The organism is uncultured Ellagibacter sp. (assembly GCF_934643285.1).
Classification (GTDB): domain Bacteria; phylum Actinomycetota; class Coriobacteriia; order Coriobacteriales; family Eggerthellaceae; genus Ellagibacter.
Window position 1 is genome coordinate 115,344 of record NZ_CAKUBT010000001.1, and the last position, 57,671, is coordinate 173,014.

Genomic DNA, 57,671 nt, shown 5'->3' on the forward strand with positions numbered 1-57,671 from the left:
AGCCGCTCCCTCTCCCCGAGGATACGGCGTTCGGCGCGCTCATGGGCTACGCGACCGACCCTCAGACGACGGGGTATCAGCCGATGCACGTCAACTTCGGCATCATGCGTCCGCTTGACGAGCGAATCCGCAACAAGCGCGAGCGCTATGCGGCCTACGCACGCCGCGGGTCCGAGGCGCTTGCAGGCTATTGCGGCCAGCTGCGCCAGCGCGGGCTCCTGCCTTCGGAAGAGGGGGGCGAGCGTTAGGTCATGGCTGCGGAAAACAAGCGATCTTCCTCGATGGCGGGTGATGAGGCTGTCGCTGAGGAGCAGCAGATTGACGCCGTGGTCTCATGCGCTATCGATGACTTCTGCTCTGCGCTCGTTGCAGAGCGAAACGCATCTGCCAATACCGTTCGCGCCTATCGGACAGACTTGGGGGACTATGGGCGGTGGGCTTATCGCGAGAAGCTCGATGCGCTTCATGCAAGCCATCGGGACCTGCGGCGCTATCTGGCCCAGCTCGATGCGGCGCGCTATTCGCGCAGGACGGTCAACCGCCGTCTTTCGGCGCTGCGCACGTTTTTCCGCTGGCTAAATGTGACCGGCCGTGTGGACGTCAACCCGGCGAGCGCGCTCATCGGGCCGAAGAGCGGAAAACACCTCCCGCAGGTTCTTCGCCCGCGCGATATGGCACGCCTGCTGTCGGTCCATGCTTCGCGCGATTTGAAGGGGCGCCCCCGCGAGCAGTCGCTCACCGACATGCGCGACCAGGCGATACTCGAGTTCCTCTATGCGTGCGGCGCGCGTATCTCCGAGACGTCGGGCCTGCTCGCAGTTAATATCGACTTCGACGAGAAACAGGCGCGCCTGTTCGGCAAGGGCTCGAAGGAGCGCATCGTCCCCTTGCACGATCTGGCCGTCGATTCCCTCAGGCGATACGCGCTCGTGGCGCGTCCGAAGCTGCTCGACGGCAAGGAGTGCCCGTACTTCTTCGTGTCGACGCGCGGCAACCAGATGAAGACCGACGCGATGCGCAAGATGTTCAAGGCGACGGTGCGCGAGGCGGGGCTCGACGACTCCCTGTCGCCGCACGATATGCGCCATACCTTCGCGACCGACCTTCTCAACGGCGGCGCCGATTTGCGCAGCGTCCAGGAAATGCTCGGGCATGCTCAGCTTTCCACCACGCAGGTGTATACGCACCTATCGGTGGAACGGCTTAAGAAGGTGCATGACCAGGCGCTTCCTCGCTAGTTGGTCATTTTCCCAGGAGGTGTCGAAGAGCGGCTATGGGGTGGGCGAAGAGCATGCGCGGGCCTGAGAAGCGCATGACGGCGCGAATCGCCTCGCGCTTCGCGGGCGCGTAGCAGTGGATGGGGCACGAGTTGCAATCCTTCTTCTCGTGCATCTTCAAGCAGCGCTCCGTGCGCTTCGCGCAGTACGCATCGAGCTCGGCGCATGCGGCGCACAGGGGTTTTCCGCATACTGCACGGGCCTCGCGTGGCTCATCTTTGTGGTTTGCGGCGCAATACAGTGCGATCATCTGGGAAATCGTCCGCTTCTCGCGCTCTCGCCGTTTTCGGGTTTTCGGTGTGTCTTCCATGGCTAACAGTGTAGCAAACGGAATGCGGCATCAAGGGAACTCCATCGGGGAAGCGGGCTTTGCGGCCCCTTCACGTGCCTGCAAGGCTTGGACGGCTCGCCGAGGGCGGTGCCGCCGCGTCTCATCGATGGTGGCGCGACCGCCTTGCGGCTCATCGAAAGCGGTGCGACCGGGTTCCGCCCGTCGAACATCCTGTGCCGTTTTAGCGAACAGATGTTTTCTCATTGATGGCCTCGCGCGCGCTGCGATACAATCGTTCGGCTACACAGATATCTTTGGAAGATGAGGGAACATGGGACAAAACTCGATCGTCATCAAGGGCGCTCGCGAGCATAACCTCAAAAACGTCGATCTGGAAATCCCGCGCGACAAGCTGGTCGTCATAACTGGCCTTTCGGGCTCGGGCAAGTCAAGCCTTGCCTTCGACACCATGTACGCTGAGGGCCAGCGCCGCTATGTGGAAAGCCTTTCGAGCTATGCGCGTATGTTCCTGGGCCAGATGAGCAAGCCCGACCTCGACAGCATCGACGGCTTGTCCCCGGCGGTCTCCATCGACCAGAAGACCACCTCGAAAAACCCGCGCTCCACCGTGGGCACCACGACTGAAATCTACGACTACCTGCGTCTTCTGTTTGCGCGCGTGGGCATCCCGCATTGCCCGGAGTGCGGGCGCGTCATCAAGAAGCAGACGACCGACCAGGTGACCGACGATATCCTCGCGCTCGCCGCCGATGAAAGCACTCGCGCGATCATCATGGCGCCCGTAGTCGCGGGCCGCAAGGGCGAGTTCACGAAGCTCTTCGCCGACCTTGCGAAGGAGGGCTTCTCCCGTGTTCGTATCGATGGCGAAATCGTGAAGCTCACGGGCGAGCCCATCACCTTGAACAAGAAGATTAAGCACTTCATCGACGTTGTCGTCGACCGCGTCGTGCTGAAGAAATCCGCCACGACTCGTATCGCCGAGTCGGTGGAGAACGCGACGAAGCTTGCCGAGGGGCGCGTGCTCGTCCAGGTGCTCGGCCCCGACGGCAAGCCCCAGGGCGAGGCGGGCGGTACGTCAAGTGGTGCCACGGGTGGGCTCGGCGCAGGGGAACACCTCTTCTCGCTTGCGCTCGCCTGTCCCGAACATGGTCATTCCATGGACGAGCTGCAGCCTCGTGACTTCTCGTTCAACGCACCGTATGGCGCTTGCCCCGACTGCCTGGGAATCGGCAGCCGCGACGAGGTCGACCCCTCGCTCGTGGTGCCTGACCCGTCGCTTTCCCTTGACGAGGGCGTCATCGCGCCGTTTCGCACGGGGAACTACTATCCGCAGGTCATCAAGGCGGTGGCGGCGCACATGGGCGTCGACTCGTCCACGCCGTGGGAGGATATGCCGCGCCGCGCGCAGAAGGCCATCATGTCGGGCCTCGGCAAGGAGAAGGTGCGCGTCGACTACGTCACGGTCGACGGCCGCGAGACGTACTGGTACATCGAGTGGGAAGGCGTGCTCGCCGCGGTTATGCGCCGCTACCAGGAGGCGCAGACCGATACGCAGCGCGAGCGACTCGAGCAGTATTTCGCGACGGTGCCCTGCCAGACCTGCCACGGTAAGCGCTTGAAGCCCGAAATCCTCGCTGTCACCGTGGGCGGCAAGTCCATCCACGATGTGACGGAGATGTCAGCCGCCGATTCCTACGCGTTCTTCAGCGGCCTTTCGTTCTCGGGCCAGGCCGAGCGCATCGCGGGGCCCATCGTGAAGGAGATCAAGGCGCGACTGAAATTCCTCGTGGACGTGGGACTCGACTACCTGACGCTCGAGCGCGCCACCGCCACGCTGTCGGGCGGCGAGGCCCAGCGCATCCGCCTTGCCACGCAGATCGGCGCGGGGCTCATGGGCGTGCTCTATATCTTGGACGAACCTTCGATCGGCTTGCATCAGCGCGACAACGAGCGGCTTATCGCCACGCTGGAGCATCTGCGCGACCTCGGCAACACCGTCGTCGTGGTCGAGCACGACGAGGATACCATCCGCAGCGCCGACTTCGTGGTCGACATGGGGCCGGGCGCGGGCGAGCGCGGCGGGGAAGTGGTTGCGGCGGGGACTCCTGCCCAGATCATGAAGGCGAAGCGCTCCCTTACGGCGGACTATCTGTCGGGCCGTCGTAAGATCGAGGTGCCCCAGACCCGCCGCCATCCCAAGCGGGGGTCCATCAAGATGACGGGCGCCTCGGAGAACAACCTGAAAAACGTCACGCTTGAGGTGCCCATCGGCACGTTCACCGTGATCACCGGTGTATCCGGCTCGGGTAAAAGCTCGCTTATCACCGACACGCTCGCGCCTGCCCTGGCCAACCGCGTGAACCACGCGCACCGGCGCACGGGCGCGTACCGCAAGATCACCGGGCTTGAGTCGATTGACAAGGTCATCAACATCGACCAGAGCCCCATCGGTCGAACGCCGCGCAGCAACCCTGCCACCTACATCGGGCTGTGGGACGACATCCGCGCTCTGTTCTCCTCGACGCAGGAGGCGAAGGCGCGCGGATATGCCCCAGGCCGCTTCAGCTTCAACGTGAGCGGCGGCCGCTGTGAGGCTTGCAAGGGCGACGGCCAGATCAAAATCGAGATGCACTTCCTTCCCGACGTGTACGTTCCCTGCGAGGTTTGCGGGGGGAAGCGCTACAACCGCGAGACGCTCCAGGTCACCTATCGTGGGAAGAACATCGCCGAGGTCCTCGACATGACGGTCGAGGACGCGCTTGCGTTCTTCGAACACATCCCCGGCATCAAGCGCAAGCTCCAGACGCTGTTCGATGTGGGACTCGGCTATATCCGCCTCGGGCAAGCCGCAACGACCCTTTCGGGCGGCGAGGCCCAGCGTGTCAAGCTTGCGAGCGAGCTTCAGAAGCGCTCCACAGGGAAGACGTTCTACATCCTCGACGAGCCGACGACGGGCCTGCACTTCGAAGATGTGCGCCAGCTGCTCGTCGTGCTGCAGCGCCTGGTCGATGCTGGCAACACAGTGCTCGTCATCGAACACAACCTCGACGTCATCAAGTCCGCCGATCATATCGTCGACTTGGGCCCCGAGGGAGGCGAGCGTGGCGGAACCATCATCGCCACTGGAACGCCGGAAGAGGTGGCGCAGGTGGAAGGCAGCTTTACCGGAAAGTTCCTCAAGAAGATGTTGGGCGATCATGCGGGGTAGTTCGGTCGCGAAGGGCGTTCTGCTCACGGCAGGCGGCGCCATATGCTGGGGATTCTCCGGCACGTGCGCGCAGCTGCTCATGGATATCTACGGTGTCCCCTTGGCGTGGAACGTGTGCGTGCGCCTTGTGTTCGCATCGTTGCTCTACCTGATCTTTTGCACGGTAGCTCATCGCGATCAGCTCCTATGCCTGCTCAAGCAGCCTTGCGAGTTGGGGCGCCTTCTTGTGTTCTCCGTCTTCGGCGTGTTGCTTGTTCAGGTGTGCTACCAGGGGTGCATCTCTGTCAGCAATGCGGGCACGGCAACCGTGTTCGAGCGATGCGGCCTCATACTCATCATGCTCATCACCTGTGTCAAGGCTCGCCGCGCCCCGTTGCGCCGCGAGCTTATGGGCGTCGTTTTGGCAATCGTCGGCACGGTTTGCATCGCGACCAAGGGAAACCTCGGCACGCTTGCCATCCCCGCCGAGGCGCTCATGTGGGGTGCGGCGTCTGCGTGCGCGCTCGTCTTCTACACGATGATGCCAGTGCGCTTGCTTGAGCGGTGGGGAAGCGTTGTCACCACGACGGTCTCCATGACGATGGCGGCTGTCATCGCCAACGTCGTCGTGCAGCCGTGGAACATGCACGTTGACGTGACCCCCGGCATCGTCGCTGCCATGGCGGCGCTGGTGATTATCGGCACGTTCTTCGCCTACCTGCTGTTCTTGCAGGGCGTGAAGCTCGCGGGCCCCATGCGCGCGGGGCTTGTCGGCAGCATCGAGCCGGTCGCGGCGACGGCATTCTCCACGCTCTGGCTCGGAACGCCCATCACCCCCTTCGATATCACTGGCTGCGCGCTCATCGTGATCATGGTGCTGCTCGTGACGCAGCGCGAGGAGGAATCGCCTCGCGAGGTGGAGCCCTCGAGTGGGGGCGTGCAGGCGGATGGGGCTCAGCCTTCGGACGCGGACGCATAAACGATTGAAGTTGAGCTCTCGGTCACCGGCGTCTTGTTGGTGATCAGGTAGCGTGGGTTGTTGAAGCCGAGCTTTCGGGGAGGGCCGCGAAGCCGATCGGCGAATAGCCTGAGGAGTGCACGCCTTTCATCCAGCTTGCGGGGTTTTCCACCGCGCTCCACCTCGCTGCGGGGTTTCGTGCCGTGCGCCTCAATATCGAGACCGTTCGCATAATGGAGTTACGATTCTTCCTTTCGTAACACTGAAAACCCATTCCGTCTGTTATAGTGTGTTACAAATTTGTATCCAGTAACACTAAGCAGGTGCGCACTGAGGACGGAACAGCTGCGCGCTCTGCTTGGCCGATGGAAGGACATCACGATGAAGAGCTTCTCCAGGCGAACGTTTTTGCAGGCGGCAGGCGTGAGCGTGGCTGCGGTGGGCTTCGGCGGCGCGCCCGGCGCATGCGCGAACAACTCGAACATGGGCAACTCGGATGCCAACGGCACTTCAAAGAGTGAAGAGCGCGCTTCCCAGGTTACGGTATCCATGCCCGTAAGCAGCGAACCCGCCGCTGGCTTCGACCCGTTCGTCTCCTGGGGCTGCGGCGAGCATGTGCATGAGCCGCTTATCCAGTCCACGCTTCTGACCACGACGGCCGATATGGGCTTCGAAAACGACCTCGCGACGGCATACTCCTGCAGCGATGACGGCCTCACGTGGACGTTCATCGTTCGCACGGACGCGAAATTCACCAACGGAAAGGCGCTTACGGCGCATGATGTGGCCTATACGATCAACGGCGTTGCGAACAGCGAGGCCAGCGAGTGTGATCTGACTATGGTGGACAAGGCGGTCGCCGTCGACGACGAAACGTGCGAGGTCCATCTGAACAAGCCCTTCAACGCGCTCCTGTATACGTTGGCCGTTATCGGCATCGTTCCCGATGGCGGGCATGGCAGCGACTACGGCACCGACCCGATTGGCAGCGGCCGCTACATGCTGGAGCAATGGGACCACGGACAGCAGGTCATCCTGAAGGCCAATCCCGACTACTACGGCGACGCCCCGAAGATCGAGCGCGTCGTGGTGGTGTTCATGGAAGAGGACGCAAGCCTTGCGGCGGCTCGCTCCGGCCAGGTGGACGTCGCCTACACGGTGGCCACCTACGCCGACCAGCAGCCGACGGGCTACGAACTGCTGAACTGCGCATCGGTCGACTCGCGCGGCATCTCCCTTCCCACCATCGCGGCGGGCGCTACGAAGAAGCAGACGGGCGAGGAGTACCCCGCAGGCAACGACGTCACGCAGGACCTCGCGCTGCGCCGCGCCATCAACTATGGCGTGAACCGTCAGACGCTTATCGACAACGTCCTGAACGGCTATGGCGAGGTCGCGTACAGCGTGAGCGACAATATGCCCTGGTCATCCGATGATATGCGATGCGAACAGGACGTCGCCCGCGCCAAGGAGCTGCTCGACGAGGCGGGCTGGGCGCTCGGGTCCGACGGCGTTCGCGTGAAGGACGGTGTGCCGGCAGCGTTCGATCTGTACTACTCGGCGTCCGACTCGGTGCGCCAGGCCATTGCCATGGAGTTTGCCAACCAGATGGGCGAGCTCGGCATCAAGGTGTCACCGAAGGGTGCAAGCTGGGACGACATCTACCGACACCAGTTCAGCGACCCCGTCGTGTGGGGCTGGGGCTCGAACAGCCCGATCGAGATCTACAACCTGAACTACTCGACAGGCAATGGCAACTACGCGTGCTACGAGAACGCGGCGGTGGACGCGCACCTGAACGCGGCGCTTGCCAACCCTGTGATCGCCAATTCGTACGACGAGTGGAAGCTTGCCATGTGGGACGGCGAGAACGGCGTGGCTCCGCAAGGCGCTGCCACGTGGGTGTGGTTCGCCAACGTCGACCACCTGTATTTCGTGGCCGATGGCTTGAAAGTCGCCGACCAGAAGCCACATCCGCACGGGCATGGATGGTCGATCGTGAATAACGTCGACAAGTGGAGCTGGTAGGCGCAGTTTCGCATGACGAAATATCTTGCTCGACATATCGTGAGGTTCACACTGCTGATGCTTGCCGTGGGGTTGGTGGTGTTCGCGCTGGTGAGCATGTCGCCGATCGACCCCGTGCAGGCGAACGTGGGGCAGGCCGCGTACGTGAACATGTCGGAGGCCAAGCGCGCTCAGCTGGCGAGCTACTGGGGCGGCGACGTGCCGTTTTGGGAACGCTTCGCCAACTGGGCGGGTGCTCTTCTGCAGGGCGACATGGGAACATCGCTCAGGTTCAATGCGCCGGTATCCGAGGTCATTGCGCACCGAGCCGCCAACTCGTTGGCGCTCATGGGCATCGCGTGGCTGCTCAGCGGCGTGCTCGGGTTCGCGCTCGGCGTTGCTGCGGGCGCTCGCCGCGGCGGTGTGCTCGACCGGGTGGTTCGCAGCTATTGCTTTCTTTTGGCTTCGACCCCCACGTTCTGGCTCGGCTTGCTCATCTTGATGGTGTTCGCCGTGCAGCTCGGCTGGTTCCCTATTGGGTTCTCCGTGCCCATCGGCGTGTCGGCGGCGGACGTGACGTTGGCCGATGCAGTGCATCACCTGGTTCTTCCTGCGCTCACGCTCTCAGTGACGGGCGTGGCCAACATCGCGCTGCATACGCGCGAGAAGGTGGTTGACGTGCTGGAAAGCGACTACGTGCGCTTCGCACGCGCACGCGGCGAGTCGGAGCTGAGCGTGATCATGCACCACGGCTTGCGCAACGTCGCGCTGCCGGCCGTCACGTTGCAGTGCGCGTTCATCTCCGAGATCTTCGGCGGGTCGGTGCTGGTAGAGCAGGTGTTTTCTTATCCCGGCCTGGGGCAGGCGGCCGTGACCGCAGGATTGGGCGGCGACGTGGCGCTTCTCGCGGGCATCGCGCTCGTGAGTGCCGCGCTCGTGTTCGGCGGCAACCTGCTGGCTAACATTCTCTATGGCGTGCTCGACCCGCGCATGCGCGTCGGCGAGGGGAGGGCTTGATGGAAGAAGTACTCCATGCTCCCGTGCAGCGCTTGCGCGGCAATCGGGCAACCACCCTCGTCGCGTGCATCGCGGCCGCCTGCGCGCTCGCTATTGTGGTGGCGTCGGGGCTTGTGCTTTACGGTCAGGCGACGGCCACGGACTTCACCGCGAAGAATCTGGCGCCTTCGCTTGCGCACCCCTTCGGCACTGACTGGATGGGTCGCGACATGCTTTCGCGCACGCTTTCGGGCCTGTCTACGAGCGTGCTGGTGGGCTTGCTGGCGGCCACCGTCTCGTCGGTTATCGCACTCGTGCTCGGGTGTGCTGCCGCGCTTGGCGGAAAACGCGTCGATGCCGTGATCAGCTGGCTGATCGACCTCATGATGGGCGTTCCCCACATCGTGCTTCTGGTGCTCATCTCCTATGCAATCGGGAAGGGTTTCTGGGGCGTGACGATTGGCGTTGCCGTGACGCATTGGCCGAGCCTCGCGCGCGTCGTTCGTGCCGAGGTGCTGCAATGCCGAGAATCGAAGTTCGTCGAAGTTGCGCGCATGTTGGGGCAAAGCCCGGCGCGCATCGCGTTGCGCCATATGGTGCCCTACGTGTTGCCGCAGTTCGTGGTGGGGCTCATCCTGCTGTTCCCGCACGCCATCCTCCACGAGGCGGCCATCACGTTCCTCGGCTTCGGCTTGCCGCCCGAGCAGCCGGCAATCGGCGTGATCCTGAGCGAGTCGATGAGCTACCTATCGACGGGTGCCTGGTGGCTTGCCGTGTTCCCGGGTTTGGCGCTCATGGCTACGGTGTTGTTCTTCGATGTGGCTGGTCAGAGCCTGCGAAAGCTCCTCGACCCGCATACGGCGCAGAAATAGGTGGGGAGGATGCTGGAGAATACAAACGACGACGCGGTTGTGCAAGCGGCTTTTGCGAACAAGGCCGCCGCGCTCGCTCACGAGCAAACCGCGCACGAGGATGCACAGTCGCACCATCATCACACGCACGCCGCGACCTCGCACCATGATGGTGGGCACCACCTTTTGCAGGTCGAGGATTTGAACGTGAGCTTTCACATGTACGACGAGGACGCGCCGTACTTCCAGGCGAAGCAGCGCGATGTCCAGGTGCTCCACGGGTTGAGCATCGCCGTCCACGCGGGCGAGATTGTGGCTGTGGTGGGCGCATCGGGTTCGGGCAAGACGCTTCTCGCCGATGCGGTGTTGGGGTTGTTCGAACCGAACGCCACGGTGCGGGGGCGCATCTGGTTCGACGGCGTGCGCAAAGACGCGGAGGGTTTGCGCGCGCTGCGCGGGCACGGGTTGTCGCTCGTGCCGCAAAGCGTGAGCCATTTGGACCCCATGATGCGCGTGGGGAAACAGGTCGAAGGCTTTGCGAACGCGCTGTCGAAGGCCGAGCGCAAAACGCGCCGCGAGCAGCTGTTCGAGCGCTACGGGCTCGGTCCCGAGGTTGCGCGCCTCTACCCTCATGAGCTTTCGGGCGGCATGGCGCGCCGCGTGCTGCTCTGCTGCGCGCTCATGGACGACCCGCGGGTGATCGTGGCCGACGAGCCAACGCCCGGGCTCGACCTCGACCTCGCGGTCCGAGCGCTGGACGACTTCCGCTCCTTCGCCAACGAGGGCAACGGCGTGCTGCTGATCACGCACGATATCGAACTGGCGCTGCGCGTGGCCGATCGCGTCGCCGTGTTCAAGGATGGCACTGTGGTGGAAGAGACGGCGGTCGCGAACTTCGACGACCCCGCGCTTCTGCGCGACCCGTTCACTCGCGCGCTGTGGCATGCCCTTCCCGAGCACGATTTCGCGGCTACGGCGAGCACGGACGAGCAAGGCCGCGGCAACGCATCGGTTGGCAAGGGAGGTCGCTCGTGCTAGAGGCTCGAGACATCACGTTCGGTTACCCCGGCGCAAAACCCCTCTACAGCGGATTCAGCCTGCAAGTCGAGCCCGGCGAGCGCGTAGCGCTTCAGGCTCCCTCGGGGTTTGGCAAGACCACGCTGTGCCGCGTGCTCGCTGGGTTCGAGCGACCGCAGGCCGGTGAGGTACTGCTCGATGGTCAGCCGCTTCCGCGTCGCGGAGTATGCCCGGTGCAGCTGATCCAGCAGCATCCCGAGCAGGCGGTCGATCCGCGCCTGCGCATGCGCAAAACGCTGGCGGAGGCGGGCGATGTGCCGCAAGAACTCCTCGACAACCTGGGGATTCGCGATGAGTGGATGCAGCGCTACCCCCATGAGCTCTCCGGCGGCGAGTTGCAGCGCTTCTGCATCGCCCGCGCGCTCGCCACGCACCCGCGCTACCTCATCTGCGACGAAGTTTCCACGATGCTGGATGCGGTCACGCAAGCGCATATCTGGCGCGTGCTGCTGGACTATGCCGAGCGGGAAGGTGCCGGCATGCTGCTCGTTTCCCATACCCCTGCGCTTACGGAGCGCGTGGCGACGCGGAAAGTGAAGCTCTCGAGGAGCGAAAGCTGATTCGAGAAGCTCGCATGTCCATGCTTCCTAAAAACCTCGCTGGAGAATTTAGCCTGATGGGTTCGGCTTGCTTGCCGCCGTTTGCGCAGCAGGGCGTCGAGATTGTCTGTCTTCGGGAGATGGGGGCTGGCAGCCCATGCTCGTTTGCCTATAATGAACGCTGCTATGGAAAAGACATCCCGAGAGAAAATCGCGCTCATCGTGTTCCTCATCCTTGCTATTGGGATGGGGTGCATCCTGTTCGGCTACGTGTTTGCTGGCCATTCATGGAACGTCACCGCCTCGAACATCGACGATGCGTTCGGTAACATGGAAGGCTATACCGCCATCGTCTACGAGGGAACCATCGAAGAGGAAGAAAGCGCTGCGCAATCGTCTGCATCTGCGACATCAGCTGCCAACGGCTCCGCCAACTCAAAGAATGCGGGGGATGCCGAATCGCTTCCCGGGGACTCGAAGGCGGGGGACGGGCAAGCCTCCGCTTCCTCTTCGGAAAACAGCCAGGCATCTTCTGCCGCCTCGTCTTCCGACAAGCAGACCGCTTCTTCTCAGGGTGGTTCGAGTGTAAATACAGCTTCCCCAACGAGCGTAAGCGCGCAGGGCAACGGCTCTGTCGATCAGGGAGTCTCTACTGCATCGGAACCTGTCGCTGCGGAAGGCTCCGCGTCCGAAGGCGTCGTAGGGGAAAGCACTGCCGGGGAAGGCGTTTCTGCAACTGTTTCTCCTGGTGGAACCTTAGATTCCCAGGTGAGCTCCGCTGCACCGCTCGCGGGGCACAAAAAGGAGAAGGAACCGGTCGCGCTCTCCGATGTCGATGAGCTCTATCAGGCCAAGGGCGCAAACGTCATCTCGCTTCATACGAGCGATCTGTCCGCCTATGAAGAGGGAACGATTCTGAAGCGCGGCGGCAAGCGCTACGGCATCTTCTCGGTCGCCCGCGAGTACTCGAGGATCCTTATCGATGAGAAGGTGAAGTACTTCACCGATCAAAAGGTAGACTACGTCATTGCTCTTTGTCCCGAGGAGTCGTATCTCAAGAATGCCGAGAACATCGACATCGTCATCACCACGGCAGACTCGACGATCTCGTCGATGGGCGAATCGAGGAACGGCGCCTTCTACGTGAGCACGCCGAAGATCGGCTCAGTCGGGGCGATCCTCATCTCGCCGAGCAATGTTGTCTCCGCGAAGACTATCTCCGAGCTGTAAATCCTCCGGGGTTATCTGTGCCGCCCGACAATGAGCGGCGACCGAAACAGCAAGCGACTCCGCCTCGTGCAATCGCGCATTCGGCGGGGTCGCTTCGTGAATCGCCTTCCCGAAAAGGGTCAGGCTATTCGGGATTCCTGCATCTGGTCAATCGACGCTCCTCTTTGGATGGGCCGTCGCTACTTCAAGACGATGTTCTCGATCATGGGCAGTGCGTCGTTCCAATCGACTTTGGAGCCTATGACCACGCCGACCGTCATTCCGGAAGGTGCCTTGGTAAACAGGTTGACGGTGCCATTGGACGCGGTGTGACGCACCCAGGTGATGCCGTTGACGTCGACTTCGTCGATGGTGCCGTCTTTCTTGGAGCCCATTCTGGCTTCCGCTTCGGTCATCGGCTCGGTCTTGAACGTGCGAATGTCGATGAAGGCGAAGGTGTCATCGCCGAGCGTGAACTCGCACTCTTCGTACTTCTCGTTCATCGATCTGGTGCCGGGTTTCCAGCCATCAGTTGGCTCTAAGCTGTACGAAGGGTAGTCGACGCCGGTTTTGGCCTCAACGGCGGGCTCTGGGGTCTCTTCAGCTTTCGGCTCTTCCGCAGGCTGCGTCGTTGCCGCGTCGTCGCTCGCCTTCTTCTGCTCCTCGGCGCCACCGCCGCAGCCGGCCATCGTGAACGCAAGGGCTGCCGTCAACGCAACGGCGGGCACACCGAGCGCGACCTTCCTCATCATGGGCTTCAACATATTCATCACTCCCTTTCCCGTTGCATCGTGCAAGCCGCTTCGCACTCCGCCCTTCCCGACGAAGTCAGCTTCTATCGGTATTGTGCCTTGCGAGGTCACGTTTACGAAGTGACCAGCGGCCCAAACGATGCGCACATGTGCACCGCACGGCCAAGATACAAGGGGGAAAGGGATTGCCTGCCCCGTTTTCGGGACTTCGGGCAATGAAAAAGGCGGGTCCTCGCGCGAGGAACCCGCCTTCCTTAAAGAATTGCTTGAAGTTGTCGCTTACACGATGCCCTGAGCCATCATGGCGTCGGCAACCTTCTTGAAGCCAGCGATGTTGGCGCCCATCACGAAGTTGCCCTCATGGCCGTATTCCTTCGCCGTGTCGTCGACGTTGTGGAACATGCCGCGCATGAGCGTCTCGAGCTTGCCGTCGACCTCCTCGAAGGTCCAGGAAAGATGCTCGGCGTTCTGGCTCATCTCCAGGCCGGACACGAGCACGCCGCCCGCATTGGCCGCCTTGCCAGGGAAGAACGCGACGCCGTTGTTCTGGAAGTACTCGGTCGCCTCGATCGTGGTCGGCATGTTGGCGCCTTCGCCGACTGCCTTGCAGCCGTTCGCGACGAGGGCCTTCGCGTCCTCGATGCCAAGGGTGTTCTCACGGGCGCAGGGAAGCGCGATGTCGCAGGGGAGCTGCCACACGCCGCGGCCGTCCTCCGCGTGCCACGTCGCGTTCGGACGCTCTTCGACGTACATCGCGAGCGTGACGCCCTTGTCGTGGCCGGAGCGCTTCTTGTTGTAGACGTGCTCGAGCACCTGGTAGTCGATGCCTTCCTGGTCCTCGACCCAGCCGTGGGTGTCGGAGCAGGCAATCACCTTGCCGCCGAGCTGCGAGACCTTCTGGATCGCGTAGATGGCCACGTTGCCAGAGCCGTGTACGACGACTTTCTTGCCCTCGAAGGAGTCGCCCTTGCTCTTGAGGTACTCGTCGACGAAGTAGACAAGGCCGTAGCCGGTTGCCTCGGTGCGGGCGAGCGAGCCGCCGAAGGAGAGGCCCTTGCCGGTGAGCACGCCGGTCCATTCGTTGCAGATGCGCTTGTACTGGCCGAACATGTAAGCGACTTCGCGGCCGCCGACACCCAGGTCACCTGCGGGAACGTCGGTGTTCGGGCCAACGTGGCGGTAGAGCTCGGTCATGAACGACTGGCAGAAGCGCATGATCTCGTTGTTGGACTTGCCCTTCGGGTCGAAGTCGGAGCCGCCCTTGCCGCCGCCCATCGGCAGCGTGGTCAGCGCGTTCTTGAAGATCTGCTCGAAGCCCAAAAACTTCAGCATGCCCAGATAAACCGTGGGGTTGAAGCGCAGGCCGCCCTTGTAGGGGCCGATTGCGGAGTTGTACTCGACGCGGAAGCCGCGGTTGACCTGGACTTCGCCCTTGTCGTCAACCCACGGAACGCGGAACTGGATGATGCGCTCGGGCTCGACGATGCGCTCGAGGATCTTCGCTTCCTCGTATTCCGGATGCGCCTCGATGACTGGCTCGAGCGTGCTCATGACCTCGGTGACGGCCTGGATGAACTCGGGCTGATCAGGGTCCTTCGCCTTAACTTGGTCGATAATTCGCTGGACGTAACTCATGTAACCTCCTCGGGGTTTACTTGTTCCCAACCGCGGCCATTATAAGTTTGCTCAACGACTCCGTTACCTCTAATTAACATGATAGAAACAATGGTCGCAGCCAATCGCGTTTCTCCTCCATAAACGGTAGCGGCGACATCTTGGAGGGGGACTGACGTTGCATCATCGGAGGAAGGACATCCTCGCACCTCCGAAGGGGATCGTCACATCGAGCCGAACGGAGCGTCTACGGATTTAGTACGCCCCAGTACGTGATTGGGCACTCATGCGGCACGATTTGTAGTACTATTCTAATTCTGCGTTTTTACCTCAGTTTTGCCTCGATTTTACTTCATCGCGCCCGTAGCGCGCGATGCGAAAGGACTTGCTCGCATGGAAGCACTTGCATGGCTGCTCTCGCTTATCTTGCAGCCCTGTTACGCGATAAGCGGCAATTGGTGGATAGCCATCCTGCTGTTCACCATCATCGTGAAGATCATCCTCATCCCGATGTCGCTTTGGTGCCAGAAGAACTCGATCGTCATGGTGCAGCTTATGCCCGCCTTGAATCGCCTGAAAGTGAAGTACTACGGCGACCGCGAGACGATCGGCGAGGAGCAGAACAAGCTCTACAAGGAGCAGCATTACCACCCGATGCTCTCCCTGATTCCGCTTGCTGTGCAGATCATCATCCTGTTCGGCCTGGTCGACGTCATCCATACGATCACCGACGGCGGCGCGCCGGGCACTGAGTTCTTGGGCCAAGTTCCCTTCGAAGACGGCGGCGCGGCGTGGATCATGCCGCTTTTCGCGGGGCTTTCCGCCATTATCATGGGCTTCGCGCAGAACCGCATCAACCCGCTGCAGCGCGAGCAGTCGCGTGCGGAGAAGAACATGACGAACGGCCTGTCCATCGGCCTTTCGTTCATCTTGGGCGTGTTCGTCGCCACGGGCATGGGCTTCTACTGGGTGTGCTCGAACCTGACCTCCATCGCCATCCAGGCGCTCGCGAACGTCCTGGTGAAGCCTGCGAAATACATCGACTACGGGGACCTCGAGGCGAGCCGCGCCGAGCTTGAGGAGCTCGAGAACTTCTCGGGCCCCAAGAAGAAATGGTACGAGCGCGATCCGCTTGCCAAGCGCGAGAAGGCCGACTACAAGCGTTTCTTCAAGATCGTCGGTAAGCACATCGTCTTCTATTCCGAGGGAAGTGGCTTCTACAAGTACTTCCAGGGCGCGATCGAGTGGCTGCTCGCGCATTCCGATGCCGACATCCACTACGTGACGAACGACCCCAATGACCAGGTGTTCAAGCTGGCCGAGGCCGAGCCGCGCCTGAAGCCCTATTACATCGGGCAGCGCAAGATCATCACGCTCATGATGAAGATGGACGCCGATCTGGTCGTGTCCACGCTCGAGGACTTGGAGAACTACTACATCAAGCGCTCCTATATCCGCAAGGACATCGAGTATGTGTTCATGTTCCACCACATGACGTCGACTCATCTCACGCCCCAGAAGGGCGCCTACGACCACTACGACACGGTGCTGTGTGCGGGCCCTCATCAGGTGCGCGAGCTGCGCCGCGCCGAGGAGCTCTACGGCACCAAGCGCAAGAATCTTGTGGAATGCGGCTACGACCTGCTCGATCGCGAGATTGCCGAATACGAGCTCGCCGCCTCCGCGGTCGAGCGTGACCCGTCCCGACGCGACGTGGTGCTCATTGCGCCGTCGTGGCAGGAGGGCAACATCCTCGACACCTGCATCGACGACATGCTGAAAAGTGTGCTCGGGCGCGGCATGCGCGTCATCGTGCGCCCGCACCCCGAATACACGAAGCGCTATTCCGCCAGGTGGAACGCCCTTTTGGCTCGCTGGGCCGATGTCCCTGAGTCCGATCTGTACTTCGAGCACGACTTCAGCTCGAACAAGACCGTCTTCACTTCCGACATCCTCGTGACCGACTGGTCGTCGATCTTCTGCGAGTTCTGCTTCTCGACGCGCAAGCCCGCCATCTTCATCGATACACCCATGAAGGTGGGCAACCCCGACTGGAAGGAGCTCGGCATCGAGCCGACCGATATCGCGCTGCGCAGCGAGGTCGGCGTGTCGATCCGTCCCGAGGACGCGTCCACCTTCGGCGATGTGGCCGAGGAGATGCTCGCGAAGCGCTATGCGTGGAGCGACCGTATCAACAAGGTGCTCGACAGCTTCATCTTCAACGTCGGGCATGGTGGGGAAGTGGCTGGGCGCTACCTGCTCGACCGCATGATTGACATTCAGGAATCCAAGCGCGACGGCGGTGTGTCCGACGATTCGCTCGCCGCGGGTGAGCGCGCTGCGGCCGATGCCGTGGCGGCGTCGCGCGGTGAGGGGGAGCGCATGGAAAAGCATGACGGCAGCGAAGCGCGCGGGATGCATGCGAGGAAGGCGGGCCGCCATGAAGCGTAATCGTTATATTGTGGGCGCGTTCGACGTCTTTTCGTTTGCGCTGGTGGCAGGTGTGCTTTCGCTTGCATGGATCACGCCTGCCTACGCGTATGTCGACCCTTCGGTCATGACCTACACGATCCAGGCACTCGCTGGCGTCGCGGTCGCGCTTTCGGCTGTGCTCGGTGTGGCGCTTCGCCGTACGCGCAAGATGCTCTTCAAGCTGCTTAAAATCGACGAGAACGCGGGCAAGGTGGTGGAAGCGCCTGTCCACAGGCTCGACAAGGACGGCAAGCCCATCCTCGCGCCTGGCGAGATTGCCGCCGATGCGGAATCGGCGTCCTCGAAGGGGGCTTCCCGAAAGGGACGCGCATCCGACGATTATCCTCGCGCAAAATGGGGCGTGCGCGTGGTTTGCGCGCTCATCGTGTGTATGTTCTTCTCGTTTACCCTGCTCGTGGTTCCGCCGTATGAAATCGTCGCCGGCGCTGGAGCCGATCTTGTGTTCGGGCTTTCCGATATCTGGCCGATCTTCGCGGTTGCGGGCGTTGTGGTTGCGGTTGTTCTTGCGCTTGCCGTGTCGCTTCTGCGCGGCAGGGCGTTCGATATCGTGCTGCTCTTCCTGTTCGCGTTTGGCGTTGCGGCGTATGTTCAGGTGCTCCTGTTGAACTCGGAGCTGCCTACCGCGGACGGCAAGTCGGTGAACTGGGGCGATTATACGTCAACCATGTTGGTGAGCACCGTGGTGTGGATCGTCATCGTGGCGATTCCCCTTGTTGTGGGACATTTGAAGACGAGCCTCGCGCGCGGCGGTGCGGTTGCGCTTTCCCTTGCGCTCATCATCGTGCAGGGTGTCGGCGTGGGCAGCCTCTTCGCGTCGGGCGCATTCGAGGCGGCAACGAAAGAGCCTGATCAGGTGAACGTTGCTGACTTGCGCATGACCGAGGACGGCCTGTTCACCGTTTCCGACAAGAGCAACGTCATCGTCTTCGTCCTCGATTTCACCGACACGAAGCAGATGTCCCAGATTATGCAGGAACACCCGGAGGAATTCAACGACTGGACGGGTTTCACCTGGTACAACAATGTTGCGGGCTCTATGGTTCCCACGCGCTACGGCGTGCCGTTCCTCTTGACCGGCCAGCTTCCGCAGCAGGGCGAGCTTTTCTCGCAGTACCTCGCTACGCGCTATGAGCGCAGCACGTACTTGGACGACATCCACAACGCCGGCTACAGCATGGGCATCTACACCGATACGTTCGGAACCGAATATTCGAGCGAGGACGTGCAGCGCCATGTGGCGGGTCTCACCATGAACTACCACCCCATGAATCAGGAGGATTCCCCCTCGCTGCTCGATGAGCAGGGCACCCTCTTCACGCTGTGGAAGTGCGCGATGTACCGTGACTTGCCGTGGGCGTTCAAGCCGTATTTCTGGTTCTACACCGACGAGGTCAACAACGGCATGACGCTGCAGGTGGAAAGCGATGACGGAGAGGTGCAGCAGAGCACCCTGTACACGATGAATGACGGGGCCTATTACGATAAGCTCAAGACGACGAAGCTTTCCGCGACTGACGACGGCGAGACGGGTGCTTTCCGCTTCATCCATCTGCTCGGCGGCCACTATCCGTTCAATCTCGACGAGAACGGCAACGATATCGGCACGGACAACTCCGACGCAATCCGTCAGATTCGCGGCAGCTTGAAGATGCTTTCCGAGTACATCCGCCAGCTGAAGGACATGGGGCTCTACGACAACACCGCGATCCTCGTGACGAGCGACCACGGCGATTGGGGCATCTACGAGGATTGGGATTCCACGTCGAACGCGATTCTGTTCTACAAGCCGGCGCAATCGGCTGAAGCGGACGCGCAGCCGATTAAGACGGTCTCGACGCCGGTCGCGCATGTGAACGTGCAGCCGACTATCATCCAGGCTGTTGGCGGTGACTCGTCCAAGTACGGCGAGACGCTCGCGCAGGTGCCGTTCGACAACCGCGTGCGCAAGTTCTACACGACGACGAGCGATGGCAAAAACGACGTCTCCATCGTGGAATACGACATCACCGGCTGGGCCACCGACTTCAATAATTGGCACAAGACGGGAGCCATCTGGGACGCGCAGCAATAGCGAGCGAAGAGAGCGAAAGACGCCGACAGCGGGGGCCTTCAAAGCAAGGCCCCCGTTCGCATTTGGATGCTTATAATGGAATGGCTTGCGCAAGGTCCTTGGTCTATCTTCGGAATCGATGCTCGGATAGTGTCGGTGTTTTATGCTGACGACTGCGTTATTGTGGCGGAGAGGCGCGAGTGTCCGAACCCTGTTCGGGGGAGCGCGTGCGAGTTAAGTTTTTGAGGAAAAACAGCCGAGAAATCTGCTAGCGAAGGAAAAGGGCCCTTCGGTATATGCTTGCGGGTGTCTAAGCCAAAGCAAGCGGGAGAAAGGCCCTTCACGATGAATCTTACCACGCGCGCCGACGCCGTGGCGGCGCTCCGCGCCCACTACATGCCGGAATTGCTCAAGGTCGAGGACTTCGAGGCGTTCGAGTCGATCGTCGCCTCGAACGGGAAGTCCCTGCTCGCGGGGATGATGGCGGCCTGCCTTGCCGGGTTCGACGAATCGCTGCGCGGGTCCATGCCCCGCGGCTGGTCGGCCCACCACAGGGCGAGGCGCAAGCTCGCCACGCTCGTCGGCCCGGTCGAGTTCGAGCGCACCGTGTTCGTCGACGAGTTCGGGAGGCGCCACGCCCTGCTCGACGAGCTGCTGTCGATCCCGCCCCGGTCGCGGTTGTCGCCCGGCGCGTTTCTGTGGCTGGTAGGGCGCGCGGCCGAGGAGTCCTACCGCAAGACGGCGGCCGCCTTCCTCGCCGAGACAGGCTGCCGCGTGTCGCACGTGGCGGTGATGGGGTGCGTGCGCAGGGCCGCGGAGCTGCTGCGGCGCCGCCAGCCGCCGGCGTCGGGGCGGATAAGCCAGCCGACGCTGTTCCTCGAGGTCGACGGCCTGTGGGTCCACCTGCAGAGCCCCGAGCACCGCGACGAGGCGCTCCCGCGCTTCTTGTACGAGCAGGCGCGCAAGGCGGCGTCGTTCGAGCTGAAGCTGGCCGCGCTCTACGCCGGCAAGAAGGAAGTCGCGCCCGGCCGCTTCGAGAGGGGCGGCCTGCGCCTGACCTGCGCCGATCTGCCGCCGCAGGGGTTCTGGGACGAGGTCTGGGCGATGCTGTCCGCCGAGTACGACCCGGATGACGTGGGGACCCTGTGGGTCGGCGCCGACGGCGGCAAGTGGTGCGGGCCCGGGCGCATGGCCGAGATGGCCCCGGAGCCGTGCCGGGTCAGGGGGTCGCTCGACCCGTTCCACGTGATGCAGAAGGTCTGCCGCGCCTTCCCCGAAGGGCCGCGCCGCGAGTGGGCGGCGGGGCTGGCCCGCCGCGGCCGGCCGCTGCAGCTTGCCCGCATGTGCGGGCGCGTTTTGCCGAAGATCAAGGACGCCAAGCGCCGCGACAGGGTCCGCGACCTGCGCGGGTACATGCTGAACAACGCCGACTGCGTCGTGTTCCCGAAAGAGTCCATGGGCACCATGGAGGGCACGAACGCCTATGTCGGCGCCGCCCGGATGAAGGGGCGCGGCATGTCGTGGTCGCGAAAGGGCGCCGAGGCGATGTGCCTGGTCAGGTGCGCTCTCGCGGAGGGGCGGCCGCTCGTCGCGCCGAAGTTCCCCGCGCTCTACTCGAAGAAGGAGGAGAGGGCCGCCGAGAAGTTCCTGGCCAAGAGCCTGTCGCGCGGCCCCGGGTCGTGCGGGTCGGGCTGGGCGCCGCCGCACCAGGCGTCCACCTGGGCGATGAAGTCCAACGCGCGCTTCCGCGCCGGGTCGTGCTAGAATGCGGTCGTCCGCAGCGCCGATGGCGCCCCGATCCCCGTCGCACCGGCAAGGCTTCTGGTCGGCTTTTCCCGCAAAACTTAACTCGCACGGGGAGCGCCGTTTTTGCCCGAACGAGTCTTATCATGTGCTATTGATAGGGGAAAGTGTCATGTGCGAGGCTGAGCGCATGCAATGCGATGTGGTTCCCGTCGATGTTCATTTGGAATTGCCGGGTCGAATTAAGACTGCTCGCACTGTTTCTTTTATTGACGAGCATATGGTCGAGGTTGGCTTGTGCGAATCTAAGGCGCCGACTCTTCTTGACGCTGGAATGGCGACGAACTTCGTGTTCAAACTCGATTGCTGTACTCGCGAAGTTATGGAGCGAGTCAATGCGGCGAACGTGTCGGCCGGGCTCGAAAAATGCGTGAATACGCTTAATGGCGAATGTGATTTCGGTTTCTATCGCGTCGCGTGCTCGACATTCGATCGCAATCTGCGGCTAGTTGATAGTCGATTTCCGCAGGTGCTTGCGAATGCGTTGCTGCGATACTTCTTTGGCGAGGGGACGACATGCCTGCAAATCGTTGATGCCATGGAACGCGACGATGTGCTTGGAATCGGCGAAGGCATGTATAAGCACCTGTTTAAAAAGTTTCTCTGTGCCGTGGCGCTGGGTATGGAGCCGGCGGAAGAATGGAATGGGTGTGATGATGCTTCGAAGGGCTATGTAATTGTCTGCGACGATGGCGTGTCGGTAGTATTTAATGCTTACAACAGAGATGCGCTCGGAAGTTATTTGCTCGGTAATACGCGATTTGAGGCAGTGTCGATTTCGGAGTGTGACCATGGGTTGGTTTATGAACATGATGGCGAGTACTTTATTAACCTAAGCCTACAAATTGGGTTTCCGTAAGCTTGTCGTAGTGTCGAGAGTAATATATTGTGCGAAAGACAATATAGGGAGGTTCCTATGAACGAGATTAAGTGTCCGCATTGTGGGACGGTGTTTCAGGTGGACGAGTCGGGCTTTTCGGACATCGTGAAGCAGGTGCGCGACGCGGAGTTCAATCGGGAAATCGAGCGCCGCGAGAAACTTTTCGCTGAACAGCGTGAACAGGCGGTGGCGCTTGCGGGCGAGAAGGTGCGCGGGGAGGCGCGCGACGAGATCGCTTCCCGCGATGCGGAAATCGCGAAGCTGACCCAGAACCTCGACACGATCAAGCGCGAAAACGACGCGGCTTCCCGCGCTGCGCAAGCTGAGCAGATTGCGGCGCTCTCCAAAATCACTGCGAGCAAAGATGCCGAAATCGCAGAGCTCAAGTCGAAGCTCGCTCGCCTCGCCGACGAGCGCGCATCCGACGCGCGCGTGACCGAGGCCGACCATAAGCGAGCCTTGGCTGACGCGACTGCCTCCCGCGATGCGAAGATCGCCGAGCTCATACAGAAGCTCGAGGCCCAAAAGACGTCCTTCGCGACCGAGAAGGAGCTCGCTGTCACGCAGGTACGGACCCAGGTCGAGCGCGAGCGCGACGACCTTGCCGCGCAGGTGAAGCTGAAGGCTGCCGAAGGCGAGCAGAAAGTGAGTGCGCTGCGCGAGGAGATGGCGACGAAACTTCGCGCAAAAGATGAGCTCATCGCTTACAAGGAAGAGGAAATCGCCCGCTACAAGGAGATGAAGGCCCGCCTTTCCACCAAGATGGTGGGCGAGTCGCTCGAGCAGCACTGCGAGATCGAGTTCAACAAGATGCGCGCCGCCGCCTTCCCGAAGGCATACTTCGAGAAGGACAACGACGTGGTGGACGGCACGAAGGGTGACTTCGTGTTTCGAGAGGCCGACGACGAGGGCAACGAGGTCGTCTCCATCATGTTCGAGATGAAAAACGAGAGCGACGATAGCACGCACAAACACAAAAACGAGGACTTTCTGAAAAAGCTCGACTCCGATCGCAAGAAGAAAAACTGCGAGTACGCGGTGCTCGTGACGATGCTCGAGCCCGAAAACGAGCTCTACAACGAGGGTATCGTCGACATGAGTTACCGCTACGAGAAGATGTACGTCATCCGTCCGCAGTTCTTCATCCCGATTATCAGCATCCTGCGCAACGCCTCACTTTCGGCGCTTTCCTACAAGGCCGAGCTCGCCGAGGTGCGCAACCAGAACATCGACATCACGCACTTCGAGGAGCAGATGGAGGACTTCAAGACGAAGTTCGGACGCAACTACGACCTCGCGAGCCGCAAGTTCCAAACCGCCATCGAGGAGATCGACAAGACCATCACGCATTTGCAGAAAACCAAGGATGCGCTGCTGTCATCGGAGAACAACCTGCGCCTGGCGAACAACAAGGCGCAAGACCTTACCATTAAGCGTCTGACCAGGAACAATCCAACAATGAAATCGATGTTCGCGGAACTTGCCGAGGCAAAGGAAGCAAAAGCGGCGGGCGATGTGGGCGAAGGCTTAGAAGACGAGGCGGCTGCCGAGTAGCGCTGAGCCCGTGACCTCTGAGGCTTTATCGACGGGGAAGGCGGAGTGGACCTGAGGCTTGCGTCGCCATCTTTCGTACAATTTGCTGGGTAGTACTTGGAACATATGTTCGTATCTGATAGACTGTCCGCATGGAATACAAGGATATGACATACCTGCTCTCCTCGCGGCTTGGTGGGGAACTGGCGGGCCGCGGCTCGGGCCTCGATGCGGAGGCGGATGATGCGGGCGACCCGCGCGCTCGGGTTGCGCTTCCCGACGATGCGGTCCCAACCCTCAATGCCGCACAGCTTGAGGCCGTTACTTCGACGGAGGGCTACGTGCGCGTCATCGCCGGTGCGGGAACGGGCAAGACGCGCGCCCTTACGGAGCGCTTTGCATACCTGGTGAACGACCTCGGCATCATGCCGGGAAACATCCTGTGCGTCACCTTCACCAACAAGGCCGCGAACGAGATGCGCCACCGCATCCGTGCGCTCACCGGCGACAACGACACGGGCTTCATCAACACCTTTCACGGTTTCTGCGTCTCGGTGCTGCAAGAGGATTCGCACGCCGTTCAATACCCGAAGAGCTTTCTCGTGCTCGACAACGCCGACATCGATCAGATGCTTCAAATCATCTACGACGAGCGGGGACTTACGCTGCGCGATATGACGTTCGGTCGCGCGCGCGACATGATCGAGATCATGAAGCTCAAGGATCGGCCCGATTACTACCGCGATCTGCTTGCCATGCCGCTCGCCTCCCTGCGCGAAAAGTACGAGCAGGCAACCGACGTGCACGACATCATTTTCTACGGATATCTGTATCAAGAGAAGAAGTGCTTCGCCTTCGACTACAACGACCTTATTGTCGTCGTGCTCTACATCTTCGATCAGCATCCTGATATTCGGCTGAAATGGCAGAAGCGCCTGGAATACGTCATGGTCGACGAGTTCCAGGACATCGACGCGTTGCAGTACGAGCTTATGAGTGTGCTCGCCGGCTACCATAAAAACCTGTTTGTGGTGGGCGACCCCGACCAGACCATCTACACCTGGCGCGGCGCTGATGTACGCTTCCTTCTTGATTTCGACAAGGCGTTCCCGGACACGCGCACTATCATGATGCTCGAGAACTATCGCTCGACCCCCGAGGTCATTGCGGTGGCGAACTCGCTCATCGAGAAGAATCGCCAGCGCATCCCTAAGGATCTGTGCGCTTGTCGCACCCAACACGGGCCTACGGTGTGGCATCACGCGAAAACCTCCGACGATGAGGCGAAATGGATTGCCGAAGGGGTGCGCGCGCTCCATGATGGGGGCATACGTTATCGCGATATGGCGGTGCTCTACCGCGCGCACTACGCATCGCGCCCGGTGGAGGAAGCGTTCTTGAAGGCCGAGATCCCGCATGCGGTGTATTCGGGCGTGCCGTTCTACGGGCGCAAGGAAATCAAGGACTCCCTCGCTTACCTGCGGCTTGTCTCGTACCAGGACGACCTCTCCTTCATGCGCGTGGCAAACGTTCCCAAGCGCAATCTCGGGCAGCGCCGCATGGCGTTTCTTAAGGATTACGCCGAGGCGCACGCGTGCTCGCTTTTCCAGGCGCTCGAGCAGACGATTGAGGATGAGATATTCAAACGCACCAAGGCGAAGCAGCTCGTGGCGCTCGTGCACAAGTTTCGCGGATCGTTCGAGGGCAGGCCAGTGTCGGAGGTGCTTGCGGCTCTCATTAATGAAAGCGGCTATGAGCAGGCGCTTCGTACGGGGGGAAGCCAGGAGCGGCTCGACAACGTGGCAGAGCTCAAACAGTCGATCTACGAGTTCGAGAGCAACTGCGGGGAGGAGGTGACGCTTGAGCACTACCTTTCCCATGTGGCGCTGCTCACCAATGCCGATGCGCTCGACGAAGCTCAGGACAAGGTGCGCCTTATGACCATCCATGCCGCTAAGGGCTTGGAGTTCCCGCACGTCTTTCTGTGCTCGCTTTCCGAGGGGGTGCTCCCGTCGCGCAAGACGAAAACGATCGAGGGAATGGAAGAGGAGCGCAGGCTTGCGTTCGTCGCGGTGACCCGGGCACGGGACGGGCTCTATCTTACCGAGGCGGCAGGCTTCTCGCATGAAGGCTCGCCGCGCCACCCGTCGCGCTTCTTGCTCGATATCGACCAGGGCGCTCTGCAGTTCTCGAACAAGCCAAGCGACGAGGAGCTATCCTGCGCGCGGGCAGCGTACGCCGCAAGCGACAAATGGATGGCCGGCATGGCGGCCGATGTGCGCTTCTCGCCGGGCGACTGCGTGCTCCACAAGGCGTTCGGGCGGGGCGTCATCGAACGCCTCGACGAAGAGAAGCGCGCCTACATCGTGCATTTCGACTCGCTCGACACGCCGCGCGCTATTTCGTTTCGGGCGAAGCTCGATGCGGTCGACGCCTAGGGAAACGCTGAGTGTGTAGCGAAAAGCCAGGCGGGCGCATGCCGTCGCGCGCATTTGCTACACTTCGTGGTATGGGAGAGAGCAACGTGAAAGAAACCCAAGCGGAGAAGATCGCGCGCATTAAGCGCGGTCTCGATGCTGTGCCGACCCTGCCCGGCGTGTACCTCTGGAAGGACAAGGACGGCCAGGTCATCTACGTGGGCAAGGCGAAGCAGCTGCGCGCCCGCATGCGCCAGTACGTGAACTTCCAGGACGACCGCGCGAAGATCCCGCTGCTCGTCGACCAGATCGACTCGTTCGAGTACATCGTCGTCGGCAACGAGCACGAGTCGCTCGTTCTTGAGAAGAACCTGATCAACCAGTACGCCCCGTTCTTCAACGCCGATTTCAAGGACGACAAGTCCTACCCGTTCATCGCGCTCACGAAAGGCGACGTGTTCCCCGCCATCAAGTACACGCGCGAGAAGCACAAGCCCGACACGCGCTACTTCGGACCCTACACTGATTCGCGCGCGGCCCGCCGCATGGTCGACATTGCGCGGCGTGTCGTGCCCCTGTGTGCGACGTCGTGCGCCGATTGGCGGAATCTCTCGCGCCGTCTTGAGAACGATCCGCTCGCGATGATGAAAACCGACGTGCGCCCCTGCTTCGATTGCCATGTGGGCTTAGGCCCCGGCGCATGCTGCGGACGCATCACCCCCGAGGAGTACGCCGTGAACGTGCGCCGCATCGAGCGCTTCCTCGCGGGGCAGCACCGGGAGTTCCTCGACGAGCTTTCGGCCGAGATGGCCGACGCGGCGGCCGAGCTCGACTTCGAGCGCGCCGCCCGAATCAAGGCGCGCATCGACACCATCAATTCGCTCACCGACAAGCAGCATGCGGTGTCCGCCCATAACCTGAACGCCGACGTCGTGGGCCTTTTCCGCGAGGAGACGGTCGCGGGCGCGCACGTGCTCGTCATCCGCGAGGGGCGCATCATCAACTCCAACGAGTTCGTCTTGAACCGCGGGCGCGACGTTCCCGATCAGGACCTTCTCCACAACTTCCTCCTGCGCTACTACGACACGACCACTTCCATTCCCCACGAGGTCATCGTGCGGGAGCTGCCCGAGGACGAAGAGTCGATGGAGGTGTGGCTCACCGAGAAGCTCGCGAGCGCGCACGGGGCGAAAGTGCGCTTCACAGCTCCGCAGAAGGGGGAGAAAGCGGCGCTTGTCGACATGGCGGAGACGAACGCGAGGCACACGCTCATGCGCTACAAGGTGCGCACGAACTACGAGGACAAGCGCGTGAACGATGCGCTGCTGCAGCTCGAGAGCGCGCTTGCGCTCGACGCGCCGCCCATGCGCATCGAGTGCTTCGACATCTCGACGATTCACGGATCCTATACGGTCGCGTCGATGGTCGTGTTCACGGGTGGCAAGCCCGACAAGAACCAGTACCGCCGCTTCAAGATCAAGACGCCGCTCGACGAGGCGAACGACTTCCTCTCGATGCAGGAGGTGATGAGCCGCCGATACTGCGCCGAGCGTATGGCCGACGAGCGCTTCGGCAGCAAGCCCGACCTCATCATCCTCGACGGCGGCAAGCCGCAGCTGTCGGCTGTCATGGAGATGTTCGACCAGATGGGGATCGACGACATCGCGCTGTGCGGCCTGGCGAAGCGCGACGAGGAACTCTTCGTCCCCTGGCAGGACACGGGTCCGGTCGTTTTGCCCTCGGGGTCGGCGTCGCTCTACCTCGTGAAGCAGGTGCGCGACGAGGCCCACCGGTTCGCTATCACCTTCCACCGCGAGCTCCGTGGCAAAGGCATGACGGCGAGCATCTTGGACGAGGTCGCGGGCTTGGGTCCCGTTCGCAAGAAAGCCCTGCTCAAGCATTTCAAATCCTTCAAGAACCTGAAGGCGGCGAGCTTGGCGCAGATCAAGGAGGCCCATGTGGTGCCCGACGAGGTCGCCGAGGAGCTCCACAAGGTGATCGAGCAGTATAATAGCGAGCGAAAAGATGAACTGGTCGTCGGCGGCGAGTAGGGGGTTGCACACCATGGATGCACAGCATGAGAACCGCGAGGAAATTCCCGAGGACGAGTACGAGGACGGCGCTGAGAGAGCTTTCGAAAAGGATACGATCGCGCTCGAGGACATGCCCGAGATCGTCATCGTCACGGGTATGAGCGGCGCCGGGCGCACCGAGGCGATGCACGTCTTCGAAGACCTGGGCTTCTTCTGCGTCGACAACCTGCCGGCGAGTCTTATTGGGAACCTGCTCGCGCTCAAGGGCATGCCCGGTCAGCCCGATGCGAGCCGGCGCCTTGCTGTGGTGTGCGACGCGCGCAACCGCGATTTCTTCCCCAACTTGAAGGGCGAGGTCGAAAATCTCGAGCACAAGGGGATCGACGTGTGCGTGCTGTTCCTCGACGCTGCGGACGACAAGCTCGTCGCCCGTTACAAGTCCTCGCGCCGCCGCCACCCGTTGTGCACTGACGGCACCACCATTGCGCAGGGCATCGAGCGCGAGCGCCAGATGCTCTACGACCTGCGCGAGATGGCGCATCATGTCGTCGACACCACCGACATGCTCCCGCAGCAGTTGCGCGAAACCATCCGCTCGATCTTCGCCCGCGGAAACGAGCGTCGCGGCCTGGCGATCACGGTGTACTCGTTCGGCTTCAAGCACGGCGCCCCCACCGACGCCGACCTCGTCATGGACGTGCGCTTCCTTCCGAACCCTTATTACGATCCCGACCTGCGCTTCCTCACAGGTCTCGATGCTCCTGTTCGCGATTTCGTGATGTATCGCGAGGAAACCGTCGAGTTCGTGAAGCGCTGGCGTGCGCTGCTCGACTGCGTCATGCCTGGATACGTCGCCGAAGGCAAGCAGCAGCTCGCCATCGCCATCGGCTGCACGGGCGGGCAGCATCGAAGCGTTGCCATCGCCGAATCGACGGGTGATTACCTCAAATCGAACGGCTACCGCGTATCAGTTGCCCACCGCGACCTGAAGCTCGCGCCCCGCGCCGCCCGGGAGTAGGTTGTATGAAGAAGAAGCGTCCCTTCATCCAGGATCCCTCGGCGACCGCGGCCTTCGCGGCGCTGCGCGATTTGCCTTTGCCCCGCGCGGCCCGTGCTCCCCGCGGCGACAAGCTCAACGCCGTCGTCATCGGCGGAGGCACGGGCGCGCCGGTTTCCATCCGAACGCTGCTCTCGCTCGGCGTGGAAACGAGCGCCGTGGTGGCCATGGCCGACGACGGCGGCTCGACCGGCCTTTTGCGCGAGGAAGCGGACGTGACGCCCCCGGGCGACGTGCGCAAATGCATCCTCGCGATGGCGGCCGACCCGAAAGACCCGCTCACCTGCGCGTTCAAGTACCGTTTCCCCATCGCGAACAACCATTCGCTCGGAAACTTGATGCTGGTCGCGCTCGAGGATGCGTGCGGGTCGTTCCCCGAGGCCATTTCCGTGTGCGAGCGCATGCTCGACGCGCGAGGACATGTGTACCCCTCGACGCTGACCCACGTCACGCTCGCTGCGAAGACGCGCGGCGGCGAGCTGCTCGAGGGCCAGGCGGTCGCGTGCCATTCCGATATCGCGCTCTCGCGCGTCATTCTTCGAGGCCAAGGCGCGATCGAACCCTACGCTCCAGCGCTCGACGCCATCCGCGAAGCCGATCTGATCGTGCTCGGCCCCGGCTCGCTGTTCACGTCCATCATCCCGAACCTGCTCGTGCCTGGCGTCGTCGAAGCCATCCGCGAATCGAAGGGCACGACGGTGTTCGTCTGCGGTCTGGCCGACGTGCAGGGCGAGACGCTCAACCTAAGCGCCCGCGAGCACGTCGAGGCGCTGCTCGATCACGGCATGCGCGGCCTTCTCGATTACGTGCTCGTGCATTCGTCTCAGCCGCTTTCGCCTGACCAGAACGCTTTCGCCCCCTCGGCGGCCGATCCCCAGGAGTCCGCGGGTATCCACTCGGTCGCGGTCACCTACGACGACGTCATGGCCATCCAGGCCCAAGGCCCGCGCGTTATCGTTCGCGATCTGGTCGACCACAAGCGTCCGACCTGGCATGATCCGGAGGCTTTCCGGGAAGCGCTTTGGGGGGTGCTCAAACTATGTCGTTCACGGCGGAAGTAAAAGACGAGCTCGCGCGCGTTCTGCCCGAGTGCTCGCATTGCGGGAAGGCGACGCTCGCCGCGCTCGTGCGCATTGAGGGCACGCTGTTCGTCTCCGGCCCTGGGCGCTATCGCGTCGAAATCGCCACGGATGTGCCGAGCGTTGCGCGCCTCGTGATCAAGCTTTTGCACGGCATCTACCAGCTTCGCACCGAGCTCACCGTGCGCCGCAGCGTGCTTCATAAGACACCGAACTACCTGATCGAGGTGCCCGCGCAGCCCCATCTGCCGAAATCGCTGCTCGATCTGGGCGTCATCACCGAGGAAGGCGGCCTGGAAGTCGGCATTCGCCCCGACATCGTGGCCAAGCAGTGCTGCGCCGCCGCCTACGTGCGCGGCGCGTTTCTGGGCAGCGGCTTCATCGCGAACCCGCGCGGCGATTTCCACTTCGAGATCACGGTCGAGTCCGAATCCCTCGCCGAGGGGCTTGTTGCCCTGCTCGCCGACAAGGGGATCAAGGCGCGCATCATGCAGCGCCGCAGCTCGTATATGGTGTACCTGAAGTCGGGAAACGCGATCCTCGAGTTCCTCGCGTTCGTCGGCGCCCATCAGTGTGCGCTGCGCCTCGAACAGGAGCGCGTCGTGAAAAGCGTGCGCAACGACGTGAACCGCATGACGAACGCCGAGATCGCGAACCAGGCGAAGTCGTCGTCCGCGGCGGTCGACCAGCTCTTCGCCATCCGCACGGTGCTCGAGGCGCACGGCATGGAGAACCTGCCGCCCGCGCTGCAGGAGTTCATCCGCCTGCGTGTGAGCTTCCCCGACGCGAGCATCAAGGAGCTCGGCGAGCGCGCGAACCCGCCACTTTCCAAATCGGCGGTCTATCATCGCATTCGGCGCATCGAGCAGCTTGCGCGCGAAGCCGCAAACCGAAAAGGGTAGCGGCTCCGCAGGCAATTCGCCCGAAGACGGCATCCATTCGCGCAAGGTCGGCTAGACTGACTCTGTGCGTCAAGGAAAGTAATCCTTCGAAAGGAGATTTGCATGGCAATCAAGGTAGGCATCAACGGTTTCGGTCGCATCGGACGCCTGGCGTTCCGCGCGATGGTGAAAGATCCCGCGATCGAGGTTGTCGCCGTGAACGACTTGGGCGACATCCCCACGATGGCGCATCTGCTCAAGTACGATTCCGTTCATGGACGTGCCTTCGACACGGTTGAGGTCACCGAAGAGGGCTTCGTGGCCGACGGTTATGCCGTGAAGGTTCTTTCCGAGCGCGACCCCAACAACCTTCCCTGGGGCGAGCTGGGCGTGGAAGTCGTCGTTGAGTCCACGGGCATCTTCAAGACCGGCGAGCTCGCAAGCGCTCACATCAAGGCCGGCGCGAAGAAGGTCGTCATCACGTGCCCCGCGAAAGGCGAGGACGCCACCATCGTCATGGGTGTGAACGACGGCGAGTACGACGCCGAGAAGCACAACATCATCTCCAACGCTTCCTGTACGACCAACTGCCTCGCACCGGTCGCGAAGGTTCTCATGGAGAACTTCGGCATCAAGCGCGGCTACATGAACACCATCCATTCCTACACCAACGACCAGAAGATTCTCGACCTTCCGCATAAGGACCTGCGCCGCGCTCGCGCTGCAGCCATGTCGATGATCCCGACCACCACGGGTGCTGCCCGCGCAGTCGCCCTCGTGCTTCCCGAGCTCAAGGGCAAGCTCGACGGCTTCGCCACGCGCGTCCCGACCCCCGACGGATCGATGGTCGACCTGACCGTCGAGCTCGATCGCGAGGTCACGGCCGAGGAAATCAACGCTGCGATGAAGAAGGCCGCCGAGGGCGAGCTTGCCGGCATCCTCGAATACACCGAGGACCCGATCGTTTCCATCGACATCGTGGGCAACGACCACTCTTCTATCTTCGACAGCGGGCTTACCATGGTCATGGGCGGCAAGTCCAACCTCGTGAAGGTCGTTTCTTGGTACGACAACGAGTGGGGCTACTCGAACCGCGTGAAGGACCTGGTGAAGATTCTTCTGTAATCGGAATCACGCATGATCGGGCGGCTTCTTGCCGCCCGTTTCTTTCTTGAAATAGGAGATTCAATGGCATCAATCAAGACAATCGACGATCTCGATGCGCGCGGCAAGCGCGTGCTCGTGCGTGTCGATTTCAACGTTCCTGTGTCCGACGGCGTCGTGACCGACGACACGCGCATCAAGGCGGCACTGCCGACCATCAAGAAGCTTGTTGGCGACGGCGCGCGCGTCATCCTCATGAGCCACCTCGGTCGTCCGTCGGGCGAGGGCTTCGAGGAGAAGTTCTCGCTGCGCCCAGCTGCCCTGCGCCTGGCAGAGCTTCTCGGCAAGCCGGTCGCATTCGCGAGCGACACGGTGGGCGAGGACGCGCAAACGAAGGCGGCGGCGCTTTGCGAGGGGGACGTGCTCCTGCTCGAGAACCTGCGCTTCGACAAGCGCGAGAAGAAGAACGACCCGGCGTTTTGCGAGGAGCTCGCCAAGCTCGGCGACGCCTACGTCAACGACGCGTTCGGCACCGCCCATCGCGCGCACGCTTCCACAGCAGGCGTCGCGGCGCTGCTTCCGGCGTACGCGGGCTACCTCATGCAGCGCGAGGTGTCCACGCTCTCAGGCATGCTCGAGAACCCGAAGCGCCCCTTCGTCGCCATTCTCGGCGGCTCGAAGGTCTCCGATAAGATCAAGGTCATCGACGCGCTCATCGACAAGTGCGAGACGCTCGTTATCGGCGGCGGCATGTGCTTCACGTTCCTTTTGGCGGAAGGCAAGCAGGTCGGCACCTCGCTTAAGGAAGACGAGTGGGTTGCCCGCGCCGGCGAGATGATGGAGAAGGCGGCCGCTCGCGGCTGCAAGCTGCTCCTTCCCGTCGACGTCGTGTGCGCCGACAAGTTCGCTGAGGATGCGAATACGCTCACCTGCTCGGTTGATGCCATTCCTGCCGACATGATGGGCCTCGATGTCGGTCCCGAGACTGCCAAGCTCTATGCTGATGCCATCGCTGACGCGCAGACGGTGTTCTGGAACGGCCCCATGGGCGTGTTCGAGATGGACGCGTTCGCGGCTGGCACGAAGGCAGTGGCGCTCGCGGTGGCCGCGAACAAGGAGGCCGACACGGTCATCGGCGGCGGCGACTCGGTCGCTGCGGTCAACAAGTTCAACCTTGCCGACCAGATGACCTTCATCTCGACCGGCGGCGGCGCAAGTATGGAACTCGTGCAGGGTGAAGCGCTTCCCGGCGTCGAGGCGCTGCGCTAAACTGGCGGTATGCAAAGAGGGGAGGCGGCAAGGCGCGCGTGGCGTGCTTTCGTCTCCCCGTTCTTTTTCGCGGAAAGGACTAGCCATGGCAAGAAAACCCATGATGGCCGGCAACTGGAAGATGAACAACGCCATCGGTGAGGCAGTCGTGCTCACCCAGGAGATTTCCAACAACTGGTGGAAGGACTGGGAGGACAAGGTCGACGTCGTCATCTGCCCGCCGTTTGTCGACTTGAAGCCGGTGAAGACGGTGCTCGAGTTCGATAAGACGAAGATCTTCGTCGGCGCGCAGAACGTGTACTGGGAGGAAGCCGGCGCGTTTACCGGCGAGGTTTCCGTTCCGATGATTCGCGAGTGCGGCTGCGACTATTGCATCGTTGGGCATTCGGAGCGCCGCGGGCTTTTCGGCGAGACGAACGAGGACGTGAACAAGAAGGTGCGCGCACTTCTGGGCGGGCGCTTGAAGCCGATCGTGTGCGTGGGCGAGTCGCTCGCCGTGCGCGACGAGGGCACGACGAACGAGTACGTGTGCGCCCAGGTGAAGGCTGCGTTCGCGGGCGTTGATGCCGAAGACGCCGCGAAGTGCGTCGTCGCCTACGAGCCCATTTGGGCCATCGGCACCGGCCGTACCGCGACGCCTGAGCAGGCAGAAGAGGCGTGCGCGGCAATCCGCGCGCAGCTCGCTGTGCTTTTCGGCGAGGAAACGGCACAGGCCATGCGCATCCTCTACGGTGGCTCGATGAACCCCGGCAACGTCGACGCGCTCGTTGCCGAGCCCGACATCGACGGCGGGCTTATCGGCGGCGCGAGCCTCAAGTGCGATTCCTTCATCCAGCTCGTGAAGGCGGTCATGCAGTAATGAGCGTTCTCGATTCGTCTGCGCGCGAAGGCCTCGCGCTTCCCGTATGCCTCGTTATCATGGACGGCCTCGGGCTTGCGCCCGCAGGTCCCGGCAACGCCATCTCGCTCGCGCATACGCCGTTTCTCGATAAGCTGTTTGCGGGCGAGTGCACGCGCCTTCAGGCGTCGGGCGAGGCGGTCGGCCTGCCCGAAGGCCAGATGGGAAACTCCGAGGTCGGGCACTTGAACATCGGTGCCGGCCGCGTCGTTCATCAGGAGCTTACGCGCATCAACCGCGCATGCCGCACGGGATCCATCGACGAGAACGAGGTCATCAACGCATGCCTCGATGTGTCTCGGGCGTCGGGCTGTGCGCTGCACGTGATGGGGCTGCTCTCCGATGGCGGCGTGCATTCGAGCAACGAGCATCTCTTCGCGATTCTCGAACATGCGGTCTCGCGCGGGCTTGAGGATATCCGCGTCCACTGTTTCCTCGACGGGCGCGACGTGCCGCCTTCGAGCGGCGAGGGCTATGTTGCCGAGCTCGAGCAGCTCATCGTCTCGAAGGGCTGGGAGAGCAAGGTTCGCATCGCGTCGGTTTCCGGGCGCTATTACGCGATGGATCGCGACAAGCGCTGGGACCGCGTGCAGAAAGCGTGGGAGGCAATCGTGCGCGCGACGCCTTCTGTCGACTGCGGGGCGTGCGACGTGGTGGCGGATTCGTATGCGGAAGGCGTCACCGACGAGTTCGTGGTTCCGCGCGCGCTCGATTCACGTGGAGTCCGCGACGGAGACGGCGTCATCTTCTTCAATTTCAGGCCCGATCGTGCGCGAGAGCTGACACGAGCGTTCGTCGACCCCGCGTTCGATGGGTTCGAGCGGCCTGTGTTCCCGCAGGTGAACTTCGTCTGCCTGACCGAGTACGATCCCGATATTCCCGCACCGGTGGCGTTCCCGAAGGAGTTCCCTGACAACGTCTTAGCCGACGTGCTCGCGACGCGGGGCCTTCGCCAATACCATATCGCGGAGACCGAGAAGTATGCGCACGTCACGTTCTTTTTGAACGGCGGTCGTGAGGAGCCCAAGTCGGGGGAGGAGCGCCAGCTTGTCGCCAGCCCCAAGGTTGCCACCTACGATCTGCAGCCCGAGATGAGCGAGCCTGAGGTCGCGCGCGATTTGGCGCAGGCTATCGCTGCCGCCGCGGCTGACGTGTACATTGTGAACTTCGCGAACTGCGACATGGTGGGGCACACGGGAGTCATTCCTGCGGCGGTCGCTGCCGTCGAGGCGGTCGACGCTGGCGTTGAGCAGGTTCTTTCTGCAGTGAAGCGAGCGGGAGGGGTAGCGTTTGTCACCGCCGACCATGGTAATGCCGACAAGATGCTCGCCGAGGACGGTTCTCCCCATACCGCCCATACTACGGCGCCGGTTCCCTTCGCGCTGGCTGATTTCTCAGGGCGCGGGCTTCGCCTTTCGGGTGAGGAGGGTGCGCTTTGCGATATCGCCCCGACGATGCTGGCGGCAATGGGCGTAGACATTCCCCCCGAGATGACGGGAAAGAGCCTGCTTGCCTGATTTGTTGACGGATTTTGCGGACGATTCGTGTAGGGGGCTCCCTCGGTCAGGATTTGACGGAGGAAGCCCTTGTCTCGTTATGTCGTTTCCCGTATAATCTATAACTTGCGTATGGTTGCGTACGATGCGCAACAGGTAGTAACCGAGTAACGAAAAGAGTAACGTTTTGAATCCATTGCTCATCCTCATGCTGATTCTGCTGGTCATCTCCGGCATTGGCTTGATCATCTTCATCTTGCTGCATTCTGGCAAGGGCACCGGCATCTCCGATATGATTGCCAGCTCGGTGTACTCCACGCAGACGGGTACGAGCATCGTCGAGAAGAACCTCGATCGCATCACGATCATCTTCGCGATTATTTTCATCGTGTCTCTTCTCGTTCTGATGGTCGTTTATCCTCAGGGATCGATTGCTCGATAAGGAGTGTCTCCCCTTAATCTTAAAAAATATGAGATTAGGGGTTGCGCAATGAGGTAGAAAGGCGTAATATACTACCTCGCGACGCGGACATGGCTCAGCTGGTAGAGCACCACCTTGCCAAGGTGGGGGTCGCGGGTTCGAACCCCGTTGTCCGCTCCATTGTCATGAACGGGCTGGTCAAGCGAATGTTTGATCAGCCCTTAAAATGACAGACGCCAGGATGGCGACGTGGCCAAGTGGTAAGGCAGAGGCCTGCAAAGCCTTCACCCCCGGTTCGAATCCGGGCGTCGCCTCCAATTTTTGACAATCGTCTCGCGAAAGCGAAACGAACATATGCGGACATGGCTCAGCTGGTAGAGCACCACCTTGCCAAGGTGGGGGTCGCGGGTTCGAACCCCGTTGTCCGCTCCAGAAACTCAAACGACTTGGTCATCCGACTGGGTCGTTTTTTTATTTCCTGCATGTTGCCTGAACCGAGGTTATTTCTTTCGAAGCTTTATATTTCGGCTTATAGGGACGAGGGCTTATATAATCACGAACCAAAAAGATCTGTTCATGGTACTTTTGGTGCCCCGTGACTCTTCTGGGAGCTTCTCAGGGTGCATTACTGGTGGCGAGGGTGCGTTTCCGTTCTTTCGCATTACCGCTACGGAGCGAAGCTCTCATTAGCCTCTTGGCTTGAAATGTGGTTTCGTCATTTTGCTTAAAGGGAGGCTTTGGCGAAAACCGAGGTATCTATTGCTGCTGCTTTAATTTGGGGCTTAGCCGTGGATTAATTCGACTTCCAGCGAGTACTAACGAGCGAACAGATAGGGAGCATGTTGAAAGCGTCGGGAGACGTTGGCGGCAGATGGTGACCAAACTATGGTCAGGATGCCTGGAGTACCCAAGTCTGCGAAAGTGCTCCCCTTGAAAAGCAAAAAAGCCAGGCACTTTGCCTGGCTTTTGGATTCATGGTGGGCGATACAAGATTTGAACTTGTGACCCCTACCGTGTCAAGGTAGTGCTCTCCCCCTGAGCTAACCGCCCATGATTTGTTTCCGCTCCGTGTTTCTGCTTGGCGCGTCAACAAGACGATAGTTTACCAGAACGAGAATCTTTGCCAACCCCTAATCTCAACTTTTTTGAAAAAGTTTGGTAGGGTGGGAAATCCGCCCAAGTAGCAACCCGTTTCGCACCTTGAAATGTCTTGCCGTGAGCGGCGTTCTAAGGCCGCCTTCCGCCCCTTACTTCGTCATGCGCACGCCAACGTAAATCGCGGTGTCGGGCAGTCCCTTAATCTTGTAGACACTCGACAGCGGAATCGCGGAAACTCGCCAGTTGTACGTCGTCCCGTTCGCCTCGATCGTGCCGGAGCGATAGGTGTTCCCCGCATTATCGGTGCCCGAGTCGGCGATTGGCGCCTCAGCGAGCCCTGAAGCCGCCATAGCATTCTGAATAGCCGCATCCACGCCGCCCGACGAGAAGTCCGCGAACTTCAACCTCGTGTCAGTCGTGCCCGAACGGTTAACCGAAAGCGTCCACGAGCCCTTCAGAAGGCGCGAGGCGTCCGTCGCCGAAAGGCTCGATATGCCGCTCGCGTACATAACGCCGGCCTCGGCGAGGGAGACGTCGCTCGGAAGCTTCATGATGTCGAAGCCACCATCGGGGTATTCGCCTTCCTTGGTCGTCTCGTAGGTGGTGTACCCAGCATCGACGAGCGTTTGCTTGATCGCGTCGTCGCTGCTTTCCATAAACGTCGTAAGGTTGGGGATGTCGTAACTCACGTCGCGCGCGAGGTTGTCTGCGACCGTCTGCTCCGCTCGAGCAGGTGCGCCGTAGACGCCGTCGAAGTACTTCGCGAGCATGAAGGCACCGATGAGGGCTGCAACAATGATGAAGACCCCGGCTAGGGCGTACGACTTGCGTGGGAGCTCGAACGGTCGCGCAAGGCTCGAGCCGTCGATATACTTCACGGAACCTTCGACGTCGGTGAACTCGGGCTCGTGGTTGCGATAGGGCGCATCTTCGAACTTATCGATTGTCATGCTTTGCTCCTGGATGGTTTGTGCATTTCGCCGATTATAGCATTGCCCGTTCATAGCTCCATGGTAGGATACCCACTGCCCGTGGGGGAGTAGCTGGCGCGACATACGCGCGGCACGTTCAACATCGTGGTTCGCCGCAAGGCGAATCTGGCGTGTCTGAAATAGCGAGACTCATGGCGCATCGATCAGGTCGGTGCGCCATGAGTCTTTTTTTATATCCCCGAGCATTTTGACGAGAAGGCCGGAACTGAAAAGGAGACGACGACAGTGGACCTTTCCATCTTTGCAAGTCCTGAGGCATGGATCAGCCTCGTGACGCTCATTTTTTTGGAGATCGTGCTCGGTGTGGACAACATCGTGTTCATCTCGATCACCTCGAATCGCCTGCCGGAGGAGAAGCAGCATATCGGCCGCAAGCTCGGCCTTGCCGGCGCGATGCTTTCCCGCTGTATCTTCCTCTGCTTCGCGAGCTATCTCGTACATATGGTTGCACCGCTGTTCACGATTGACCTCGGGTCCTTCGCCCATGGCTTCTCCGTGCGCGACATCGTATTGCTGCTTGGCGGCGCGTACCTTATCTACAAGGGCATCGACGAGATGCGCGACGTGCTCGCGCTCACAGAGGAGAAGGCGTCGCATTCCGAGGAGCACAAGGCGAAGCATCAGATCGGGCTTGGGCAGGCTATCGGAACCATCATGGTGATGGACATCGTCTTCTCGATCGATTCGGTCATCACGGCGGTTGGCTTGGCGAACTACCTCATCATCATGATTCTCGCGGTTGTGATCGCGGTTGTCATGATGATGGTGTTCATCGACCCGATTTCGGACTTCATCAACAAGCACACGGAAATGAAGATTCTCGCGCTCTGCTTTATCTCAGTTATCGGTATACTGCTCGTGCTCGATTCGCTTGGCATCAACTCGGGCATCGAGGTGCTTGACATGCACATGGAGAAGCTCATGGTGTACTTCGCTATGGTGTTCGCCTTCGTGCTCGAGCTCATCCAGATGCGCTGGTCGTCGAACTTTGCGAAGTGGAAGCAGGAAGTTGCCGCGAGCTCGACCTCTGCGAACGACGACGCGGTGGAGAAGACGGCGCGCGAAGAGGCTTCTGCGGACGTAAAGACTGTTGATGCGGGCGATGCTTCCAAGGGGGAGGGCGAGTAGCTCCCGTATACCGAAGGGCCTTTGGGCGGGTTTATCGAAGGGATTTCAAAAAAGTTGAAATTACCTCTTGCGCACTTAGCTGGTTCTGGTAATATATGCAACGTTGCGTTTGACGCAGCCGAGAAATTCGTCGGAGTGGTGGAACGGCAGACACGCTAGCTTGAGGTGCTAGTGCCCACTTAACGGGTGTGCGGGTTCAAATCCCGCCTCCGACACCATCGAAAAGCAAAGCCCCTCTTCGGAGGGGCTTTTTCTTTACCAAGAAGTCTTTTCTGATGAATGTGGGTGCTTGTTCTTGGGATTATAGGCATCCACCCTAAGTTCCTGCCGATGGAGGCATGCGGCTTATAGGGCGGCGTGCGGCTTCCGACCTGCCAACCGCCCTTCGAAGCTTATCTATTCCTCGCCGCCGGCCCAGGGGGCGGGTTTCGCGTCGTCCTCGGCTCCGAACAGCTCGACGCATTCTTCGGACACGACGAAGCGCGCTGCACCGGGAAGGATGCGTGCCGCGAAGGGCGTCGTTGCCTTGGCGACCTCGCCATCGTATTGGATTTGCATCGGCGGGTCGGCTTCGACGACGACCTCCCTCGCCTGGAACGTCTCGATGGTCTCGGGGCTGTCCTTGAAATTGCCCTCGTGGTCGATGGCGCGCGCGAAGAGCGCCGGCAAAAGCCCGAACGCGTTTTCGGCCTTCAGCACCACGATGTCGAGCATGCCATCGCGCGGGCTGTTCTTGTTCGTGACCGAGATGTCGAATTGGATCTTCGAGAAGTTGACGATGAGAATTCCCAACCCCTCTTCCTCGATGGTCTCGCCATCGAGCGTGAGCGTGATCTTCGAGGTGGGAGGCAGGGGGTTCGCGAGCGCGGCGGAAAAGTACGCCATGGGGCCGAGCAGGCGTTTTGAGGGCTGCGCCCCCTTCATGATCGCCGCGTCGTATCCGGCGCCCGCCATGATGCCAAAGCCCTTCTTCACGGGCTCGCCGCCCTCCGCGTGAAATTCGATTTCTGCCATATCGAAATCGAGCGTGATTCCCGCGCGCAGCATCTTCGCGAGCGCATGCGGCTCGTTGGGGGATGCGAGGTTCAGCGCGAGAAGATTCGCGGTGCCAGCGGGAAATAGCATGACGGGAATTCCTGTGCCAGCCAGGGAATACGCGGTCGCTGTGACCGTTCCGTCCCCGCCGCTTGCGATGACCGCGTCAAAGTCGCGGGCGTCGGCGATCAAGCTTTCGAGCTCGGTCGTCCCGTCGGTCGAGCGCAGGCAAACCTCGTCGCCGTCGGCGGCAAATGATCGCACGAAATCGTAAATCGCGCCTTCTCCGTAACCAGACGCCAGGTTGTTCAGCACGAGTAGTTTCACAGATTCCCCTTCGATTGCTATTATGAGGATTGTAAAGCAACACGCGATTCAGGCGTGCTAGATAAGTAAGGAAACCATTTTGTACCTAGCCGACCAAGCGAGCCTCGAAGCGTTCGTCGAACGCGTCGCGGGCGCCGAGGTGCTCGCCATCGATACCGAGTTCCTCCGAGAGACCACCTACTACCCGAAGCTCTGCCTGCTTCAGATGGCGACCGACGACGAGGTCGCGATCATCGACCCGCTCTCGGTGGACGACCTTTCCGTGATCGCCCCGCTTCTCGAAGACGAGCGCACGATGAAGCTTTTCCACGCAGGCGGGCAAGACATCGAGATTCTTCTGCGCGAGGTGGGGTCGATGCCGCGCCCTCTCTTTGACACGCAGATTGCCGCGGCGCTTCTCGGCCATACGCAGCAGATCGGGTACGGCGCGCTCGTTCATGCCGTATGCGGCGTCACGCTCAAGAAGACCGACTCCTTCACCGATTGGTCGCAGCGCCCGCTTTCCGATTCCCAGATCGACTACGCGGCCGACGACGTGATCTACCTTCCGCGCGTGTATCGCAAGATGAGAAGCGAGCTTGAGTCGAAGGGGCGCCTCGGGTGGCTTGCCCCCGACTTCGAGGAGATGATGAACCCGGCGAAATACCACGAGGACCCGCGTCTGCGCTATCGGCGGCTAAAGCGCGTGGCGCAGCTCGATGAGCGGCAGCTGTGCGCGGCGCGCGAGTTCGCGGCCTGGCGCGAGGAGGAGGCTCGCAAGCGCGATATGCCGCGCAAGTGGCTTGTCTCCGACGAGCAGATTGTGGAAGCGTGCCGCCGCGATGCGCGTACGATCGACGACCTCTACATGGTTCGCGGCGTGCGGGAGAAGCTTCCCGTGCGCGATGCCCGTGTGGTGATCGAACGTATGAACAAGTCTCGCTCGCTCCCGAAGAACGAATGGCCCAACCTGGGGAAACCGTCGCGCAACGAGCGCAACGTCGACGCTTCGATCGACCTTATGGCGGCGCTTGTCCGCCTGCGCGCGAAGGAGAACGGGGTCGCCATGCAGACATTGGCGAGCCACAGTGACTTGGCGGCGCTTGCGCGCGGACACTCCGAGGGAAGCGATCTCATGCGCGGATGGCGATGGGCGCTTGTGGGCGAGGAACTCGTCGACCTCCTCGAAGGCCGCATTGCGCTGAGCCTGAACAAAGGCGAACTCGTCGTCGAGCGTCTGGGGTAGGGGCCTGCTCTCGGGGGCCGGCTTCGGCGTTGCGGAGGAGCGTCCAAAGGGGGACAGCTCACGCTGCCGGTGTCGCCCCTGCGCAGCGATTGCGGACGTTTCGCGTAAAGCGCCGCCGTGCGTTTGGGCGCGGGTCCGCATACGCTAAAGTGTACAATTGTTCGTAATAACGAGAAGCATCGTCTCCCCTTTGTGAAGGAGTGATTGGTACCTATGTTTATGGGTGGAAGCTACATCGCATTCATCGTCCTCACCATGGTGATTGGCTTGGGTGCTCAGGGGTATGTGAACAGGCAAATCTCCAAGTTCTCGCGAGTGAGGTCGTCCTTCGGCATGACCGGCGCCCAGATGGCGCAGCGCATGCTCGCCGACCACGGCATCACCAATGTCGCGATCAGGCAAGGTGGGGCGGGGCAGGACCATTTCGACCCGCGTAACAACTCCATCACGCTCGACCCCGAGGCCTACAACGGCACGAGCATCACGGCGATTGCCACAGCATGCCACGAGGCGGGCCATGCGTGCCAGTTCGCGCAGGGTTATACGCCCATGACGGTGCGCGGCGCGCTCGTCCCCGCGGTGAACCTCGCATCGAACGCCTGGGTGTTCCTGCTGATGATCGGCATCGTTTTGCAGCTTGAGGGCCTTCAGGTGCTTGCGATTGCCATGTATGCGGTTGTCTTGGTGTTTCAGCTGGTCACGCTCCCCGTCGAGTTCAACGCATCCCATCGTGCGATGGACTACCTGTCGGGCGTCGGAGTCGTCTCCGCTGAGCGCAAGGGCGCCTTCAACGTGTTGCGCGCTTGCGCTCTGACCTACGTGGCCGCGGCGCTCATTTCCGTGCTGCAGCTTCTGTGGCTTTTGGGCCAGCGCGAAGAATAGCTGCTATGGAACGCTGGGAGGAAAGTCTCAAGCGCGCTCGCAGCGCAGCGCAGGCAGCGGAGGGTCAAACGCGCGCAACTTCTCGCGAATATGCGTCTGAGCAGGCGAAATACGGGTCAACGTATGCGGTAGAATCCGCGGACGGGAAAGCCCAGGCAGAACCCGAGCCCCTCACCGTCTCGGGTGCCATGGCGCTTGCGAAAGGCGCGCTCGAGAACGTCACCGTGAAGCTTGTCGGCGAGGTGTCCGAGGTGTCTAACAAGGCGGGCTACAAGGCCGTCTACTTCACGGTGAAGGATCAGAAGGCATCGCTTCCCTGTATGATGTGGCTCAATCGCTACCGAGCATGCGGAGTCGAGCTCGATGTCGGCGCGCTTGTTGAGCTGACGGGGCGGTTCACTCTCTACGCGCCGAAGGGTCGCATGAACTTCGACGTGTTCTCGGTAAGCTTGGCGGGCGAGGGGAACTTGCGTATGCAGGTTGCGAACCTCGCGCGCAAGCTTTACGTGGAAGGTCTCACCGACGAGGCGCGAAAGCGTCCCGTTCCTGCAAATATCCAGGTTGTAGGCCTTGTTACCTCGCCTCGTGGAGACGCAGTGCACGATGTCTTGCGAACGCTTCGCCGTCGCTGGCCTCTTGCGAGGGTTCTCGTCGCGGGCGTGCCCGTCGAAGGTGCGCGTGCGCCGCAGGAGCTCGTCCGCGGCATCGATTGCGTGTCGCGCGCGGGTGCCGAGGCGGTTCTGCTCGTCCGCGGCGGCGGGTCGTATGAGGACCTCATGCCCTTCAACGACGAGGGGCTTGCGCGCGCCATCGCAGCATGCCCCGTCCCCGTGGTGACAGGCATCGGCCACGAGCCCGACACGACCATTGCCGACCTTGTGGCCGACGTTCGCGCTTCGACCCCGACTGGCGCTGCCGAGGCGGTGTCGCCCTCGTCGGCCGAGCTGTCGGGGAACCTCGTCGCCCGTGCGCGGGCAATCCACGACGGTCTCATCCGAAGGCTCGATCGTTCGCGCGTGGCCGTCGACCGCGTTGCCACCCGCCCAGTCTTCAAGGACTCGTCCTATCTGCTTGGCACCGACATGCAGACTATCGATTTCCTCTCCGAGCGGCTTGTACGCACCGAACCTGCCCGCATAGCGCGCGAGCGCGATTCAGTCGATGCACTCGCCGCCCGCCTCGCCCGCGCGCTTCCTGCGAACACCGAGCGAAATCGCATGGAGCTCGCTTCGCTTACCGTCCGCATGCGCGCAGCGGGCACAGGCATCGCGCAGCGAGATGAGGCGCGTCTCGAGACGCTTTCGGGCCGTCTCGCTTCAGAAGGGAAAAGCCTGGTCGCGCCCTTCGCTCACGAGGTTGGGCTTGCCGCCTCGCGCTTGAACGACCTTTCTCCGCTTGCCGTCATTGCCCGCGGTTACGCGATTGCCCGTACTGACGACGGGGCGGTGGTGAAGAGCATCGGTCAGGCGCCTGCGGGCTCGAAAGTCGCCGTGCAGGTGTCGGACGGCACGCTTTCGTGCACGGTGGACGCGGCAGCGCCCGCGACAGATGTCGCATCCGAATAGACTAACGACAGCAATCGATAAAGGAGAAACCCTATGGTAGAAGAGAAGCCGATCGGGGAGCTCACCTTCCGCGAGGCGATGGCGGAGCTCGACCGAATCGTGGGCGTGCTCGAGAGCAACTCGCTCGAGCTTGAGCAGAGCGTCACGGCCTATGAGCGCGGGGTGAAGCTGATCGCCTCGCTTAAGAAGCGCATCGACGGCGCCCAGCAGCGCATCGACGTCCTCATGGGCGAGCTGGAGAAGCCGGCAGACGACGAGGTCCGCGACACGACGCTGTCCTAGGCGCGAGCGACGGTTCTCTGCCGATAAACCTTGGACTCACCACCGTTCATCAGCAGCTTTACGGGAACGCAGGCTTGCTTTTCTATGCGAAAGGAAGCCTGCGTGTCCGCTTTTCGTCTCGAATGAACAGCGGAACCGCTTGCCGAATTCGAACGGCTCGCGCGTCTTCTGTTTGCGGCGCATGCCTACAATTTACCTAAACGTAACGTTGTAGGAGGTTGGCTGTTGAACGTTCTGGTCATCAATGCGGGCTCGTCCTCTCTTAAGTATCAACTTGTCCACGTCGAGAATCATGCCGTTATTGCCAAGGGCATCTGCGAGCGCGTGGGCTCGGCAAACGCCTTCCACAAGCACGGAATCGACGAGAACGAAGTGGTCATCGATGCGCAGATGGCCGACCATGATGCAGCTATGGCGCTCGTGCTGGACTCGCTTATCAACAGCGACGACGCACCCATCAAATCTCTCGACGAAATCGATGCGATCGGGCACCGTATCGTTCAGGGCGGCAAGTACTTCGACAAGTCGGTCCTCATCGACGATGACGTCATCGAGAAGATCGACGAGCTCGCCGAGCTTGCTCCGCTTCACAACAAGGCAGCTCTCATGGGCATTCGCGCCTGTCAGAAGCACATGCCGAATATTCCTATGGTCGCCGTGTTCGACACCTCGTTCTTCCAGACGCTGCCGCCGAAGGCCTACATGTACCCGCTTCCGTACGAGTACTACGAGAAGTACGCCATCCGCAAGTACGGCGCCCACGGCACGTCGCACCGCTACATCTCCGAGCGCGCGGCTGTCGTGCTCGACGAGCCGTTGGAGGACTTGAAGCTCATCACCTGCCATCTGGGCAACGGCTGCTCCATGAGCGCCATCGACCATGGCGTCGCCGTGGACACCTCGATGGGCTTGACGCCGCTCGACGGCCTGATGATGGGCACGCGCTGCGGCGCGATCGACCCGGCTATCGTGCCGTTCCTCATGGATCACGAGAACCTCACCACCTCCGAGGTCAACGACCTTATGAACAAGAAGTCGGGCTTGCTCGGTATCTCGGGCGTGAGCAACGACCTTCGCAGCGTGCGCGACGCCTCCGAGGGCGGCAACGAGCGCGCGCAGCTCGCCTACGACATGTACTCGAACTCGGTGAAGAAATACATCGGTGCCTACATTGCCGTCATGGGCGGCGTCGACGCCATCGTGCTTACCGCAGGCGTCGGCGAGAACTGCGAGAAGATGCGCCGCATGATCTTTGCCGGCCTGCAGCCGCTCGGCATCATCCTTGACGAGGAGAAAAATCGCCAGCGCGGCTTCGAGCGCGAGATTTCCGCCGACAACTCGGCTGTGAAGATCATCATTATCCCCACCAACGAGGAGTACATGATCGCGCTCGACACCTTCCGCATCGTGGAGGAAAGCGAAATCGACCGAGATATCTAGCTTGTCAGGAAAATCCTTTTCGCGTACACGCCGGTTGAGGTCACGAGGGCATACGGTGTGCGGTTGGAAAATAAATCGGGGGGCTCATGATCGAGCCCCCCGATTCGTTGTTGGCATAGGCGCCAGACGAAAGCTTGCGCCCCAACCTACTTCATGGCCTGCGCCTGCACGCAGGTGATCGCGGCGACGCCCACAATGTCGTCGGCGGTGCATCCGCGCGACAGGTCGTTCACGGGCGCGGCGAGTCCCTGGGTGATGGGGCCGTAGGCTTCCGCCTTCGCCAGGCGCTGCACGAGTTTGTACCCGATGTTGCCCGCGTCAAGGTCGGGGAAGATGAGCACGTTCGCGTGCCCCGCGACGCGCGAGCCGGGCGCCTTCGATTCGCCCACGGAGGGCACAATGGCGGCATCGAGCTGCAGTTCGCCGTCGAGCTCGAGGCTCGGGTCGAGCTCGTGGGCAATTTCCACCGCGCGCACGACCTTGTTCGCGTCGTCGTTTCGCGCGGAACCCTTCGAGGAGTGGGAGAGCATCGCGACGGCGGGCTCGGTTCCTATGAGCGACTTCCACGAGCGTGCGGAGTTCACCGCAATATGGGCGAGTGCCTCGTCGTCGGGCTGCACCTCAAGGCCGCAGTCGCTGAAAATGAACGTGCCGTTCTGGCCGTATTCGCAATCGGGGACCACCATCACGAAAAACGAGCTCGCGAGCTTCACGCCGGGGGCGGTCTTCAAAATCTGCAGGCAGGGGCGCAACACGTCGCCGGTCGAATGGCAGGCGCCCGACACCATGCCGTCCGCTTCTCCGCACTTCACCATCATGACGCCGAAATACAGGACGTCGGAAATCTTGGCAAGCGCGTCCTCGGGCGTCATTCCCTTGTGTTTGCGCAGCTCATAGAGGCGTGTTGCGAACTTCTCGCGCAGATCGGACGTTTCGGGGTCGATGATGCGGACTCCGCGAAGCTCGCGGCCTCCCGCCTTCAGCTCCTCCTCGCGGCCAAGGACGATCACGTTGCAGGCATCGTGCGCAATGAGCTTCTCGGCCGCTTCGAGCGTGCGGGGGTCGTTGCCCTCGGGCAGCACGATCGTCTGCTTGTCGGCCTTCGCTCGCGCGAGCATGGTTTCCAAAAACGACATGCGCATTCCTTTCTCCAGGTATACGCTGCGCATTTTACCCTTGTAAGACGGCATTTTTTGTCCCGTTTGTATGTGATGGCGTATAGGGTAGGATGTTATCGGTAGAATAATCAAGATTCGGATGTCGGCATTCTTCATCGTGCGCACCATCCGAACGGGTCCGCTCGCGGCGGCTCCCTGAAACCATTACATGCGAACGAAAGGCAAAGCTCACATGGGCGTGCAGTACACACAGTTCAACGAAGTGAACATGAACGACATCGACGCGGTTGTCGTCGGCAGCGGATTTGCTGGCGGCGTTGTGGCTCGCGAACTCGCGGAGCGCGCGGGCAAGCGCGTTCTCATCATCGAAAAGCGCCCTCATATCGGCGGCAACATGTACGACGAGAAAGACGAGGCGGGCATCCTTGTTCACAAGTACGGCCCGCACATCTTCCACTCCAACGACAAGCGCGCCTTCGATTACGCGCGTCGCTTCTCCGGCTTTCTGGGATATCAGCATCGCGTGCTCGCCGATTGGTACGGAACCTATATGCCCGTGCCCTTCAACAAGAACTCGATGGAAATCGCGTTCGGCGAGGAGAAGGCCGCGCACTACATTGAGAAGCTCATCGACACCTTCGGCGACGAGCGCAAGGTGACCATCAACGAGCTGCGCGAGCAGGACGACCCCGAGCTCGCCGAGATCGCCGATTTCGTGTACAAGAACGTCTTTTTGTACTACACGCAGAAGCAGTGGGGGCTCACGCCTGAGGAAGTCGACCCGTCGGTGACGGCGCGCGTGCCGGTTTTCATCTCGCGCGATAACCGCTACTTCCAGGACGCCTACCAGGGCATGCCCGTCTTCGGCTACACGAAGCTCTTCGAGGAGATGCTCGACCACGAAAACATCCAGGTCTGCCTGAACACCGAGGCGGAAAGCGTGTTCGAGCTCGAGTTCGAAAGCGAAGCCGAGGACGCGCCGCTTTCCGCGATTAAACTCCATGGCAAGAAGTTCGAAGGCCCCATCGTCTATACCGGCCCGCTCGATGAGCTCTTCCTCGCGCGCTTCGGCCGCCTGCCCTACCGCAGCCTCGACTTCGTGTACGAGACCTTCGACAAAGAGCACGTGCTGCCCTGCGGAACCGTGAACTTCACCGTCACCGAGGACTACACGCGCATCACGGAGTTCAAGTACCTGACCGGCCAAAAGTCGGACAAGACCACCATCATGAAGGAGTACTCGCGCGCCTACGAGGACCCCAATACGCAGACTCCCTACTACGCCATTCTCTCCGACGAGAACCGCGCGCACTACGAGCGCTACCGCGCCCTCACCGCGAAGCTCCCTAACTTCTATCCGCTGGGACGCTTGGCCGAGTACCGCTACTACAACATGGACAAGATCATCAGCCTCGCGCTCGAGCTTTCCGACAAGCTGGTTGAGGGGTAGGTTTCATGAAGACCATCTCGTTCGCGGTGCCGTGCTACAACTCCGCCGCCTACATGGACAAGTGCATCGAGTCGCTTTTGGCCTGCGGTGACGACATCGAGATCATCATCGTCGACGACGGTTCGACAAAAGACGACACCCCCCAGAAGGCTGACGCTTGGCAGGAGGCCCACCCGGGCATTATCCGTGCCATCCATCAGGAAAACGGGGGCCATGGTGCTGCCGTGAACACCGGCCTCGCTGCTGCCGAGGGCTTGTACTTCAAGGTCGTCGACTCCGACGACTGGCTCGATGAGAACGCGATGCGCCAGGTCATGGCCTACCTTCGCTCGCAGCTTGACCGCGATCATGCAACCGACCTCGTCATCGGCAACTACGTCTACGAGAAGGTGCACGAGGGCACGCGCACGGTGATGGGATACTTCAACGTGTTCCCGACCGAGGAAGAGTTCGGCTGGAAAGACGTGAAGCATTTCCGCCAGAGCCAGTACCTGCTCATGCATTCTGCCATCTATCGCACCGAGCTGCTCCGCGAAACCGGCCTGAAGCTCCCCGAGCACTGCTTCTACGTGGACAATATCTTCGTGTACGTGCCGCTGCCGTTCGTTGACACCATGCGATACCTCGATGTCGATATGTACCGTTACTTCATCGGGCGCGAGGACCAAAGCGTGAACGAAAGCGTCATGATGGGGCGCATCGACCAACAGCTTCGCATCACGCGCTTCATGATCGACGCGGTGCAGCTGCCCGACGATGTCGTGGAGCCAAAGCTTCGCCGCTATATGTTGAACTACCTGTCCATGATGATGTGCATCTGCTCTATCTTCTGCCGCATGATCGGAACGCTCGAGGCAGACGAGAAACGTCACGCAATCTGGGAATACTTGAAGGAGAAGAATCCGGGTGCGTACGGCGCGGTTCGCCGCAGCGTGCTCAATGTGGGAACGAATCTGCCCGGCGAGCTCGGTCGTTCGCTCGGCATCTCCGGGTATCATCTCGCGCAAAAGGTGTTCAAGTTCAACTAACGCGCCTGCGAGTTGCTCGGGTTTTGCCTGTGAGTTGGTGTTTGGTTCCTGCTGGTATAGCCTGAGAAAGCCGCCTTCGGGCGGCTTTTCTGCGTCTTCGGACCCCGCTCCTTATCGTGTTCACGCCGCGTTTCGCAGTCCTCTCGCACTTTGTATTTACGCTTTCGTGTTCAAATCATTACCTTTGCTTGATATAGCTGAACACTTCCCGTATCCTGATCTGAGGTCAAAATTCATGTTCTCAGCGCGGGGCTTTGGGTTGTCTTGCGCTTTTGCATATAGTTTGGAAGGACACCCCCTATGCTTTCCCGCTCGGAATTCGATGTGATGCTCGCTTTGAAGAAGACGCCTGCAGCCTCGCAGCGCGCGATTGCCTCGGAGTGCGGCATGTCGCTCGGCACGGTGAACGCGGTTGTTAAATCGCTTGGCGATCGCGGCCTTGTCGAGGGTGGGACACTTACGGCGGAAGGCGAAGACGAGCTTTCCCCTTATAAGGTGCGCAACGCCGTCATCATGGCGGCGGGACTCTCGTCGCGCATGGCGCCGCTTTCTTACGAATGCCCGAAAGGCGTGCTCAAAGTTCGCGGTGAGGTCCTCATCGAGCGCCAAATCCGCCAGCTCAAGGAGGCAGGCATCGATGACATCACGGTGGTCGTCGGATTCAAGAAGGAAGAATTCTTCTACCTGGAGGACCTTTTCGGTGTGAAGATCGTCGTCAACACCGACTACGCGACGCGCAACAACCACGCGACGTTGTTCCAGGTGCGAGATATCATCGGCAACACTTACATTTGCTCGTCGGATAATTACTTCGTGAGCAACCCCTTCGAGCGCTATGTCTACGACTCGTATTATGCGGCGGTATTCGAGGAGGGCGAAACCGACGAGTACTGCCTTCAGACGAAGGGCCGCGACAGGCGCATCACGGGTGCTGTCGTCGGCGGGTCGCACTCGTGGGTCATCATGGGGCACGCGTACTGGACGCGTGACTTCACCTGCGACTTCATGCGATTTCTCTCCCAGGAATACCATCTCACTGAGACGGTTGGCAAGCTGTGGGACGACATCTTTCTCGAGCACGCAGACGAGCTTCGCATGTACATGCGCCCCTACGAGAAGGGCGAGATCCGCGAGTTCGACTCTCTCTACCAGCTGCAGGATTTCGACCCGCTGTTCATAGAGAACGTGGCCTCGAACGTGCTCGACAACATCTGCGCGACGCTCAACTGCCAGCGCGGCGACATCTCGAACGTAAAGCCTATCAAGAAGGGGCTTACGAACCTCTCCTTCTACTTCGAATGCCGCGGCGAGGCGTTCGTGTACCGCCATCCGGGCGCCGGCACCGACGAGATCATCAACCGCCAAGCTGAGACGTATGCACTCAAGATTGCCTCTGACCTGGGGCTCGACTCGTCGTTCGTCTACGAGGACCCCGATCTCGGTTGGAAGATTTCCCGCTATATTCCCGATTGCGTGCCGTTTGACTACGGCAACGACGAGCATGTCGGACGTGCTTTGAGCCTCGTGCGGCGCTTGCACGAGAGCGGCGCAGATTCCCCCTGGTCGTTCGACTTTTATGACGAGGCGTGCAAGATTGAGTCGCTGCTTGCGACCGAGGACTGGTCGTTCCCTGCGGACTTTTCCGAAGTCAAGGGGAAAATCGAGCGGCTCGTCCCGCTCGTTCGCGCAGGATCGGGAGCGCCAGTTCTGTGCCATAACGACTTTTACGGCCCGAATATCCTCGTGCACGGCGACGAGCTGTGCCTCATCGATTGGGAATATGCTGCGATGGGCGACTACGGCTGCGATTTCGGCAATTTCGTTGCGCAGGGGTCGGGCTACAGCGTCGAGTGCGCGAAGCAAGCCGTCCCTCTGTACTTCGGGCGCGAGGCCACCACAGACGAGGTGTTCCACCTGATCGCCTGCACGGCGATTGTCGGCTGGTATTGGTATGTGTGGGCCATGCACCGCGAGCTCAAGGGCGCGCCGGTGGGGGAGTGGTTCTACGTCTGGTACCGATCGGCAAAAGACTACGCGGAGGCTGCGCTTTCCATGGCGGAGGCGGTTGGGATGCCGACGTCGGGCGCCGGTGCGCTTTCCTACGAGGAGTTTGTCGTGCTTGCCCAGGCCGAGGCAAAGACGCGCAATACCGTGCACCCCGAGTCCATCGACGACGCTTCCCGCGATGCTGCGTGCGCCCGTCTTTGCGAGGAGGGGCTGCTTGCGGACGGCGTTGTGACCCCACGCGGCCTTGCGGCGCTCGAGCCGTATCGCGCGAAGCGGGCCGTGCTTTTGGCCGCGGGCTTCGGCAGCAGGCTTCTTCCCGTCACGGTGAACACCCCCAAACCGCTTGCGCGTGTCCATGGGGTGCGCATCATCGATCGCCTGATCGACGCGATCATGGCCGCGGGGATCGACGAGATCTATATCGTGCGCGGGTATCTGGCAGAGGAGTTTGATCAGCTTCTCAGTAAGTATCCCAACTTGCACTTCATCGACAACCCGCTGTTCGACCAGACGAACAACATCTCGTCGGCGGTGGCTGCATGCGGTCATTTCGAGCGCGCCTACGTCTTCGAGAGCGATTTGTTCCTTACGAACCCGACATTGGTGAGCAGGTATCAGTATCAGTCGAACTACCTGGGATTTCCCGTCGAGAGAACCGATGACTGGTATTTCGACGCCGACGGCGAGGGCGTCATCGAGACTTTGGCGAAGGGCAAGGATGCCCCATGCTGGCAGATGGTCGGCTTGTCGTATTGGAGCGCGGCTGATGGAGCGCGGCTTGCGCGCGACATCCCCGAGGTGTTCGAGCGAGACGATGCCCGGCAGATTTTCTGGGACGACGTGGCGATCGTGCGACGACCGGGGGAATATTCCGTCCACGTGCGCCGCTGCAGCCCCGACGATATCCTGGAGATCGACGATTTCGACGACCTGCGCCGCATCGATCCCGCATACGTCGTGCGTCACAAGGACGCCTAGCGGCTATAATCGGGGAACTCAAGTAAAACGAACCGCGCATAGCCGTTGCGCGCAGCATTTAGGGAAAGGGGCCATCGCATCATGACTCAATCAAAAAAGGCTCCTGTCCGCTCGGCGTTTGTGCTCGCCGTCGATGTGGGGAACACCCTTACGCGCTTCGGGCTGTTCGAGGGCGATGAGCTCGCCTCGACCTGGTGTGTAACGACGCGGCCCGTCATCACGGTCGACGAGGCCCATGCCATGCTGCGCGAGTTCTTCCTCATCCGAGGGTTCTCAAGCGCCTCGCACGAGGTTTCGATCGAGCGCGCCATCGTGTCGTCGGTCGTGCCTTCAATTACCGATGCTTGGGCGCAGGCCGCTCATGCGGTGAGCGTATCGCGCCCGCTTGTCGTGGGGCCTGGCCTGAAAACGGGACTCAAGATGCGTTTCGACGATCCGGGCGAGGTCGGCTCCGACCGCATCGCCGACATGGTTGCTGCGAAGGAGCTCTTCGGGTTCCCCCTTATCGTCGTCGACTTCGGGACGACGACGAACTTCGAGGTCCTCGACGAGGACGGCGCGTTTGCGGGCGGCATCATCGCGCCTGGCCTGCGCCTTTCCCTTTCGGCGCTCTCTTCCGCGGCGGCGAGGTTGTCCATGGTTGAGATGAAGGCGCCGGCTTCTATCGTCGGAACCAACACCCGCGCTGCTATTCAGTCGGGCGCGGTTATGGGTGAGGTCGCGCGCATCGACGGCCTCATCGACATGATTTGGCAGGAGATGGGATGTTCCGGCAGCGTCGTCATGTCGGGGGACGATGTTTCGGCGCTTGCCGCCCTGTGCTCGCACGAGGCGCAGGTCGAGTCCGACTTGACGCTTCTCGGACTGGGTATACTCGAACGATTGAACCGGCGCAGGTAGGACCCTTATGTCGAATGCTCTTGCCGAATCGCTCCTGCAGCCGTGGGAGGGCCCGGCGATCCTGCTCGTCGATCTCGACGCCTTTTTCGCGTCCGTCGAGCAGCTCGACCATCCTGGCTGGCGTGGAAAGCCTGTCATCGTCGGTGGCGACGCCGACAAGCACGGGGTCGTCTCGACGGCATCCTACGAAGCGCGCGCCTTCGGCGTCCACAGTGCCCAGCCCGCATCGGTTGCACGGCGGCTGTGCCCCGACGCCATCTGGACGCACGGGCATTTCGACCGCTATCGCGAGATGTCGGAAGCCATCATGGGCATCCTGCGGGACGAGACTCCGCTCGTGCAGCAGGTGAGCATCGATGAGGCGTTCGTGGACGTCTCTCCCACCAAGGTGAACACGGAGCATCCTGTGCGCATCGCCGAACGCATCCAATCGCGCGTCGAAGCGCTCGGTGTTACCTGCTCGGTGGGCGTGGGCACGTCGAAGACGATCGCGAAAATCGCCTCCGACATGGACAAGCCGCGTGGGCTCACTGTCGTTTACCCGGGAAGTGAGCAGGGATTTCTCGCGCCTTTGCCCGTGCGGAAGATGAGCGGCGTGGGCGCCGTCGCCGAGCGCGAGCTTGTGAGCCATGGTGTGCGCACGTTGGGGGACCTGGCCTGCGCGGACGAGTCGCTTTTGCGCCGCATCTTTGGGAAGAATGCGATTGTGATGCGAACCCGTGCGCAGGGCGGCGACATGACACCCGTCGAGGAGGGGGAGGCCGCGAAGTCGGTATCGAACGAGATGACATTCGCGAAAGACCTCACATCGCGCGTCGATGTGGAGGCGGCAATCGCCACGATGGCGGCGAAGGTAGGCCGCCGCCTTCGCAAGAAGGGACTCGCAGGCCGCACGCTCTCCCTCAAGCTGCGCTTCGGCGACCGCTCCGTGCGCTCGGTCCAGAAACGCCTTCCCGCCCCGAGCGACGACGAGCTCGCCTTCACCCCGCTGCTCTATCGCATGGTCGATGAGATATGGCGCGAGGGGATTCCCATCCGTCTCCTCGGCGTGGGGATGAGCGGGTTTCGCGAGGATGAGTTCGTGCAGGATGCGCTGTTCGACGTCGCGCGCGAGGCGCCTTCGACGCTTGATGCGGAGCCCGTAATCGCCGACGACGCGAAGCGCCGCGGCCTGCTCGACGCCACCGATGCTTTGCGTGACCGCTTCGGGGAAGGCGCCGTGCGGTTCGGACACGAGCTGCGTAACGCGGGGAACACGACGGGAACAGGTGCTAAGAACCCTGACGATTACAAGTAGGGTCTGCGGCTGTGTTGCGCGGGCGCCTGCGGCTTATTCCCCGATTTTCACCACAATGCCGTATACTTCTCCTTAGAGGAAAACGACCCGCGCTTCGGGGTGCTTGCGCGAGTCCTGTCGAGAAAGGAAAGCCATGGATTTCGAGATCGTCACCGACTCAAGCTGCAACCTGAAAGAGGAAATGATCGACGAGTTCGGTCTCCACGTGCTTCCGCTGACGTTCATGGTCGATGGTGAGCAGCGCCAAAGCTACCTTAAAGGCCAGGTCACCGACTTGCAGCAGTTCTATACGATGATGCGCGAGGGCAAGGTCATCACGACTTCACTTCCTAATCTGGCCGATTCCGAGGCGCTTTTGCGCGGCCTTCTGGAAGCGGGACGAGACGTTCTTTATCTGGGCTTTTCGAGTGGCCTTTCGGGTACGTACGAGGCGATCTCGCTTCTGTGCAACCAGTTTGCCGCCGAATTCCCCGAGCGTAAGATTTTCTCCGTCGACACGCTTGCCGCGTCGGGCGGCGAGGGCCTGCTCGTGTGGCATGCCGTGCAGAAGGCGCGCGAGGGCCTCTCGATCGAGGAGCTTCGCGACTGGGTGGAGCAGCATAAGCTCAACCTGGCGCACTGGTTCACCGTTGACGACCTTATGTTTCTGTGGCGCGGTGGACGCGTCTCGAAGACAAGCGCCTGGGCGGGTACGCTTTTGAACATCAAGCCCGTGCTGCACGTCGACGATGAGGGCCACCTCATTCCCATGGAGAAGGTTCGCGGCCGCAAGAAATCCCTGAACGCGCTCGTCGACCATATGGAGAAATCCGCCCTTCCGCCCGTCGCCGACCAGATGGTCTTCATCACGCACGGCGACTGCCTTGAGGATGCCGAATACGTTGCCAACAAAGTGCGCGAGCGCTTCGGCGTGCGCGACGTCGTCATCAACTACGTCGACCCGGTCATTGGAGCCCACTCCGGTCCCGGCACGATGGCCCTGTTCTATATGGCGGAAAGCCGCAATTAGCGATTATGTCCGCCCCTGCATTGCCTGCGACCACCCGTCGCACGCTCCATTACTACTGGCAAGTCACGCGAGCTCACTTCGGCCTGTTCGCGGGACTTGTCGCCTCGACGCTTGCCTATGTGGCCCTGCTCTCGTATGCGAACCCCTATCTCATGTCCATGGTGGTCGACCAGGTGAGCGCAAACCCCGTTGCCGCCGACGAGGTGTTTTCCACGTTCGGCCCCTTCGCGCTTGCGCTCGTCGCTGTGAACGTGTTCGGCCAAGCGGCGAGTAAGCTGCAGGACTATTGCATGTACCGCTTGCAAATCGCAGCGTCCTACGACCTTGCCACGATGAGCTTCGACGCGCTGTGCAACCAGTCGATGTCATTCCATTCGAACCGCTTTGGCGGAACGCTCGTGAGCCAGACGTCGAAGTTCATGAGCGCCTATCAGCTTCTGTTGGAGACGCTGTCGTTTCCCTTTTTGCCGGTGCTTTGCTCGGTCGTGTTTACCTGCGCTGTGCTGATTCCGCGCGTGCCCGTTTACGTTGCCGTCCTGATGGTGCTGCTCGCGATATACGCATGTGTGTCCTACTATATGTACAAGCGGATTCTCGGGCTCAACGAGAAGGCAGCGAGCGCGCAAAACCAGCTGTCGGGTGAGCTGTCCGACTCGGTCGCGAACATCCTTGCCGTGAAGACCTACGGACGCGAGGATTACGAGCGTGCGCTTTTCGACGAGGCGAACCGCTGCGTTGTCGAGCGCGACAACCGGCGCATGCGTGCATCGCTCGCGCGCGGCATCGTTACCGCGTGCATCGCCGTCGTCATCATGAGCGCAGTCACCGTTTTCATCATCGGGGGAAATGCCTGGTACGGCATTACGCCCGGCACGCTTGTGCTCATGTTCACCTACACCTACACGGTGACGAACCAGTTCAACTTCATCAACAACGGCCTGCAGAAGTTAAATCGCGCGTTTGGCGACGCGAGTGGGATGACGCAGGTGCTCGACGAGCTGCGGCTCGTTGCCGACCTTCCGGGCGCTCCCGATTTGCAGGTGAGCAACGGGGAAATCGACTTTCGGGGCATTGGGTTCTGGTATACCGACGGCTCGGCGAAAACGCGCGTGTTCGAAGATTTCAACCTGCATATCGCCCCAGGTGAACGCGTCGGGCTCGTTGGTATGAGCGGGGCGGGCAAGACCACCTTGACGAAACTTTTGCTGCGCCTTTCCGATATCCAAGAGGGGAGCATCCTCGTGGACGGGCAAGATATTGCCCGCTGCACGCAGCAATCGCTTCGCCGTCAGATCGCCTACGTGCCCCAAGAATCGCTGCTGTTCCACCGTACGATTGCCGAAAACATCGCCTACGGTCGCCCCGACGCGACGCTTGAGGAAATCCGCGAGGCGGCGCGGCTGGCGAACGCGCTCGAATTCATCGAGCGTCTGCCGGAGCGCTTCGACACGATCACCGGCGAGCGCGGCGTGAAGCTTTCGGGCGGGCAGCGCCAGCGCGTGTCGATTGCGCGCGCCCTTTTGGCCGATTGTCCCGTGCTCGTGCTCGATGAGGCCACAAGCGCGCTCGACTCCGAGAGCGAGCAGCTCGTCCAGGACGCGCTCTCGACGCTCATGCGCGGGCGCACGTGTATCGTGGTGGCGCATCGCTTATCGACGGTGGCAAGCCTCGATCGCATCGTCGTTCTGGGTGATGGGCGCATTGTGGAGGATGGCCCGCATTCCGAACTTGTGGCCC

General features: G+C 61.4%; 44 protein-coding genes and 5 tRNA genes (2 of these 49 cut by a window edge). 42 read left to right on the forward strand and 7 right to left on the reverse strand.

Annotated features, from left to right (window positions below):
* A protein-coding gene (gene trmFO, locus Q0I65_RS00525) for a methylenetetrahydrofolate--tRNA-(uracil(54)-C(5))-methyltransferase (FADH(2)-oxidizing) TrmFO (protein WP_296058674.1) crosses the window boundary here: on the forward strand, window positions 1–248 show its end. The gene continues 1,141 nt to the left of window position 1, outside the view; 248 of the gene's 1,389 nt are visible here — the last part of the coding sequence; its start codon lies off the left edge, out of view; its stop codon occupies window positions 246–248.
* A gap of 3 nt (window positions 249–251) precedes the next feature.
* Complete coding sequence (locus tag Q0I65_RS00530) at window positions 252–1,238, forward strand: tyrosine recombinase (protein WP_296058676.1); 987 nt, start codon at window positions 252–254, stop codon at window positions 1,236–1,238.
* A gap of 4 nt (window positions 1,239–1,242) precedes the next feature.
* Here Q0I65_RS00530 and Q0I65_RS00535 read toward each other — a convergent pair whose 3' ends face one another.
* Entirely contained in the window at window positions 1,243–1,587 is a 345-nt protein-coding gene (locus tag Q0I65_RS00535) for a nitrous oxide-stimulated promoter family protein (RefSeq protein ID WP_296058678.1), read from the reverse strand.
* 292 nt (window positions 1,588–1,879) lie between these two features.
* On the opposite strand from Q0I65_RS00535, the gene uvrA reads away from it, so the two are divergent.
* From uvrA to Q0I65_RS00575, 8 genes are all read left to right on the forward strand, one after another.
* Window positions 1,880–4,777, forward strand: coding sequence for an excinuclease ABC subunit UvrA (gene uvrA / locus Q0I65_RS00540; protein WP_296058680.1), 2,898 nt, complete (start codon window positions 1,880–1,882; stop codon window positions 4,775–4,777).
* A complete protein-coding gene (locus Q0I65_RS00545; RefSeq protein ID WP_296058682.1) occupies window positions 4,767–5,735 on the forward strand; it encodes a DMT family transporter in 969 nt (322 codons plus the stop codon). Before uvrA ends, Q0I65_RS00545 begins: the two co-directional genes overlap by 11 nt.
* A gap of 360 nt (window positions 5,736–6,095) precedes the next feature.
* Window positions 6,096–7,742 (forward strand): ABC transporter substrate-binding protein, encoded by a 1,647-nt coding sequence (locus tag Q0I65_RS00550; protein WP_296058684.1) that lies wholly within the window; start codon window positions 6,096–6,098, stop codon window positions 7,740–7,742.
* 12 nt (window positions 7,743–7,754) lie between these two features.
* The gene (locus tag Q0I65_RS00555; protein WP_296058687.1) at window positions 7,755–8,738 is read left to right on the forward strand and encodes an ABC transporter permease; all 984 of its coding nucleotides are present in this window, start codon (window positions 7,755–7,757) and stop codon (window positions 8,736–8,738) included.
* Window positions 8,738–9,589: an ABC transporter permease gene (locus tag Q0I65_RS00560; RefSeq protein ID WP_296058690.1), complete on the forward strand. Its 852-nt coding sequence runs from the start codon at window positions 8,738–8,740 to the stop codon at window positions 9,587–9,589. The genes Q0I65_RS00555 and Q0I65_RS00560 overlap by 1 nt, the downstream gene beginning before the upstream one ends.
* A gap of 9 nt (window positions 9,590–9,598) precedes the next feature.
* Window positions 9,599–10,606 (forward strand): ABC transporter ATP-binding protein, encoded by a 1,008-nt coding sequence (locus tag Q0I65_RS00565; RefSeq protein ID WP_296058692.1) that lies wholly within the window; start codon window positions 9,599–9,601, stop codon window positions 10,604–10,606.
* Window positions 10,600–11,205, forward strand: a complete 606-nt coding sequence (locus tag Q0I65_RS00570; RefSeq protein WP_296058693.1) for an ATP-binding cassette domain-containing protein — start codon at window positions 10,600–10,602, stop codon at window positions 11,203–11,205. The genes Q0I65_RS00565 and Q0I65_RS00570 overlap by 7 nt, the downstream gene beginning before the upstream one ends.
* A gap of 165 nt (window positions 11,206–11,370) precedes the next feature.
* Window positions 11,371–12,414: a hypothetical protein gene (locus Q0I65_RS00575; protein ID WP_296058695.1), complete on the forward strand. Its 1,044-nt coding sequence runs from the start codon at window positions 11,371–11,373 to the stop codon at window positions 12,412–12,414.
* A gap of 179 nt (window positions 12,415–12,593) precedes the next feature.
* On the opposite strand, the gene Q0I65_RS00580 is transcribed toward Q0I65_RS00575, so the two are convergent.
* A complete protein-coding gene (locus tag Q0I65_RS00580; protein WP_296058697.1) occupies window positions 12,594–13,163 on the reverse strand; it encodes a hypothetical protein in 570 nt (189 codons plus the stop codon).
* A 261-nt stretch (window positions 13,164–13,424) separates the two neighbouring features.
* The gene (gene gdhA / locus Q0I65_RS00585) at window positions 13,425–14,780 is read right to left on the reverse strand and encodes an NADP-specific glutamate dehydrogenase (RefSeq protein WP_277013320.1); all 1,356 of its coding nucleotides are present in this window, start codon (window positions 14,778–14,780) and stop codon (window positions 13,425–13,427) included.
* 372 nt (window positions 14,781–15,152) lie between these two features.
* On the opposite strand from gdhA, the gene yidC reads away from it, so the two are divergent.
* The 18 genes from yidC to Q0I65_RS00675 all read left to right on the forward strand — a co-directional run bounded on the left by yidC (window position 15,153) and on the right by Q0I65_RS00675 (window position 36,605).
* Window positions 15,153–17,210: a membrane protein insertase YidC gene (gene yidC, locus Q0I65_RS00590; protein ID WP_296058703.1), complete on the forward strand. Its 2,058-nt coding sequence runs from the start codon at window positions 15,153–15,155 to the stop codon at window positions 17,208–17,210.
* On the forward strand, window positions 17,200–19,323 hold the full coding sequence (locus Q0I65_RS00595; protein WP_296058705.1) for a sulfatase-like hydrolase/transferase: 2,124 nt from the start codon (window positions 17,200–17,202) through the stop codon (window positions 19,321–19,323). The genes yidC and Q0I65_RS00595 overlap by 11 nt, the downstream gene beginning before the upstream one ends.
* Before the next feature lie 324 nt (window positions 19,324–19,647).
* A complete protein-coding gene (locus Q0I65_RS00600; protein WP_296058707.1) occupies window positions 19,648–21,066 on the forward strand; it encodes a UPF0236 family transposase-like protein in 1,419 nt (472 codons plus the stop codon).
* Window positions 21,067–21,217: 151 nt separating this feature from the next.
* A complete protein-coding gene (locus tag Q0I65_RS00605) occupies window positions 21,218–21,964 on the forward strand; it encodes an HpaII family restriction endonuclease (protein WP_296058710.1) in 747 nt (248 codons plus the stop codon).
* A gap of 57 nt (window positions 21,965–22,021) precedes the next feature.
* The gene (locus Q0I65_RS00610) at window positions 22,022–23,539 is read left to right on the forward strand and encodes a DUF2130 domain-containing protein (protein ID WP_296058712.1); all 1,518 of its coding nucleotides are present in this window, start codon (window positions 22,022–22,024) and stop codon (window positions 23,537–23,539) included.
* A 131-nt stretch (window positions 23,540–23,670) separates the two neighbouring features.
* Window positions 23,671–25,956 carry a UvrD-helicase domain-containing protein gene (locus tag Q0I65_RS00615; protein WP_296058713.1) on the forward strand — a complete coding sequence of 762 codons (2,286 nt, stop codon included), beginning with the start codon at window positions 23,671–23,673 and terminating at the stop codon, window positions 25,954–25,956.
* Window positions 25,957–26,042: 86 nt separating this feature from the next.
* Window positions 26,043–27,986 carry an excinuclease ABC subunit UvrC gene (gene uvrC / locus Q0I65_RS00620; protein ID WP_296058715.1) on the forward strand — a complete coding sequence of 648 codons (1,944 nt, stop codon included), beginning with the start codon at window positions 26,043–26,045 and terminating at the stop codon, window positions 27,984–27,986.
* 112 nt (window positions 27,987–28,098) lie between these two features.
* Window positions 28,099–28,986: an RNase adapter RapZ gene (gene rapZ, locus Q0I65_RS00625; RefSeq protein ID WP_296059014.1), complete on the forward strand. Its 888-nt coding sequence runs from the start codon at window positions 28,099–28,101 to the stop codon at window positions 28,984–28,986.
* A gap of 5 nt (window positions 28,987–28,991) precedes the next feature.
* Window positions 28,992–30,086, forward strand: coding sequence for a gluconeogenesis factor YvcK family protein (locus tag Q0I65_RS00630; RefSeq protein ID WP_296058717.1), 1,095 nt, complete (start codon window positions 28,992–28,994; stop codon window positions 30,084–30,086).
* Window positions 30,065–31,006, forward strand: coding sequence for a DNA-binding protein WhiA (whiA, locus tag Q0I65_RS00635; protein ID WP_296058719.1), 942 nt, complete (start codon window positions 30,065–30,067; stop codon window positions 31,004–31,006). The genes Q0I65_RS00630 and whiA overlap by 22 nt, the downstream gene beginning before the upstream one ends.
* A 102-nt stretch (window positions 31,007–31,108) precedes the next feature.
* Window positions 31,109–32,110 (forward strand): type I glyceraldehyde-3-phosphate dehydrogenase, encoded by a 1,002-nt coding sequence (gene gap, locus Q0I65_RS00640; protein WP_296058721.1) that lies wholly within the window; start codon window positions 31,109–31,111, stop codon window positions 32,108–32,110.
* Window positions 32,111–32,173: 63 nt separating this feature from the next.
* The gene (locus tag Q0I65_RS00645) at window positions 32,174–33,358 is read left to right on the forward strand and encodes a phosphoglycerate kinase (RefSeq protein WP_296058724.1); all 1,185 of its coding nucleotides are present in this window, start codon (window positions 32,174–32,176) and stop codon (window positions 33,356–33,358) included.
* 85 nt (window positions 33,359–33,443) lie between these two features.
* Window positions 33,444–34,217: a triose-phosphate isomerase gene (gene tpiA / locus Q0I65_RS00650; RefSeq protein WP_296058726.1), complete on the forward strand. Its 774-nt coding sequence runs from the start codon at window positions 33,444–33,446 to the stop codon at window positions 34,215–34,217.
* Window positions 34,217–35,773 carry a 2,3-bisphosphoglycerate-independent phosphoglycerate mutase gene (gene gpmI / locus Q0I65_RS00655; RefSeq protein WP_296058728.1) on the forward strand — a complete coding sequence of 519 codons (1,557 nt, stop codon included), beginning with the start codon at window positions 34,217–34,219 and terminating at the stop codon, window positions 35,771–35,773. Before tpiA ends, gpmI begins: the two co-directional genes overlap by 1 nt.
* A 166-nt stretch (window positions 35,774–35,939) precedes the next feature.
* Complete coding sequence (secG, locus tag Q0I65_RS00660) at window positions 35,940–36,194, forward strand: preprotein translocase subunit SecG (RefSeq protein ID WP_296058731.1); 255 nt, start codon at window positions 35,940–35,942, stop codon at window positions 36,192–36,194.
* 83 nt (window positions 36,195–36,277) lie between these two features.
* Window positions 36,278–36,353, forward strand: a tRNA-Gly gene (locus Q0I65_RS00665).
* Window positions 36,354–36,416: 63 nt separating this feature from the next.
* A tRNA-Cys gene (locus Q0I65_RS00670) sits at window positions 36,417–36,490 on the forward strand.
* Window positions 36,491–36,529: 39 nt separating this feature from the next.
* Window positions 36,530–36,605: transfer RNA gene (locus Q0I65_RS00675), tRNA-Gly, on the forward strand.
* Window positions 36,606–37,148: 543 nt separating this feature from the next.
* Here Q0I65_RS00675 and Q0I65_RS00680 read toward each other — a convergent pair.
* Together Q0I65_RS00680 and Q0I65_RS00685 are read right to left on the reverse strand one after the other, a co-directional pair.
* Window positions 37,149–37,223, reverse strand: a tRNA-Val gene (locus Q0I65_RS00680).
* Window positions 37,224–37,420: 197 nt separating this feature from the next.
* Entirely contained in the window at window positions 37,421–38,221 is an 801-nt protein-coding gene (locus tag Q0I65_RS00685; protein ID WP_296058733.1) for a teichoic acid transporter, read from the reverse strand.
* A 267-nt stretch (window positions 38,222–38,488) separates the two neighbouring features.
* Between Q0I65_RS00685 and Q0I65_RS00690 the strand changes: the two genes are divergently transcribed.
* Together Q0I65_RS00690 and Q0I65_RS00695 are read left to right on the forward strand one after the other, a co-directional pair.
* The gene (locus Q0I65_RS00690; protein ID WP_296058735.1) at window positions 38,489–39,391 is read left to right on the forward strand and encodes a TerC family protein; all 903 of its coding nucleotides are present in this window, start codon (window positions 38,489–38,491) and stop codon (window positions 39,389–39,391) included.
* 129 nt (window positions 39,392–39,520) lie between these two features.
* Window positions 39,521–39,609: transfer RNA gene (locus Q0I65_RS00695), tRNA-Leu, on the forward strand.
* 178 nt (window positions 39,610–39,787) lie between these two features.
* Here Q0I65_RS00695 and Q0I65_RS00700 read toward each other — a convergent pair.
* Window positions 39,788–40,753, reverse strand: coding sequence for a diacylglycerol kinase family protein (locus Q0I65_RS00700; protein WP_296058738.1), 966 nt, complete (start codon window positions 40,751–40,753; stop codon window positions 39,788–39,790).
* Window positions 40,754–40,832: 79 nt separating this feature from the next.
* Here Q0I65_RS00700 and rnd point away from each other — a divergent pair, with 79 nt between their 5' ends.
* The 5 genes from rnd to Q0I65_RS00725 all read left to right on the forward strand — a co-directional run bounded on the left by rnd (window position 40,833) and on the right by Q0I65_RS00725 (window position 46,147).
* On the forward strand, window positions 40,833–41,978 hold the full coding sequence (rnd, locus tag Q0I65_RS00705; RefSeq protein WP_296058741.1) for a ribonuclease D: 1,146 nt from the start codon (window positions 40,833–40,835) through the stop codon (window positions 41,976–41,978).
* Between the two features lie 213 nt (window positions 41,979–42,191).
* Window positions 42,192–42,860, forward strand: coding sequence for a zinc metallopeptidase (locus tag Q0I65_RS00710; protein ID WP_296058742.1), 669 nt, complete (start codon window positions 42,192–42,194; stop codon window positions 42,858–42,860).
* Between the two features lie 5 nt (window positions 42,861–42,865).
* Complete coding sequence (xseA, locus tag Q0I65_RS00715; RefSeq protein WP_296058744.1) at window positions 42,866–44,425, forward strand: exodeoxyribonuclease VII large subunit; 1,560 nt, start codon at window positions 42,866–42,868, stop codon at window positions 44,423–44,425.
* 33 nt (window positions 44,426–44,458) lie between these two features.
* The gene (xseB, locus tag Q0I65_RS00720) at window positions 44,459–44,707 is read left to right on the forward strand and encodes an exodeoxyribonuclease VII small subunit (protein WP_296058747.1); all 249 of its coding nucleotides are present in this window, start codon (window positions 44,459–44,461) and stop codon (window positions 44,705–44,707) included.
* A 225-nt stretch (window positions 44,708–44,932) separates the two neighbouring features.
* Complete coding sequence (locus Q0I65_RS00725; RefSeq protein WP_296058748.1) at window positions 44,933–46,147, forward strand: acetate kinase; 1,215 nt, start codon at window positions 44,933–44,935, stop codon at window positions 46,145–46,147.
* Between the two features lie 146 nt (window positions 46,148–46,293).
* Here Q0I65_RS00725 and pta read toward each other — a convergent pair whose 3' ends face one another.
* Window positions 46,294–47,283 (reverse strand): phosphate acetyltransferase, encoded by a 990-nt coding sequence (pta, locus tag Q0I65_RS00730; protein ID WP_296058749.1) that lies wholly within the window; start codon window positions 47,281–47,283, stop codon window positions 46,294–46,296.
* Window positions 47,284–47,497: 214 nt separating this feature from the next.
* On the opposite strand from pta, the gene glf reads away from it, so the two are divergent.
* The 7 genes from glf to Q0I65_RS00765 all read left to right on the forward strand — a co-directional run.
* Complete coding sequence (glf, locus tag Q0I65_RS00735; protein ID WP_296058751.1) at window positions 47,498–48,715, forward strand: UDP-galactopyranose mutase; 1,218 nt, start codon at window positions 47,498–47,500, stop codon at window positions 48,713–48,715.
* A gap of 5 nt (window positions 48,716–48,720) precedes the next feature.
* Window positions 48,721–49,743, forward strand: a complete 1,023-nt coding sequence (locus tag Q0I65_RS00740; RefSeq protein ID WP_296058753.1) for a glycosyltransferase family 2 protein — start codon at window positions 48,721–48,723, stop codon at window positions 49,741–49,743.
* Window positions 49,744–50,043: 300 nt separating this feature from the next.
* On the forward strand, window positions 50,044–52,728 hold the full coding sequence (locus tag Q0I65_RS00745) for an NTP transferase domain-containing protein (protein WP_296058755.1): 2,685 nt from the start codon (window positions 50,044–50,046) through the stop codon (window positions 52,726–52,728).
* 81 nt (window positions 52,729–52,809) lie between these two features.
* Window positions 52,810–53,628, forward strand: a complete 819-nt coding sequence (locus Q0I65_RS00750) for a type III pantothenate kinase (protein ID WP_296058756.1) — start codon at window positions 52,810–52,812, stop codon at window positions 53,626–53,628.
* 7 nt (window positions 53,629–53,635) lie between these two features.
* Window positions 53,636–54,925: a DNA polymerase IV gene (gene dinB, locus Q0I65_RS00755; RefSeq protein ID WP_296058758.1), complete on the forward strand. Its 1,290-nt coding sequence runs from the start codon at window positions 53,636–53,638 to the stop codon at window positions 54,923–54,925.
* A gap of 133 nt (window positions 54,926–55,058) precedes the next feature.
* Window positions 55,059–55,934 carry a DegV family protein gene (locus Q0I65_RS00760; protein WP_296058760.1) on the forward strand — a complete coding sequence of 292 codons (876 nt, stop codon included), beginning with the start codon at window positions 55,059–55,061 and terminating at the stop codon, window positions 55,932–55,934.
* Between the two features lie 5 nt (window positions 55,935–55,939).
* Window positions 55,940–57,671, forward strand: the 5' portion of a protein-coding gene (locus Q0I65_RS00765; protein ID WP_296058762.1) for an ABC transporter ATP-binding protein. The gene runs 56 nt beyond the window's last position; the window shows 1,732 of its 1,788 coding nt (coding positions 1–1,732); the start codon lies at window positions 55,940–55,942; the stop codon falls past the right edge of the window.

Bases quoted from the DNA above. Each gene is read 5' to 3' on its own strand.
- Q0I65_RS00530 (WP_296058676.1), top strand. From the start codon at position 252: ATGGCTGCGGAAAACAAGCGATCTTCCTCGATGGCGGGTGATGAGGCT.
- Q0I65_RS00535 (WP_296058678.1), bottom strand. From the start codon at position 1,587: ATGGAAGACACACCGAAAACCCGAAAACGGCGAGAGCGCGAGAAGCGG.
- uvrA (WP_296058680.1), top strand. From the start codon at position 1,880: ATGGGACAAAACTCGATCGTCATCAAGGGCGCTCGCGAGCATAACCTC.
- Q0I65_RS00545 (WP_296058682.1), top strand. From the start codon at position 4,767: ATGCGGGGTAGTTCGGTCGCGAAGGGCGTTCTGCTCACGGCAGGCGGC.
- Q0I65_RS00550 (WP_296058684.1), top strand. From the start codon at position 6,096: ATGAAGAGCTTCTCCAGGCGAACGTTTTTGCAGGCGGCAGGCGTGAGC.
- Q0I65_RS00555 (WP_296058687.1), top strand. From the start codon at position 7,755: ATGACGAAATATCTTGCTCGACATATCGTGAGGTTCACACTGCTGATG.
- Q0I65_RS00560 (WP_296058690.1), top strand. From the start codon at position 8,738: ATGGAAGAAGTACTCCATGCTCCCGTGCAGCGCTTGCGCGGCAATCGG.
- Q0I65_RS00565 (WP_296058692.1), top strand. From the start codon at position 9,599: ATGCTGGAGAATACAAACGACGACGCGGTTGTGCAAGCGGCTTTTGCG.
- Q0I65_RS00575 (WP_296058695.1), top strand. From the start codon at position 11,371: ATGGAAAAGACATCCCGAGAGAAAATCGCGCTCATCGTGTTCCTCATC.
- Q0I65_RS00580 (WP_296058697.1), bottom strand. From the start codon at position 13,163: ATGAATATGTTGAAGCCCATGATGAGGAAGGTCGCGCTCGGTGTGCCC.
- gdhA (WP_277013320.1), bottom strand. From the start codon at position 14,780: ATGAGTTACGTCCAGCGAATTATCGACCAAGTTAAGGCGAAGGACCCT.
- yidC (WP_296058703.1), top strand. From the start codon at position 15,153: ATGGAAGCACTTGCATGGCTGCTCTCGCTTATCTTGCAGCCCTGTTAC.
- Q0I65_RS00595 (WP_296058705.1), top strand. From the start codon at position 17,200: ATGAAGCGTAATCGTTATATTGTGGGCGCGTTCGACGTCTTTTCGTTT.
- Q0I65_RS00600 (WP_296058707.1), top strand. From the start codon at position 19,648: ATGAATCTTACCACGCGCGCCGACGCCGTGGCGGCGCTCCGCGCCCAC.
- Q0I65_RS00605 (WP_296058710.1), top strand. From the start codon at position 21,218: ATGTGCGAGGCTGAGCGCATGCAATGCGATGTGGTTCCCGTCGATGTT.
- Q0I65_RS00610 (WP_296058712.1), top strand. From the start codon at position 22,022: ATGAACGAGATTAAGTGTCCGCATTGTGGGACGGTGTTTCAGGTGGAC.
- Q0I65_RS00615 (WP_296058713.1), top strand. From the start codon at position 23,671: ATGGAATACAAGGATATGACATACCTGCTCTCCTCGCGGCTTGGTGGG.
- rapZ (WP_296059014.1), top strand. From the start codon at position 28,099: ATGCCCGAGATCGTCATCGTCACGGGTATGAGCGGCGCCGGGCGCACC.
- Q0I65_RS00630 (WP_296058717.1), top strand. From the start codon at position 28,992: ATGAAGAAGAAGCGTCCCTTCATCCAGGATCCCTCGGCGACCGCGGCC.
- whiA (WP_296058719.1), top strand. From the start codon at position 30,065: ATGTCGTTCACGGCGGAAGTAAAAGACGAGCTCGCGCGCGTTCTGCCC.
- gap (WP_296058721.1), top strand. From the start codon at position 31,109: ATGGCAATCAAGGTAGGCATCAACGGTTTCGGTCGCATCGGACGCCTG.
- Q0I65_RS00645 (WP_296058724.1), top strand. From the start codon at position 32,174: ATGGCATCAATCAAGACAATCGACGATCTCGATGCGCGCGGCAAGCGC.
- tpiA (WP_296058726.1), top strand. From the start codon at position 33,444: ATGGCAAGAAAACCCATGATGGCCGGCAACTGGAAGATGAACAACGCC.
- gpmI (WP_296058728.1), top strand. From the start codon at position 34,217: ATGAGCGTTCTCGATTCGTCTGCGCGCGAAGGCCTCGCGCTTCCCGTA.
- Q0I65_RS00685 (WP_296058733.1), bottom strand. From the start codon at position 38,221: ATGACAATCGATAAGTTCGAAGATGCGCCCTATCGCAACCACGAGCCC.
- Q0I65_RS00710 (WP_296058742.1), top strand. From the start codon at position 42,192: ATGTTTATGGGTGGAAGCTACATCGCATTCATCGTCCTCACCATGGTG.
- xseA (WP_296058744.1), top strand. From the start codon at position 42,866: ATGGAACGCTGGGAGGAAAGTCTCAAGCGCGCTCGCAGCGCAGCGCAG.
- xseB (WP_296058747.1), top strand. From the start codon at position 44,459: ATGGTAGAAGAGAAGCCGATCGGGGAGCTCACCTTCCGCGAGGCGATG.
- pta (WP_296058749.1), bottom strand. From the start codon at position 47,283: ATGTCGTTTTTGGAAACCATGCTCGCGCGAGCGAAGGCCGACAAGCAG.
- glf (WP_296058751.1), top strand. From the start codon at position 47,498: ATGGGCGTGCAGTACACACAGTTCAACGAAGTGAACATGAACGACATC.
- Q0I65_RS00740 (WP_296058753.1), top strand. From the start codon at position 48,721: ATGAAGACCATCTCGTTCGCGGTGCCGTGCTACAACTCCGCCGCCTAC.
- Q0I65_RS00745 (WP_296058755.1), top strand. From the start codon at position 50,044: ATGCTTTCCCGCTCGGAATTCGATGTGATGCTCGCTTTGAAGAAGACG.
- Q0I65_RS00750 (WP_296058756.1), top strand. From the start codon at position 52,810: ATGACTCAATCAAAAAAGGCTCCTGTCCGCTCGGCGTTTGTGCTCGCC.
- dinB (WP_296058758.1), top strand. From the start codon at position 53,636: ATGTCGAATGCTCTTGCCGAATCGCTCCTGCAGCCGTGGGAGGGCCCG.
- Q0I65_RS00760 (WP_296058760.1), top strand. From the start codon at position 55,059: ATGGATTTCGAGATCGTCACCGACTCAAGCTGCAACCTGAAAGAGGAA.